58 protein-coding genes and 1 pseudogene (1 of these 59 running past the window's edge) are annotated in these 57,671 nt (G+C 42.4%); 49 read left to right on the forward strand and 10 right to left on the reverse strand.

Annotation, left to right across the window (positions count from 1 at the left end):
• From AC58UU_RS24515 to AC58UU_RS24525, 3 genes are all read left to right on the forward strand, one after another.
• Positions 1–125: the 3' portion of a peptidase gene (locus tag AC58UU_RS24515; RefSeq protein ID WP_497319732.1), read on the forward strand. 1,156 nt of this gene lie to the left of the window's left edge; only the last 125 of its 1,281 coding nucleotides appear in the window; its start codon lies beyond the left edge, outside the window; its stop codon occupies positions 123–125.
• Position 126: 1 nt separating this feature from the next.
• Positions 127–1,497, forward strand: coding sequence for a 4-aminobutyrate--2-oxoglutarate transaminase (gene gabT / locus AC58UU_RS24520; RefSeq protein ID WP_497319567.1), 1,371 nt, complete (start codon positions 127–129; stop codon positions 1,495–1,497).
• A gap of 61 nt (positions 1,498–1,558) precedes the next feature.
• Positions 1,559–2,977, forward strand: a complete 1,419-nt coding sequence (locus AC58UU_RS24525) for an aldehyde dehydrogenase family protein (RefSeq protein ID WP_497319569.1) — start codon at positions 1,559–1,561, stop codon at positions 2,975–2,977.
• Between the two features lie 69 nt (positions 2,978–3,046).
• Here AC58UU_RS24525 and kamA read toward each other — a convergent pair whose 3' ends face one another.
• A complete protein-coding gene (gene kamA / locus AC58UU_RS24530; RefSeq protein ID WP_171644015.1) occupies positions 3,047–4,447 on the reverse strand; it encodes a lysine 2,3-aminomutase in 1,401 nt (466 codons plus the stop codon).
• A 118-nt stretch (positions 4,448–4,565) separates the two neighbouring features.
• Positions 4,566–6,014, reverse strand: coding sequence for a sigma-54 interaction domain-containing protein (locus AC58UU_RS24535; RefSeq protein ID WP_497319570.1), 1,449 nt, complete (start codon positions 6,012–6,014; stop codon positions 4,566–4,568).
• A 234-nt stretch (positions 6,015–6,248) separates the two neighbouring features.
• On the opposite strand from AC58UU_RS24535, the gene AC58UU_RS24540 reads away from it, so the two are divergent.
• The 5 genes from AC58UU_RS24540 (at position 6,249) to AC58UU_RS24560 (ending at position 12,084) form a co-directional block, all read left to right on the forward strand.
• Complete coding sequence (locus tag AC58UU_RS24540; protein WP_497319733.1) at positions 6,249–7,229, forward strand: NAD(P)-dependent alcohol dehydrogenase; 981 nt, start codon at positions 6,249–6,251, stop codon at positions 7,227–7,229.
• 89 nt (positions 7,230–7,318) lie between these two features.
• The gene (locus AC58UU_RS24545) at positions 7,319–8,797 is read left to right on the forward strand and encodes a protein adenylyltransferase SelO (RefSeq protein ID WP_497319734.1); all 1,479 of its coding nucleotides are present in this window, start codon (positions 7,319–7,321) and stop codon (positions 8,795–8,797) included.
• A 292-nt stretch (positions 8,798–9,089) separates the two neighbouring features.
• A complete protein-coding gene (locus tag AC58UU_RS24550) occupies positions 9,090–10,688 on the forward strand; it encodes a spore germination protein (protein WP_497319572.1) in 1,599 nt (532 codons plus the stop codon).
• Positions 10,685–11,857 (forward strand): Ger(x)C family spore germination protein, encoded by a 1,173-nt coding sequence (locus AC58UU_RS24555; protein ID WP_497319574.1) that lies wholly within the window; start codon positions 10,685–10,687, stop codon positions 11,855–11,857. The genes AC58UU_RS24550 and AC58UU_RS24555 overlap by 4 nt, the downstream gene beginning before the upstream one ends.
• Positions 11,854–12,084, forward strand: a complete 231-nt coding sequence (locus tag AC58UU_RS24560; RefSeq protein WP_497319575.1) for a hypothetical protein — start codon at positions 11,854–11,856, stop codon at positions 12,082–12,084. The genes AC58UU_RS24555 and AC58UU_RS24560 overlap by 4 nt, the downstream gene beginning before the upstream one ends.
• Here the strand turns inward: AC58UU_RS24560 and AC58UU_RS24565 are convergent.
• Positions 12,073–13,176: a GerAB/ArcD/ProY family transporter gene (locus tag AC58UU_RS24565; protein WP_497319735.1), complete on the reverse strand. Its 1,104-nt coding sequence runs from the start codon at positions 13,174–13,176 to the stop codon at positions 12,073–12,075. The two genes, AC58UU_RS24560 and AC58UU_RS24565, sit on opposite strands and share 12 nt — an antisense overlap.
• A 133-nt stretch (positions 13,177–13,309) precedes the next feature.
• Between AC58UU_RS24565 and AC58UU_RS24570 the strand changes: the two genes are divergently transcribed.
• The 19 genes from AC58UU_RS24570 to AC58UU_RS24660 all read left to right on the forward strand — a co-directional run bounded on the left by AC58UU_RS24570 (position 13,310) and on the right by AC58UU_RS24660 (position 27,449).
• A complete protein-coding gene (locus AC58UU_RS24570; RefSeq protein ID WP_497319576.1) occupies positions 13,310–13,894 on the forward strand; it encodes a TetR/AcrR family transcriptional regulator in 585 nt (194 codons plus the stop codon).
• 84 nt (positions 13,895–13,978) lie between these two features.
• Positions 13,979–14,749 (forward strand): SDR family NAD(P)-dependent oxidoreductase, encoded by a 771-nt coding sequence (locus AC58UU_RS24575; protein WP_497319578.1) that lies wholly within the window; start codon positions 13,979–13,981, stop codon positions 14,747–14,749.
• A 289-nt stretch (positions 14,750–15,038) separates the two neighbouring features.
• Entirely contained in the window at positions 15,039–16,280 is a 1,242-nt protein-coding gene (locus tag AC58UU_RS24580; RefSeq protein WP_497319580.1) for a S1C family serine protease, read from the forward strand.
• 144 nt (positions 16,281–16,424) lie between these two features.
• Positions 16,425–17,003 (forward strand): TetR/AcrR family transcriptional regulator, encoded by a 579-nt coding sequence (locus tag AC58UU_RS24585; RefSeq protein ID WP_497319582.1) that lies wholly within the window; start codon positions 16,425–16,427, stop codon positions 17,001–17,003.
• Between the two features lie 20 nt (positions 17,004–17,023).
• Positions 17,024–17,365, forward strand: a complete 342-nt coding sequence (locus AC58UU_RS24590) for a DMT family transporter (protein ID WP_173191681.1) — start codon at positions 17,024–17,026, stop codon at positions 17,363–17,365.
• Positions 17,365–17,679, forward strand: coding sequence for a DMT family transporter (locus tag AC58UU_RS24595; RefSeq protein WP_497319584.1), 315 nt, complete (start codon positions 17,365–17,367; stop codon positions 17,677–17,679). Before AC58UU_RS24590 ends, AC58UU_RS24595 begins: the two co-directional genes overlap by 1 nt.
• 357 nt (positions 17,680–18,036) lie before the next feature.
• Positions 18,037–18,780 carry an SDR family NAD(P)-dependent oxidoreductase gene (locus AC58UU_RS24600; protein ID WP_497319586.1) on the forward strand — a complete coding sequence of 248 codons (744 nt, stop codon included), beginning with the start codon at positions 18,037–18,039 and terminating at the stop codon, positions 18,778–18,780.
• A 60-nt stretch (positions 18,781–18,840) separates the two neighbouring features.
• Positions 18,841–19,164, forward strand: a complete 324-nt coding sequence (locus AC58UU_RS24605) for an NIPSNAP family protein (RefSeq protein ID WP_497319587.1) — start codon at positions 18,841–18,843, stop codon at positions 19,162–19,164.
• A 97-nt stretch (positions 19,165–19,261) separates the two neighbouring features.
• Positions 19,262–19,585: an NIPSNAP family protein gene (locus AC58UU_RS24610; RefSeq protein ID WP_497319588.1), complete on the forward strand. Its 324-nt coding sequence runs from the start codon at positions 19,262–19,264 to the stop codon at positions 19,583–19,585.
• A gap of 69 nt (positions 19,586–19,654) precedes the next feature.
• The gene (locus AC58UU_RS24615) at positions 19,655–20,194 is read left to right on the forward strand and encodes an NAD(P)H-dependent oxidoreductase (protein ID WP_497319589.1); all 540 of its coding nucleotides are present in this window, start codon (positions 19,655–19,657) and stop codon (positions 20,192–20,194) included.
• A gap of 145 nt (positions 20,195–20,339) precedes the next feature.
• Positions 20,340–20,879: an NAD(P)H-dependent oxidoreductase gene (locus AC58UU_RS24620; RefSeq protein ID WP_497319590.1), complete on the forward strand. Its 540-nt coding sequence runs from the start codon at positions 20,340–20,342 to the stop codon at positions 20,877–20,879.
• Positions 20,879–21,511, forward strand: coding sequence for a DsbA family oxidoreductase (locus AC58UU_RS24625; RefSeq protein WP_497319591.1), 633 nt, complete (start codon positions 20,879–20,881; stop codon positions 21,509–21,511). Before AC58UU_RS24620 ends, AC58UU_RS24625 begins: the two co-directional genes overlap by 1 nt.
• A 213-nt stretch (positions 21,512–21,724) precedes the next feature.
• Positions 21,725–22,468, forward strand: a complete 744-nt coding sequence (locus AC58UU_RS24630; RefSeq protein ID WP_497319592.1) for an SDR family NAD(P)-dependent oxidoreductase — start codon at positions 21,725–21,727, stop codon at positions 22,466–22,468.
• Between the two features lie 60 nt (positions 22,469–22,528).
• Complete coding sequence (locus tag AC58UU_RS24635; protein WP_497319594.1) at positions 22,529–22,852, forward strand: NIPSNAP family protein; 324 nt, start codon at positions 22,529–22,531, stop codon at positions 22,850–22,852.
• Positions 22,853–22,915: 63 nt separating this feature from the next.
• The gene (locus tag AC58UU_RS24640) at positions 22,916–23,992 is read left to right on the forward strand and encodes an NAD(P)H-dependent flavin oxidoreductase (protein WP_497319596.1); all 1,077 of its coding nucleotides are present in this window, start codon (positions 22,916–22,918) and stop codon (positions 23,990–23,992) included.
• Between the two features lie 97 nt (positions 23,993–24,089).
• Positions 24,090–24,326: a tautomerase family protein gene (locus AC58UU_RS24645; RefSeq protein WP_497319598.1), complete on the forward strand. Its 237-nt coding sequence runs from the start codon at positions 24,090–24,092 to the stop codon at positions 24,324–24,326.
• Positions 24,327–24,467: 141 nt separating this feature from the next.
• Positions 24,468–26,006, forward strand: coding sequence for a spore germination protein (locus tag AC58UU_RS24650; protein WP_497319599.1), 1,539 nt, complete (start codon positions 24,468–24,470; stop codon positions 26,004–26,006).
• Between the two features lie 49 nt (positions 26,007–26,055).
• Positions 26,056–27,219 carry a Ger(x)C family spore germination protein gene (locus AC58UU_RS24655; RefSeq protein ID WP_497319600.1) on the forward strand — a complete coding sequence of 388 codons (1,164 nt, stop codon included), beginning with the start codon at positions 26,056–26,058 and terminating at the stop codon, positions 27,217–27,219.
• The gene (locus AC58UU_RS24660) at positions 27,219–27,449 is read left to right on the forward strand and encodes a hypothetical protein (protein WP_497319602.1); all 231 of its coding nucleotides are present in this window, start codon (positions 27,219–27,221) and stop codon (positions 27,447–27,449) included. Before AC58UU_RS24655 ends, AC58UU_RS24660 begins: the two co-directional genes overlap by 1 nt.
• A 3-nt stretch (positions 27,450–27,452) precedes the next feature.
• Here AC58UU_RS24660 and AC58UU_RS24665 read toward each other — a convergent pair whose 3' ends face one another.
• The 4 genes from AC58UU_RS24665 to AC58UU_RS24680 all read right to left on the reverse strand — a co-directional run bounded on the left by AC58UU_RS24665 (position 27,453) and on the right by AC58UU_RS24680 (position 30,301).
• On the reverse strand, positions 27,453–27,938 hold the full coding sequence (locus tag AC58UU_RS24665) for a GerAB/ArcD/ProY family transporter (protein ID WP_497319604.1): 486 nt from the start codon (positions 27,936–27,938) through the stop codon (positions 27,453–27,455).
• Between the two features lie 2 nt (positions 27,939–27,940).
• Positions 27,941–28,228, reverse strand: a complete 288-nt coding sequence (locus AC58UU_RS24670; protein WP_497319606.1) for a GerAB/ArcD/ProY family transporter — start codon at positions 28,226–28,228, stop codon at positions 27,941–27,943.
• 26 nt (positions 28,229–28,254) lie between these two features.
• Entirely contained in the window at positions 28,255–29,355 is a 1,101-nt protein-coding gene (locus AC58UU_RS24675; protein WP_497319607.1) for a GerAB/ArcD/ProY family transporter, read from the reverse strand.
• Positions 29,356–29,563: 208 nt separating this feature from the next.
• Entirely contained in the window at positions 29,564–30,301 is a 738-nt protein-coding gene (locus AC58UU_RS24680) for an SDR family NAD(P)-dependent oxidoreductase (RefSeq protein WP_497319609.1), read from the reverse strand.
• Positions 30,302–30,771: 470 nt separating this feature from the next.
• On the opposite strand from AC58UU_RS24680, the gene AC58UU_RS24685 reads away from it, so the two are divergent.
• Positions 30,772–31,332, forward strand: coding sequence for a TetR/AcrR family transcriptional regulator (locus AC58UU_RS24685; RefSeq protein ID WP_497319610.1), 561 nt, complete (start codon positions 30,772–30,774; stop codon positions 31,330–31,332).
• Between the two features lie 75 nt (positions 31,333–31,407).
• Here AC58UU_RS24685 and AC58UU_RS24690 read toward each other — a convergent pair whose 3' ends face one another.
• On the reverse strand, positions 31,408–32,277 hold the full coding sequence (locus AC58UU_RS24690) for a LysR family transcriptional regulator (protein WP_497319611.1): 870 nt from the start codon (positions 32,275–32,277) through the stop codon (positions 31,408–31,410).
• 136 nt (positions 32,278–32,413) lie between these two features.
• Here AC58UU_RS24690 and AC58UU_RS24695 point away from each other — a divergent pair, with 136 nt between their 5' ends.
• From AC58UU_RS24695 to AC58UU_RS24760, 14 genes are all read left to right on the forward strand, one after another.
• The gene (locus tag AC58UU_RS24695; protein WP_497319612.1) at positions 32,414–33,583 is read left to right on the forward strand and encodes a YbfB/YjiJ family MFS transporter; all 1,170 of its coding nucleotides are present in this window, start codon (positions 32,414–32,416) and stop codon (positions 33,581–33,583) included.
• Between the two features lie 50 nt (positions 33,584–33,633).
• The gene (locus AC58UU_RS24700) at positions 33,634–34,203 is read left to right on the forward strand and encodes a TetR/AcrR family transcriptional regulator (RefSeq protein WP_497319614.1); all 570 of its coding nucleotides are present in this window, start codon (positions 33,634–33,636) and stop codon (positions 34,201–34,203) included.
• A gap of 412 nt (positions 34,204–34,615) precedes the next feature.
• On the forward strand, positions 34,616–36,187 hold the full coding sequence (locus tag AC58UU_RS24705; protein WP_497319616.1) for a putative bifunctional diguanylate cyclase/phosphodiesterase: 1,572 nt from the start codon (positions 34,616–34,618) through the stop codon (positions 36,185–36,187).
• 38 nt (positions 36,188–36,225) lie between these two features.
• On the forward strand, positions 36,226–37,452 hold the full coding sequence (locus AC58UU_RS24710) for a sensor histidine kinase (protein ID WP_497319617.1): 1,227 nt from the start codon (positions 36,226–36,228) through the stop codon (positions 37,450–37,452).
• Positions 37,449–38,111 (forward strand): response regulator, encoded by a 663-nt coding sequence (locus AC58UU_RS24715; RefSeq protein ID WP_497319619.1) that lies wholly within the window; start codon positions 37,449–37,451, stop codon positions 38,109–38,111. Before AC58UU_RS24710 ends, AC58UU_RS24715 begins: the two co-directional genes overlap by 4 nt.
• A 307-nt stretch (positions 38,112–38,418) precedes the next feature.
• Positions 38,419–39,471 carry a peptide-methionine (S)-S-oxide reductase MsrA gene (gene msrA, locus AC58UU_RS24720; protein ID WP_497319736.1) on the forward strand — a complete coding sequence of 351 codons (1,053 nt, stop codon included), beginning with the start codon at positions 38,419–38,421 and terminating at the stop codon, positions 39,469–39,471.
• 63 nt (positions 39,472–39,534) lie between these two features.
• Positions 39,535–39,990, forward strand: a complete 456-nt coding sequence (locus tag AC58UU_RS24725; protein ID WP_497319620.1) for a DinB family protein — start codon at positions 39,535–39,537, stop codon at positions 39,988–39,990.
• Between the two features lie 201 nt (positions 39,991–40,191).
• The gene (locus tag AC58UU_RS24730; protein ID WP_497319622.1) at positions 40,192–40,731 is read left to right on the forward strand and encodes an NAD(P)H-dependent oxidoreductase; all 540 of its coding nucleotides are present in this window, start codon (positions 40,192–40,194) and stop codon (positions 40,729–40,731) included.
• 408 nt (positions 40,732–41,139) lie between these two features.
• Positions 41,140–41,625, forward strand: a complete 486-nt coding sequence (locus AC58UU_RS24735) for a MarR family winged helix-turn-helix transcriptional regulator (RefSeq protein ID WP_497319624.1) — start codon at positions 41,140–41,142, stop codon at positions 41,623–41,625.
• Between the two features lie 43 nt (positions 41,626–41,668).
• Positions 41,669–42,715 (forward strand): LLM class flavin-dependent oxidoreductase, encoded by a 1,047-nt coding sequence (locus AC58UU_RS24740; RefSeq protein ID WP_497319625.1) that lies wholly within the window; start codon positions 41,669–41,671, stop codon positions 42,713–42,715.
• Positions 42,716–43,029: 314 nt separating this feature from the next.
• The gene (locus tag AC58UU_RS24745) at positions 43,030–43,233 is read left to right on the forward strand and encodes a DUF3311 domain-containing protein (protein ID WP_497319626.1); all 204 of its coding nucleotides are present in this window, start codon (positions 43,030–43,032) and stop codon (positions 43,231–43,233) included.
• Complete coding sequence (locus AC58UU_RS24750) at positions 43,230–44,708, forward strand: sodium:solute symporter family protein (RefSeq protein ID WP_497319628.1); 1,479 nt, start codon at positions 43,230–43,232, stop codon at positions 44,706–44,708. Before AC58UU_RS24745 ends, AC58UU_RS24750 begins: the two co-directional genes overlap by 4 nt.
• A 136-nt stretch (positions 44,709–44,844) precedes the next feature.
• Entirely contained in the window at positions 44,845–46,437 is a 1,593-nt protein-coding gene (locus AC58UU_RS24755; RefSeq protein WP_497319629.1) for a LytS/YhcK type 5TM receptor domain-containing protein, read from the forward strand.
• A gap of 14 nt (positions 46,438–46,451) precedes the next feature.
• Positions 46,452–47,174, forward strand: a complete 723-nt coding sequence (locus AC58UU_RS24760; RefSeq protein WP_497319630.1) for a LytR/AlgR family response regulator transcription factor — start codon at positions 46,452–46,454, stop codon at positions 47,172–47,174.
• 222 nt (positions 47,175–47,396) lie between these two features.
• Here the strand turns inward: AC58UU_RS24760 and AC58UU_RS24765 are convergent, their stop codons facing one another.
• Positions 47,397–48,302 carry a LysR family transcriptional regulator gene (locus AC58UU_RS24765; protein WP_497319632.1) on the reverse strand — a complete coding sequence of 302 codons (906 nt, stop codon included), beginning with the start codon at positions 48,300–48,302 and terminating at the stop codon, positions 47,397–47,399.
• A 286-nt stretch (positions 48,303–48,588) separates the two neighbouring features.
• On the opposite strand from AC58UU_RS24765, the gene ilvB reads away from it, so the two are divergent.
• A complete protein-coding gene (ilvB, locus tag AC58UU_RS24770) occupies positions 48,589–50,334 on the forward strand; it encodes a biosynthetic-type acetolactate synthase large subunit (RefSeq protein ID WP_497319633.1) in 1,746 nt (581 codons plus the stop codon).
• On the forward strand, positions 50,331–50,849 hold the full coding sequence (gene ilvN / locus AC58UU_RS24775) for an acetolactate synthase small subunit (protein WP_497319635.1): 519 nt from the start codon (positions 50,331–50,333) through the stop codon (positions 50,847–50,849). Before ilvB ends, ilvN begins: the two co-directional genes overlap by 4 nt.
• A gap of 415 nt (positions 50,850–51,264) precedes the next feature.
• Here the strand turns inward: ilvN and AC58UU_RS24780 are convergent, their stop codons facing one another.
• Positions 51,265–52,176 (reverse strand): LysR family transcriptional regulator, encoded by a 912-nt coding sequence (locus AC58UU_RS24780; RefSeq protein ID WP_497319636.1) that lies wholly within the window; start codon positions 52,174–52,176, stop codon positions 51,265–51,267.
• Between the two features lie 636 nt (positions 52,177–52,812).
• On the opposite strand from AC58UU_RS24780, the gene AC58UU_RS24785 reads away from it, so the two are divergent.
• The 5 genes and pseudogenes from AC58UU_RS24785 to AC58UU_RS24805 all read left to right on the forward strand — a co-directional run.
• A complete protein-coding gene (locus AC58UU_RS24785; protein WP_497319637.1) occupies positions 52,813–53,796 on the forward strand; it encodes an SLAC1 anion channel family protein in 984 nt (327 codons plus the stop codon).
• A 186-nt stretch (positions 53,797–53,982) separates the two neighbouring features.
• On the forward strand, positions 53,983–54,525 hold the full coding sequence (locus AC58UU_RS24790; protein WP_497319639.1) for an NAD(P)H-dependent oxidoreductase: 543 nt from the start codon (positions 53,983–53,985) through the stop codon (positions 54,523–54,525).
• 620 nt (positions 54,526–55,145) lie between these two features.
• Positions 55,146–56,456, forward strand: coding sequence for an MFS transporter (locus AC58UU_RS24795; protein WP_497319737.1), 1,311 nt, complete (start codon positions 55,146–55,148; stop codon positions 56,454–56,456).
• Positions 56,457–56,628: 172 nt separating this feature from the next.
• Positions 56,629–57,321 carry a DUF7002 family protein gene (locus AC58UU_RS24800; protein WP_497319641.1) on the forward strand — a complete coding sequence of 231 codons (693 nt, stop codon included), beginning with the start codon at positions 56,629–56,631 and terminating at the stop codon, positions 57,319–57,321.
• 176 nt (positions 57,322–57,497) lie between these two features.
• Positions 57,498–57,641 (forward strand): annotated as a pseudogene (locus tag AC58UU_RS24805) (DUF1348 family protein); the annotation flags it as partial.
• Positions 57,642–57,671: the final 30 nt, after the last annotated feature.

Raw genomic sequence — 57,671 nt, forward strand, 5'->3', positions numbered from 1 at the left:
CAGGTATCACACAAGTGGCTCATTATCCTAATGAGCACATTGTGCTGGATCATGTGTTTGAAGCAGCGGAGATCATCGCATTGACCCTGATTCATTGGTGTGGTTTTGACGGAATGGAGGCATAGAATGGATCAGAACCCGAAACGGACGAAATACATTGATATGAAGACGGCGATCCCGGGGCCTCAGGCTCAGATATTGCTGGAGCGGCGCATGGCGAATATCCCTAGAGGTCCTTTCAATACGGTTCCTACCTTTGCGGCCAAAGGGGAGGGGGCGCTGCTTACAGATGTTGACGGGAATACCTTTATCGATTTTGCCGGTGCGATCGGCTCCTTAAATGTCGGTCATTGTCCGCCCAAAGTCGTGGAAGCGCTGAAGGCCCAGCTAGACCAATATCTTCACCCTTGCTTTCATGTCATGATGTATGAGCCTTACGTAGCATTGGCTGAGAAACTCAACGCGCTAACCCCGGGGGACCATAAGAAGAAAACGTTCTTCTTGAACAGTGGTGCGGAGGCTGTTGAAAATTCGGTGAAAATTGCACGTAAATATACAGGGCGAAGAGCCGTGATTTCCTTTGAACGCGCCTTTCACGGCAGAACCTATATGGCGATGTCTTTAACTAGCAAAGTAAAACCTTATAAGAATGGTTTCGGCCCTTTTGCGCCTGATACGTACAAAATGCCCTATCCTTACTACTATCGTGCTCCTTCCGGGATGTCTCCGGATGAGGAGGATGATCAGATTTTGCAGAAATTCGAGGGTTTTTTCCTGGCTGAGGTCCCGGGTGAAGAGGTTGCTGCTATCATATTGGAGCCGGTTCAAGGAGAAGGTGGCTTTGTCATCCCATCTGTCCGGTTTATTCAAGGTGTGAAGGCGTTATGCGAGAAATACGGTATTCTGCTAATTGCCGATGAAGTGCAAACGGGATTCGGACGGACAGGGAGAAACTTTGCCATGGAGCACTACGGAGTTGTGCCGGATCTGATGACAATGTCCAAATCAATTGCCGCCGGCCTCCCGATTAGTGCTGTGACCGGACGGGCAGAGATCATGGACGCGCCCGGTATCGGTGAAATCGGGGGTACCTATGGAGGCAGCCCGCTCGGCTGCGTAGCTGCATTAAAAGTAATTGAAATGCTAGAGGAGGATCGGCTGGCTGAACGTGCTGTATCCATTGGGTCAGCGGTCAGCGAACGTTTTCTCCGGCTGCAGCAGGAAGTTGGCTGCATTGGCGACGTACGTACATTGGGCGCGATGAGTGCGATTGAGCTGGTGAAGGATCCGGTGATGAAAGAACCAGATAAAGAGCTAACAACTCGGATTTTACAGGAGGCGCATCAACACGGAGTCATCGTGATGGGGGCTGGTCTATACAGCAATGTGATTCGCATTCTAAGTCCGCTGGTCATTACGGATGAGCAGCTTGCTGAGGGCTTGGATGTTCTGGAGCAGGCTGTTAAGGCGTGTACCGGTAAGAATAGTCCTTCATAAGCCTATGCTTTCGATGTCAGTTTTGCTTAAGCAAAACTCTAACAAGGAAGGAGGTTGCAGCATGAGGAAGCATCTATTTATCGATGGGGAATGGGTGGAAGCGGGCGAGTATCGACCCTTATTCTCTCCCTACAGTGGTGAACAAATCGCTGAGGTCGCTTGGGCAGTAGCAGCCGAAGTTGAGTGTGCGATTGAGGCCGCTGAAAGAGCCAGGCCTACAATGGCTGGTATGCCGGCGCATGAACGGGCCGCTATTTTAGAGAAGCTAGCTTCTTTAATCCGAGAGAAGTCGGAAGAGTGCGCCCGTCTGATTGCGCTTGAAGCAGCTAAACCGCTAAAAACGGCGAGGCTCGAGGTAGAAAGAACGATCGCAACCTACAAATTTGCCGCTGAAGAGTCGAAGCGGATTCATGGCGAAACGATCCCCATGGATGCTGCCCCCGGAGGAGAGGACCGTGTTGCGTATACGATCCGTCAACCCTTGGGGGTCGTTGCGGCTATCACGCCATTCAACTTTCCGATGAATCTGGTTGCGCACAAGGTTGGCCCTGCCATAGCTGCGGGCAACACCATCGTACTGAAACCGGCAGGTCAAACTCCTTTATCCGCTTTGTTTTTGGCAGAGCTTATGCAGCAGGCTGGTCTTCCGGCAGGGGCTCTAAACGTGGTTACTGGCAGCGGAAGCGTGATTGGGGACTGCCTGGTGACAGATGAAAGAATTAAGGCTGTGACTTTTACTGGAAGTCCAGAGGTAGGGATCGCAATCCGCAATAAGGCAGGAATGAAAAAGGTGATTTTAGAATTAGGGTCCAACTCCGCTCTCATTGTGGATCAAGGGGTTGATGTGGATGCCATGATCGCAAGGGCGGTCACAGGCGCTTTTTCCTATGCAGGTCAGGTTTGCATCTCCCTTCAGCGTATATATGTTCATGAGCAGTTTTTCGATGAATTCGTCAAGAAATTCGTAAAGCAGACAGCGACGCTTCAAATAGGTGATCCTTTGGATCCCGCTACGGATGTATCTGCTTTAATCGGTCTTCGTGACGTTGAGCGTTCTTTGCAATGGATCACAGAAGCTGAGAAGCTTGGTGCCATAGTCGCGACTGGTAACAGGAAAGACGGGAATATCGTCCATCCTACAGTACTGCTTCATGTTGATGCTACATCTAAAATATCGTGCCAAGAAGTATTTGCCCCAATTGTGATGATTAATAAAGTATCGACGATAGAGGAAGCCGTACGGTCGGTTAATGACTCCAAATATGGACTCCAAGCGGGCATTTATACAGAAAATATCCGAACGGCGCTTACCGCTGCCGAAGCTTTAGAGGTAGGGGGCGTCATGATTAATGACATTCCCACGTTCCGTGTGGACCATATGCCGTATGGAGGCGTTAAGGAAAGCGGGACTGGGCGTGAAGGCGTTAAGTACGCCATTCAGGAATTGACGGAGTTGAAATTGATTTGTTTTAAGAAGTAGGCGACACATGGGAAAAAGACCTCACCCACGCGAAAGATGATTGACGTGGGCGAGGTCTTTTTGTAACGCTTAATTCTCTGTATCTGGAATACTCTCTTTATCCTCCTTAATCTCTTTCTGCTGAGCTTTCATCAATTTATCCTTCATTTCATCTCTCTTTGGCCGACGATCCTTCAACGACGCGTGCTCCGGTGTATCCTGATAAATTTTCCTTCTGCCAATCCGGCGCAAATTTTCTGGCACTAGGTTAAATTTTTCATCTTTCATGAGCGCAATAATTCCAGTGCTTTCCGGCTGTTTCTCGATGCCGAATATTTCGTTGAAATATTCGTCTGCACGGCCCGGCATATAGTTTTTCGGCTCGGGGTAACCAACGATGACACCTTCGTAATTACGCAGAATGACCTTATCCTGGCTTTGTGAGATCAAATAGTTGGGCTGAAGTGCAATTTTCCCGCCGCCTCCTGGAGCATCGACGACGAAGGTTGGTACCGCATACCCGGAGGTGTGGCCGCGAAGCGATTCGATAATTTCCAAGCCTTTGGAAACAGGTGCCCGGAAATGACCGATTCCTTCGGATAAGTCGCATTGATAAATATAGTAAGGACGAACACGAATTTTCACAAGATCATGCATGAGCTTTTTCATAATATAGGTGCTGTCGTTAATACCGGCCAGAATTACCGACTGATTGCCTAAAGGTACTCCGGCATTCGCTAGCATTTCGCAGGACTTTTTCGCTTCGTCCGTCATTTCCAATGGATGATTAAAATGTGTATTCAGCCAAACCGGATGATATTTTTTGATAATGCTGCACAAATGCTCCGTAATCCGCTGCGGGAAAACAACCGGGGCTCTCGTACCGATACGAATGATCTCGACATGGGGAATCGCCCGTAAATTTTTCAAGATATACTCCAAAATATTGTCGTTAATTAATAGTCCATCCCCGCCAGAAAGCAGTACGTCACGCACCTCCGGCGTATTTCGAATATAAGCAATCGCATCATCCAATTGTTTTTTGGGAACCCCCATGCCCACCTGACCGGAGAAACGGCGGCGAGTGCAGTATCTGCAGTACATCGAGCATTGATTCGTTACCAAAAATAGAACCCTGTCAGGGTACCGATGTGTTAAACCAGGGGTAGGGGAGTCTTCATCCTCGTATAGAGGATCCTCGAGATCATACTTAGTTTTCAATAATTCAGCGGATATGGGAACAGATTGCATACGGATCGGGCATCGTGGGTCATCTGGATTCATCAATGATGCGTAATAGGGGGTAATATTTAATGGAATGGTTTGCGTTGAAATCCGAACGCCATCTTCTTCCTCGGGGGTTAAATTCACTACTTTCTTCAGATCTTCCAGAGTACGAATGGTATGTGTCAGCTGCCAAAGCCAATCATTCCACTGTTCATCCGTTACGTTTTTCCATAGCTCAACTTGCTTCCAGTCACGTCGTTCCATTATTGCACCTCCAGTAATGATGCCTTCTTATAATAGGAAGATGCAAAAAGCGTGCCAACATTTCGCCGCAAACTGAAAAGCAAAAAAGACTCCTGTCGGAGTCTTGATCTGTTGATGTTTATGGCTTTTTCACGATGCCATAGCGGCTCAATTTATATTGTAAAGCCTGACGCTTGATTCCTAGGGCTTGTGCAGTGAGCGTGATGTTATATTGATGATTTTCAAGTGCATCGGTGATGGTCTCCTTTTCCATTTGCTTCATTTTATCGGTTAATCTACCGGCAGAGATTGTTGTCATTTGGTTACCCCACGTAGCGGATTGCAGAGTGAGAGAGGCTGTTTGTAAATGATTCCCTAAGAAATAAGCGGGAAGGTGATTTTCCTCAATGATTTCACATTCCAGTTCCATCATATTGTAGGTGGATTCGATGGCATGGCTTAATTCCCGTATATTGCCGGGCCAATGATAGTTCATTAAGCAATTCATTGCCGCCGGGGTAATGCCTGTTATTTTCATGCCAAATATGTGATTAAAGGTATCAATAAAGTGGTAAGTGAGGAGAGGAATATCTTCTTTTCTTTGCACAAGAGGAGGAAGGTACAGATTCACGACATTTAGTCGGTAGAACAGATCGCTGCGCAGTAATCCTTTATCTAACGCTTCCTTCGGATCTATATTCATGGCGGTAATGATGCGGACATCGACTTGCTGTTCCTGGGTTCCCCCGACCCGGCGAACAATCCCGTCTTGAAGCACCCGCAATAGTTTGGCCTGCAAAAATAAATCCAAGCTATTTAGCTCATCCAGAAAAAGAGTTCCGCCGCTAGCTTGCTCAAATAATCCAGCACGGTCAATAGCGCCAGTAAACGCGCCTCTCGCAGTTCCGAACATAATACCTTCCATCAGCTCGTTGGGGACTGCCGCGCAATTTTGAGCAATAAATAGACGGTTTCGGCGCGCTCCAGCATTGTGTATGCTCTGGGCGAACAATTCTTTACCGGTACCGGTAGGTCCGGATATCAAAACAGGCGAGCTAGTACGTGATGCCTTTTTGGCGAAGGAGACTGTATGAAGGAAGGTTTCGCTTTTGCCAATTAAATCACTGAAATGGTATCGAGCGGAGCTGGCGTTTTTCTTATCTTTTGACGGTGATTCGTAGATTTGATGCCTGAGATCAAGGATTTGGTCGTGGAGATGAACGATGCTTGTTATATCCTTTGCCACTTCTAAGGCACCGATGATTTCGCCATTTTCTATAAGAGGATACGTACTGTTAATGGTAGTGATCCGTTTCCCCGTTACACTCACGTACGTTTGTATTTTTTCTCGTATTTCGATACCTGTTTGTAGAACTTTAATGAAGGTGCTAGTTTCATTCGTTAGGGAAGGAAAAAGGTCGAAGAAGTTCTTTCCTACTACTTGTTCTCGCTTAAAACCATCGGTTTCAGCCATCTTATCATTATAAAAAATGGTTATTCCTTTGTTATCAATCAGATGAACACCAACATCAATGATATTCAACATTTTCTCAAAATACTTCGATCCATGATCGTTCTGCTCGAACATTATGTTCACCCGCCTCACGAAGAATGGTTCAATGGCTCAATTAACACCTTATGATATTTTGTCTGGAAAAATGACCGGCGGAAAAATAAAAGGCGAGAATTGGCAAAATAAGTGACAAGCCAGTGCATATTAATCTTGACACAATGTATCTTATAAATTACATTATGTATATAATACTTTACATTAAGTAAAACTTAACGTAAAGTTTGAGGAGGAAAATGCATGAATACCCGAATGAAAGCAATCGTATGCACCAAATACGGATCGCCGGATGTTCTTCAGCTTAGGGAGGTAGAAAAACCTACCCCAAAGGACAATGAAGTACGGATCAGAATATGTGCGGCAACAGTAGGGCCAGCTGACTGCGCTTTTCGAAAAGGAGACCCGTTTATTGTCAGACTTTTTTACGGTCTTAGCAAACCTAAAAACCCCATATTGGGGTTTGAGCTAGCTGGGGAAATTGAAGCAATAGGAAAAGATGTGAAATTATATAAAGAAGGTGACCAGGTTTTTGGTTTAAGTGCAAAGATCTCTGGTGCTCATGCCGAATACAAATGTCTGTCTGAAGACGCACCGCTAGCAATCAAATCGTCCTCTATGTCTTATGAAGAAGCCGTCGCCGTCTGTGATGGGGCAACAACTGCCTTGACTTTCCTTAGAGATAAGGCAAAGATTCAGAACGGACAAAAAGTCCTGATCAATGGCGCTTCCGGATCGGTAGGTGTTCATGCGATTCAGCTTGCCAAGTTCTATGGGGCAGAAGTTACCGGGGTATGCAGTACCACGAATGTAAGTTTGGTGAAGTCATTGGGAGCAGATAAGGTCATTGACTATACCAAAGAGGATTTTACACAAGCAAGCCAGTCTTATGATGTTATTTTCGACGCGGTAGGCAAGCGTTCATTTGCTCAGTGTAAAGGATCCCTAACTCAGAGAGGTGTCTATCTTTCTACTGTCCCTACGCTTTCCATTGTGCTGCAAATGTTATGGACTTCAACGATCGGCGGTAAAAAAGCAATATTTGCTACAGCAGGCTTAATGCAGAGTAAAGAAAATCTAGTCTTCCTTAAAGAGCTTTATGAGGCGGGGAAGATAAAATCGGTTATCGATCAACGCTATCCGCTGGAGCAGACTGCCGAGGCTCACCGATATGTAGATAAAGGACACAAAAAGGGAAGTGTAGTCATCACGATGGGACATAATAGTAAGAGCTAACAAAGCGTTGCAGTTGATGGCGGAGAACTGTGATAATATAAGTCTAACGGTCCGAAAAAATACAATAGACAAGTGAAAAAGGAGCTATGATGACAGAGAAAAAAACAATGATAGAAACAGGATGGAACTTCGACAACAGCTATGCTCGTCTACCGGAATCACTTTTCACCAGAGTTAATCCAGTTCCTGTTCGCTCACCGAAGGTAATTATTCTTAATGATCAGTTGGCAACATCCTTGGGGTTAACCGTCCAGTCGCTGCAAAGCAATGATGGTGCAGCGATGCTGGCTGGCAACCAGATTCCTGATGGCGCTTTGCCTCTTGCCCAAGCCTATGCTGGGCATCAATTCGGGCATTTTAACCGGTTAGGAGATGGCCGGGCTCATCTGCTTGGCGAACAGATCACTCCCAAAGGGGTGCGGGTTGATATTCAGCTGAAGGGTTCAGGTAGGACGCCATACTCCCGCGGGGGCGATGGTCGAGCAGCACTTGGCCCGATGCTGCGTGAATACATCATCAGTGAAGCCATGCATGCGCTTGGAATTCCTACAACACGCAGCCTAGCGGTGGTAACAACCGGTGAGTCCATATTCCGTGAAACCGAGCAGCCCGGTGCCATTCTTACCCGCGTTGCTGCTAGTCATCTGCGCGTCGCAACCTTTCAGTATGCTGCTAAATACGGCACAGCCCAGGATCTCCAAGCTCTAGCTGATTACACATTACAAAGACATTTTCCAGAAGTTGAAGCTGCTGATGAGAACCGATACCTTTTCTTACTTCAGGAAGTGATTAAGCGTCAGGCCGTACTCATCTCCAAATGGCAGCTCGTTGGCTTTATTCATGGGGTGATGAACACCGACAACATGGCGATTAGTGGTGAAACCATTGATTACGGTCCTTGCGCCTTCATGGATGCCTATGATCCGGCAACGGTATTCAGTTCCATTGATAAGCAGGGCCGCTATGCTTATGGTAACCAGCCATATATTGCTTCGTGGAATCTCGCTAGATTTGCTGAAACCCTACTACCGTTGCTTCATGACGACGAGGCGCAAGCAATCAAACTAGCTGAGGATGCCATTGCAAGTTTTTCCGAGGTGTATCACCGCAATTGGTTCGCGGGCATGAGGGCAAAACTGGGAATCTTTAATGAAGAACAGCAGGATGAATCTCTTATTAAAGACCTGCTCACTATGATGCAGCAGTATAGTGCGGACTATACCAATACTTTCCGAACATTAACATTTGACAGGCCGGAAGAAACAACGCTGTTCAGCACTGCGGAATTTGCTCAGTGGCATGAGCAGTGGCAAGCGAGACTGGGCAGGCAGCAGGAAACAAAAGACTCCTCACATCAGTTGATGCGCAGCAGCAATCCTGCGATAATCCCCCGTAACCATCGGGTAGAAGACGCATTAGAAGCCGCGGTGAAACAAGGAGATTACAGCGTGATGGAGCGACTTCTTGATGTTCTTTCGAAACCCTACGCGCATTCCCCCGAACAGGCTGATTACTATACATTGCCGGAGTTATCAGACCATCCTTACCAAACCTATTGCGGTACCTGAGATAGTAGGTACGGAATCTTATTCGGAACTTTGGAAAATAACCTGATTAACAGGTTATTTTTTTTGAAATTATAGCTCCCTTAGTAATTAAACCGTTAATAATCGTAAATAAAAAGGAAAATAGAAAGAAACTCGGATATTTGTTTACATAATAATTGTTATGAAGTCTTACAAACTCACTTAAATCTTTGAATATTTTTTGAGGTTCCGCAACTTCGAACTAGCTTAAGAATATTTTTGACGTAAATTGGAAAAATAGTTGAATCAGTGTTTTCTTTTGGGGGTCTATTCAGTGAAATGGTTTAGGAAATGGATGCACATTAAACCTGAGTTTCCAAATATACCAGAGGATCATCAAACTGATGATGAAGAGAACCCCAGCTTAAGCTCGAATTTAGAGCGAAATGAGTTGATTTTTAAGCGTATATTCCAAAACAGCTCCGATATGGTATTCCGTAAAGTTCGGCTGGCTGGAGAAAATCATTGGCTTGTCATATACCTTGAAAGTCTAGTTGAAGAAAAAATAATTGACGATCATGTATTGAAACCATTGATATCTAAAATTACAAAACAAGATACTTTTATAAATGAAACAACAGAATCTCTGGATGATCAGATGATCTCCGTAGGGACGACGAATATTACATCCAAAGTAACTGACATTGTTAGTCATGTGTTAAAGGGTCATGCAGCCGTACTTACAAACGGAGACAGCAATGCGTTGATGGTCAAGGTTAGCGGTACAGCACAACGAAGCCTTGAAGAACCTTCATCTGAACCGGTCATTCGCGGTCCTAGGGATGGATTTATCGAGAACATTTCAACAAATATTGGACTAATACGCAAAAGAATTAAATCATCTCGACTAAAAATGGAATCCATTACGCTTGGGGAGCTTACTCAAACCCAAGTAGTTATTACTTATATAGTTGGTATTGTTTCCGAATCTATTGTTGAGGAAGTTCGAAAAAGGTTAACTCGGATTCAAATCGACGGGATCCTCGAATCAGGTTACATAGAGGAATTTATTGAGGATTCACCTTTCTCTCCTTTTCCACTAGTGCACAGTACAGAGCGACCAGATGTTGTAGCTGCGGAGCTATTGGAAGGGAAAATAGCCATTCTTGTAGATACCACCCCATTTGTATTAATTGTTCCCATGACATTCTGGAATGGACTCCAGGCAAGTGAGGATTACTATATTCGCTGGCCCATTGCAACTTTTGTGCGGTGGATTCGATTCCTTTTCATCAGTATCGCAATATTTGCTCCTCCCCTATATGTTGCGATTACGACCTTCCACCAGGAAATGGTTCCGACTAATCTCGTGCTGAGTATTGCCTCTTCTAGGGAGCCTGTACCTTTCCCGGCTGTGATCGAAGCCTTAATAATGGAAATTATATTTGAGGCATTGCGGGAAGCAGGGATTCGATTACCCAAACAAATCGGGCAAGCGATAAGCATTGTTGGGGCATTGGTCATCGGCCAAGCGGCTGTGCAGGCGGGAATTATTTCTGCTCCGGTCGTCATTATCGTTTCGATCACGGGCATTGCAGCGTTTACGATACCACGATATAGTTTCGCAAGTGGAATCCGAGTTCTTCGCTTTCCGATACTATTCTTGGCGGGTACGCTTGGACTTTATGGCATTGTACTGGGTTTTCTGGGCATCTTGATACATGTCACGTCCCTTAGATCGTTCGGAGTCCCTTATTTCACTCCGGCAGCCCCAATGACCATCACGGATTTGAAGGATGTATTCATCCGGGCACCTATATGGGCTAAAACTCGTCGTCCACAGGCAACAGGATCTAACAATTTGGTCCGTGAACCGGCAGGTCAAAAACCAAGTCCAGAATCTGCGAGGAAAAGGAAAGGAACTTCAGAATGAAACCATTCCTATACATCGGCTTACTATTCACAATATTGACCACAAGCGGTTGTTGGGATCGTACGGAGATTAATGATCTTGCGTTCATTGCGGGTACGGCATTTGACTTAACGGATGGTGGGGAATATTTATTATCGCATCAAATTGTCATCCCTTCCTCCGCTCAGGGGGGACCAGGGAGTGGAGGAAGCCAGAAAGAGAAGTTTTTTGTTATATCAGCTACTGGAAAGAATATTAATGAAGCGTTCTATAGGCTTCAGAAAAAAAGTTCACGCAGGTTGTTTACCGCACATCGCGTCGTTATTTTTATAGGTGAATCGTTATCCAAACACGGAATTCAAGATATTCTCGATGTTTACACCCACGAATCGAAGCAACGATTAAAAACCTATATCATGGTTGTAAAGGGGGCAGAAGGACGGAGACTTCTGAAAATTAAATACCCTTTTGAACAAGCTCCCAGCGAAGCAATCAAGGAAATGGAAGCTTTAAGAAGCGAGTTGGCGGTTACATTACGAGACTTTTTTTTAGCGTCATCAAGTGATGGGATCAGTCCCGTTTTGGGAGTCATAATGCCTGAGGGTTTAACAGAAGGAGTGAAAGAAAACAATATATTTAAGCTAGCCGGAACTGCCATTTTCAAGGATTTCAAGTTAGTCGGTTATCTAAACGAGAATGAAACAAATGGATTTCTTTGGGTTACAGGTAGAATGAAGAATGTTAGAATCAACGTCAGATTACCAGAAGGTGACGGAACAGTGGGGATGGTTCTGGACAAAGCAAACCGAAAAATCACCTCGGAGATAAGTGGTGATAAGATCAAATTCAAGATTCAGCTGGAAGGGGAAGGATCTATCTGGGAAAATAATACCCCGTTGGATATCAGTTTGCCAGATAATCTTAGACTTGTACAGAAAGGATTAGAGAAAACGGTCGAGAAACAAGTCCTGGATACATTATCCAAAGTCCAGAAGCGGTACAAAGTAGATTGTGTGGGTTTCGGCCAAGAAATTTACCTTAATAAGCCGAAACAATGGAAAGCGTTGAAAGAACAATGGAATCATAAGTTTCCGGAGGTAGACGTTTCCGTTGCAGTTAAGTTAAATATAATAGGAAGCGGGATGGCAGGTCCTCCATTACATTTGAAGGAAAAGGAGATCATAAAATGATCGTCCAAATCGTGGGATATGCATGTTTATTGGTTGTATGGTCTTTTGTTAGTATCCGATCCTTGCTGCGTATGCAAAAAAGCAAGGAAGCAGCGATATTCGGCGTTTTAATGGGAGTATCATCCATTACCGGTTCCTTATTAATTGCCCGGGTTGACTTACCGAGTATGGTTGTCCCGTTCAAAATTATTTTTGAACCCATCGGAAAAATGCTTTTAAAGCACTGAATGGTCCACTTTTCTTTTTATAGTGTCTATCATGAGAAGTGACAACGGTATGAGGCTTTGTGTGATAAAACCCAGGCTCGGGTAAATGAAAGCAAGATAAGCTTGAAGCTCCGCACCACTTTTGAAAATGGAAGCCGATCCAATGATGGACAAAAGTGTTAGCGGAGCTACGATATCACGATAATTTCGGATCCCGAAAAGCTGGCTTACACAAAGACATAATATAAACAACGATACCGATACCTTCACAAAATTCCCCAACACCCACGTCGCAACAGCGATGGCCTCCAGACGTTCAAATGAACCTTCAATACCTACATATTGCATGAGACTTAAAAATGAATAGGTCAGTTTACCTGTTAATGTACCGAGGACCATAATCGTAAGTAATACAATGATCAATACTAAAATGGAAAGGCCGAAATACGCAATCAGCGAGACCTTACGAGCCTTTTCCGGCTGATTCAAATAAGGAAGGAGCCATCCCAATATAAACACTTGATTCATGTATGCTCCTGCTGGAATGATAGCTCCTTGCAATACCGGCAGTATTCCCTCTCCTAAAAAAGGCTTTAGCCGGACGGGATCTGCTTCCCCAAGGGCCAGAATCAAGATCGGAATCAAAAAAACAACCAAGATCAATGGTGAAAGAAACTCATTACATCTTCCAATGACCTCAATCCCAGCAATAACGACTATGCCGCATAGGATTAATAATGACAGACTTCCTACTATGCTCGGACTTTTTGGTAATAGAAGCGTTTTAATAAAAAAGGTATGCTGTATGGTCATAACCGAAATAGAATTAAACCAAAAATAAATATAAAAAGCCCCCAAACATTTGCCTAACCATTTCCCGACGATTTTTGAACTGTATTGTATAATCGTCAAACCCGGATAACGATTGGCGAGTGTAATCAGCGCCCACATAGTTAATAAACCTGTTGTAGTAGAAGGAATCACGGATATCCAACCATTCTGCTTTGCAATCATCACCATCCATCCGGGAATGGTTAAGACGATGGTGGAACCGATAAAAGTAAATAGTAATAAGCCTAGCTGAGTTCCCGTGATTTTTTCTGTTGTCTGCATCTTCACACACTCTCTCCTTACCTCACAGAGGTTGTTCCAAGTATTGACTTATCGTTATCCGCTTATACGTAAATAATTCTTTACCGATCGTTCTCAATATGCTAAAATCTAATCGAAAGGAGGAGTCAATGAAGTGGCCAGAACCAAGGAATTTGATGAGGATGCGGTGTTGCTCAAAGCCATGCAGTTATTCTGGGAACAGGGCTATGAGAAGACATCCATGATGGACCTAGTCTCACATATGGGGGTTCACAAGAGAAGCATGTATGACACCTTTGGCGATAAGCATTCATTGTATATCAAGGCGTTAAAGCGATATAGTGAAATGATAGATAAATCGATTAAACACATTACGAATGGCACCCGTTCTGCGGAAGAGGCTATTAGGCTGTTGTTAGAAATGGCAATCAGGTGGGAAGAAGAAGAATTCCCTAAAGGCTGTCTGATGATAAATACCGCGGTCGAGTTGGCCCCACATGATTCTGAGTCCAGAGATTGGGTCAATCAGAGCATGGCCTATTTAGAGCAATTAATTCGTGAGCTTATTGAGGCAGGTCAACAATCAGGCGAACTTGACAAAACACTCAATGCGGAATGGCTGTCGTGTTATTTTAATAATGCATTTACTGGGCTCCGGGTTTTGGCGAAGACGACAGACGACAGAGAGAAATTAAAGCAAATAATTGAAACAACAATGTCAGTTTTAAAGATCAACTAAATTTTTTTGTTAATTCGAGAACGATCGTTCTCAATATAGTAACGGAAGAGACGAAAACTATTAATCACAAAGGAGCAATAGAATATGGGAAAACTGAATGGGAAAGTTGCATTAATTACAGGGGGTAGCAGCGGAATTGGCTTTGCAGCTGCAAAATTGTTTGTGGCAGAAGGCGCAAAGGTTGTTATTACCGGCCGTAATCAGGTTGCGTTAAACGCGGCAATGGATGAGCTAGGTACCATCAACGCTCTTGCCGTACAGGCAGATGCCGCCGATCCAACAAGTGCGGAGAAAGCTGTGACTGCAGCGGTTGAAAAATTCGGCCGCCTAGATGTGGTATTCGCAAATGCGGGCATTTCTGGTCATACACCAGCGGGAGGGACCGAGCTTTCCGTTTTTGAGGAAATACTCAAGGTTAATGTTACCGGAGTCTTTTTCACTGTTCAAGCCGCTTTGCCTTATCTGAAGGCGGGGGCTTCGGTGATCTTAAACGGCTCGATTCTTGCCAAGGCAGGAAGTCCGGGAACGTCAGCCTATGCGGCGAGTAAAGGGGCGGTCACTAGTATGGCGAGCGTGCTGGTTTCCGAGTTGTCACCGCGCGGCATTCGAGTGAACACTGTCGTGCCAGGAGCAACGCGAACGCCAATTTGGGGACAGCCTGAAAGATTAGCACAAATGGAACCCGTACTTGCTCGTACCGTACCGCTGAATCGTTTGGGTGAACCGGAGGAAATCGCAAATATTGCCTTATTCCTGGCCTCAGATGACTCTTCTTTTGTCCAGGGTGCTGAAATTAGCGTAGATGGTGGCGCGGGCTCATCCCCGTTTGGCGCTCCAATTTATCGTCAGAATTAATGTTTCCACCGATCGAACGAAAACAATATGCGAAAATACAAGGAGCGAATCTACGATTTTATTTGGGTTGATGATTTTGAGGGTATTCAATAAGACTACAACACTAAACCTCTTGTTTAACTATTCTCGTTAAACAAGAGGTTTTTTGCGCCAATTGACACCTTCAGCATACTTTCAGTTAACTTTCATATGACTATCAGCCAAACTTAAGTAACACTTCAGGTTAGCGCCCTATACTTCTATCTATCAACACCAATAAAATTAATGGCGCACGAAAGGTGGTAATCGTATGAATGAAGATATGAAAAAAATGATTAACTTAAATGATATAAAGGTTAAAAACAAGACGGGGAGCAGCAAATTGAGATCTATGTTTGCAGCTTTTATGGCTGGCGCAGTCGTTGTCGGTGGGTTGATGTTCACGTCGGATAAGATGAATTTGTTTGGCTATGATGCTGGGCCTGTTCAATCAGGCGTCGCTGCAGGTGCAGCCAACTCGGCGGCAGCGAATGTCCAAACGGCATCATTAAACCCAACAGGGACGAACAGTGTCTCAGCCATTGTCCAAACGGCGAGTCCGGCCATTGTCAAAATCGAAACCAAAGTAAAACAGACGAATAATGGACAGAATAGAAGAAACACACTGGGGCAAGGTACTGAAAGCGGAGATACCATTGAAAATGGGATTGGATCAGGCTTCGTTTTCGACTCGAGTGGTTATATTTTAACGAATGAACATGTTATTAATGGCGCAGACGAAATCGATGTCTACGTGCAAGGCTATGACACACCATTTACGGCAAAGCTTCTTGGAAGCAGTTATGATCTAGACTTGGCTGTGCTCAAAATTCAAGGGGATAAAGCTTTCCCTTCCCTGAAATTAGGCAACTCCGATACTACGCAAGTAGGGGATTGGCTTGTTGCGATCGGTAACCCGTATGACTTCGATTACTCCGTAACTACGGGCGTTTTAAGCGCCAAAGAACGCGAGATCAGCATCGATGATGAGCAGGGCACACGAAATTATAAACATTTGCTGCAAACGGACACAGCGATTAATCCAGGTAACTCCGGCGGTCCACTTTTGAATTTGAATGGTGAAGTGATCGGTATCAATACAGCTGTAAACGCTGAAGCGCAAGGAATGGGCTTTGCAATTCCCGCAAGTACGATTAGTTCTGTTGTAGATAAACTGAAAAATAACGAAACGATTCCCAAAGAGCCAGCACCATACATCGGCGTAGCTCTACAAAATATTTCGGATGATATGCTAGAAGACTTAAAAATTAACAGCACAAAAGGTGCGATAGTTGCTGAAGTGCAGCAAGGTACGCCAGCTTTTGCAGCGGGCATTCGTCAATATGACGTTATTTTAAATGTGAATGGCACAGTCATTTCAAGTACGGATGACATTACAAAAGCTGTGCAAGCCGCGGCTGTAGGAGACGAACTGAAAATAACAATCTCTCGTGATGGTCAAACGATGGATGTTACTGTTGAAATTAAGAATAGAAACGATGCTACCAACTAAGTTAGTATAAATTGTTGAGAAACCCCAAGATTGCCTACTATCTTGCCATTCTGGCTAGGTTGGTTGGCAATCTTTTTCAGTGGTTGCCCCAAGACGGAGAACGTGATACAATCATCCTGACGAACGTTCGGAAGGATGGATCCAATGACTGCAACTCGAATCAAAGAGGTAGCCCTCACACAGTTTGCCAAAAATGGATATGAAGGTGCATCGCTTGCAGATATTGCAACGGAGGTAGGCATCAAAAAACAATCCATTTATACCCATTTCAAGGGGAAAGATGAACTTTTTCTTGATTTGTTTGACGATGTACTAGCGAAGGAATTGAATTTTGTTGTCGAGTATCTCGATCGCCATAAGCATCTTTCGATTGATCAGCTTCTTTATGGCTTTCTTATCCAATATAAAGATTGCTACGAACAGGATGATAACACCAAATTTTTCTTGCGGGTTGCCTTTTTCCCGCCTTCCCATCTCTACGATGAGATTGTCAAAAAAGGCTATGACTATTTAAATAAACTTGAAACGATGTTAATTCCTTTGTTCGATCAAGCGATAACAGCAGGTAGCATTCATGCAGATGTCAGCAGTGAAATGGCGGCAGTTGCTTTCCTTGCTGTACTGGATGGCATGTTTGTAGAGTTGTTATTTGGTGGAGCTGAAAAGTCGCTTAAAAGGATTGAAGCTTCCTGGTTCGTATACTGGCGTGGCATCAAATCGTAAACAGCAGGAGGATCATACACATGAATCGTAATTGGATTTATATATTTATCGGCGCTTTTTTTGAAGTGATATGGGTTACGGGTTTAAAACATGCGGATACGACGATGATGTGGATTGGCACGATCATTGCGATGTATATCTCTTTTCATCTAGTTATTAGCGCGTCTACCAAACTTCCTGTGGGGACCGTGTATGCTGTCTTCACAGGAATGGGGACAGCCGGCACCGTATTGGTGGAAATGCTGCTGTTCGGAGAACCGTTCAGGTTTCTTAAAGTATTCCTTATTTTGCTGCTATTATCCGGCGTATTTGGACTCAAATTTGTGACAAAAGAGCAAGATAAGAAAGGAGCTGCAGTCTAATGGGTTGGATTTTTCTCATGTTTGCCGGGATCTTCGAGGTCGTAGGCGTCGTGGGTATGAACCAAATAAATAAAGCGAAAACCATCCGCTCCTTTAGTATTTTCATCGTAGGCATAGTCATGAGTTTCGCGCTTCTGAGCCAAGCGATGAAAAGCCTGCCTATGGGCACTTCTTATGCGGTCTGGACAGGAATCGGTACAGTTGGCGGCGCAGTCGTCGGGATGCTGTACTATGGCGAATCCAGTGATTGGAAGCGGATTATGTTCATCGCAATGGTGTTAAGCGCTGCGGTTGGTTTGAAATTAATTTCTTAACCACAAAGGGAAAGCTTAAATAGAGATCCGCTTGTAGCAGCGCGTTTTTTTATTATTAATGGCATATATGGATGGAATGAGTGTCGGGTGACAATAAAATAGTCCGTTTAATATCCGCCTAAATGGCGGATTTTTTATTTTATCGGATCATATTCTTGTCATTTCTCAATGTAGAACATTTTTGAATGACAAATGTATATTTAGGTTTAGATATCTGAATTTGAGATGCCCGACATCAGTATTCTGTATTATGCAGGATAATAGGAATCGTTGTATGATGAACGAGCAGATCAGAAGATCTGATATTTTTTCAAATATAAACTACCTTTTAATAGGTAGACAAAGGAGAATAGAGAAATGAGTATTCAAGATAAAGTAGTAGTGATTACAGGTGGAAGCAGCGGTATTGGAAAAGCAGCGGCAATTGAACTGGTGAAACGAGGAGCCAATGTAGTCATCAATGGCCGCCGCGAACAAGCGTTGGTTGAGGCTGCAAATGAAATTGATCCGACAGGCGCGCATGTGGCTTATGTTGCCGGCGACATCTCAGATCCCCAAGTAGCAGAACGTTTGATCGGCGAAACACTTTCGCGCTTTGGACGTATCGACACACTGGTGAACAATGCCGGTATTTTTATAGCGAAACAATTTACGGACATCTCTGCAGCGGATTTTGAATCGGTACTTTCCATCAATGTGGCAGGATTCTTCCAAGTTACTCAGCGTGCGGTGACCGAGATGTTGAAGGCGGGTTCCGGCCACATCGTCAACATCACGGCAAGCGGAACCACAGAGCAGCCCCTTAAAGCCGTGCCATCCGTACTTGCCGCACTGACCAAAGGAGGCTTGAACGCGGCAACGAAATCGCTGGCGATTGAGTATGCGGACAAGGGCATTCGCGTGAACGCAGTCGCGCCAGGGATCACCAAAACGCCGATGCATTCGGTAGAGACACACGACTTTTTGGCTAAATTGCACCCAATGGGCCGAATGGGCGAGGCTCAGGATATTGTTGACGCCATTGTGTATCTGGAATCCGCACAATTCGTGACCGGAGAGATTCTTCATGTCGATGGCGGTCAAAACGCCGGACAGTGGTAAGCCGAAAATAATTTATTAAATGCGGACAAATACTGAATTCAGAAAAGGAGGATGGCGTTCATGCTATACGAACTGCGGATTTACCAAGTGGTTCCTGGCCGTATGCAAGCGATACTGGATCGGTTTCGGGATGATACGATAAGAATTTTTGCTAAGCATGACATGAAGGTAACGAATTTTTGGGTAGACGCGGACGAATCAAAGGATGGGTTGTATTACGTACTTGAGCATCTGGACGCGGCATCCCGTGAACGGAACTTCCAAGCCTTTCTGGAGGATCCAGAATGGCTTGAGCTTAAGGAAAGAACTGAACAAAACGGCCCCCTACATGAGAAAATCGATATTGTTTATATGAAAAACGCGGCTTTTTTCCAAATCAAGTAAATGCCCACGGGCTATTCGCCTCACTAATATTTGGATATTGTTAGCGGCGAAATTTTGTAGTAAACAAACAATTTTTCATAAATGGAGGAGGATAGAGATGTTATATGAGCTGCGAGTTTATGATGTAAATCCAGGCAAGATGAAGGTTATCCAAGACAGGTTCAGAGATCATGTTATTAAATTATTTATGAATCATGGTATGAAAGTGACGCATTTCTGGGAAGATTCGGATGAAGCGAATAACCGTCTTTATTATGTTGTTGAGCATGCCAATATGGAAATGCGAAACCTTAACTATGATCGTTTCCGCAACGATCCTGAATGGATTGAAGTAAAACGAATCTCAGAACTTGATGGGCCCTTAGTTAAGAAGCAAGAAAGTATATTTATGAAAAACGTATCATTTTTCGATAACAAATGAAAATCATGCAGGAACCTGTATGTAAATTAAAAAGATTTCTAAAAACAATGATGAAATGGAGCAAATAAAATGAAAACTTTAGTAATCGTTACTCACCCGAACATCGACGCATCCAACTGGAATAAAGCATGGGTGGAGGAATTGCAAAAGCATGACGATATCACAATTCATGAATTATATAAAGCATACCCAGACGAGAATATCGATGTTGCTAGAGAGCAGCAATTGATTGAAGCGCATGACCGGATTATTTTTCAATATCCGCTTTATTGGTACAGCACACCGCCATTACTCAAAAAGTGGTTTGATTCTGTATTGCTATACGGCTGGGCTTATGGTCCGGATGGCACTAAAACAGCAGGTAAAGAAATCGGTGTTGCGATCTCGACCTATGGTACGGAAGAGTCGTATCAAGCAACCGGGTTCAATCGCTTTACCCTGGGAGAAATATTGCGACCAATAGAAGCACTTGCTCATTTTATTAGTGCCTCTTATCTGCCTCACTTTTCACTAAACGACACTTCTATCGTTACGGATGAACGATTAGCACAGAGCAGCATCGATTACATTAATCATATTAAAACGGTAAAGCCAGTTGTGGTGGACTAATGAAAGACTTGACCCTTAGTTAAGAAGCAAGAAAGTATATTTATGAAAAACGTATCATTTTTTGATAACAAATGAAAATCATGTAGGAACCTGTATGTAAATTAAAAAAGATTTCTAAAAACAATGATGAAATGGAGCAAATAAAATGAAAACTTTAGTAATCGTTACTCACCCGAACATCGACGCATCCAACTGGAATAAAGCATGGGTGGAGGAATTGCAAAAGCATGATGATATCACGATTCATGAATTATATAAAGCATACCCAGACGAGATTATCGATGTTGCTAGAGAACAGCAGTTGATTGAAGCGCATGACCGGATTATTTTTCAATATCCGCTTTATTGGTACAGCACACCGCCATTACTCAAAAAGTGGTTTGATTCTGTATTGCTATACGGCTGGGCTTATGGTCCGGATGGCACTAAAACAGTAGGTAAAGAAATCGGTGTTGCGATCTCGACCTATGGTACGGAAGAGTCGTATCAAGCAACCGGGTTCAATCGCTTTACCCTGCGAGAAATATTGCGACCTATAGAAGCACTTGCTCATTTTATTAGTGCCTCTTATCTGCCTCACTTTTCACTAAACGACACTTCTATCGTTACGGATGAACGATTAGCACAGAGCAGCATCGATTACATTAATCATATTAAAACGGTAAAGCCAGTTGTGGTGGACTAATGGAAGACTTGATCATTGATGTTTATATGGATACGACGTGTCCCTGGTGTCGTATGGGAACTAGTAGTCTGCGAACCGCTTTGAAACAATTGCCAGAAGGCACTAAGGCAACCGTTCGTTGGCATGCTTTTCAGATTAATCCTGGTATTCGTCCTGAAGGAGAAGATTATCGCCAGGTTATGATTGGCAGATTAGGCGGGGTTCCTCAATTCGAAGCAAGAATGAGGCAGTATAATGAAACCGGTGCTCATTTCGGCCATACATTTAATATGGATATTGTGAAATATACACCGAATACTACCTTATCCCATCAGTTAATAGCTATTACGCCAGAGAACTTGCAAGAGCAATTGATTGAGAAGATATATACGGCTTATTTTGAAAATGGCATCGATATCGGTAATGTGGATAAACTTGTGGAAATAGCAATAGCAAACGGGATCACTGATGATGCTGCTGAACTCAAAATGCGGCTTATAAAAGGCGACGGGATTGAAAAGGTTGAATTAGATCAGAGCAACGCGGAAAAGCTGGGAATCAGAGGGGTGCCTTACTTTGTCATCAACGAGAAGGTCAGCCTATCTGGTCTACAATCTCCTAGTGATCTTATAAGAGTGTTTGAGAATAGTTAAGCTGCTGCAATGGCTCGCCATCGACTATCTCATTGTTTCTAGAATATAGACTTCCTCGGTTTAGATATCTTAATTTGAGATACTCAATATCATTATTCTGTAATATCCAGGATAATAGAATCATTGTATGATGAATGAGTAAATCAAAAGGTCTGATATTTCTCAAACATAAACTACCTTTTGATAGGTAGATAACAAAGGAGAATATAAAAAATGAGTGTTCAAGGTAAAGTAGCAGTAATTACAGGTGGAAGCAGCGGTATTGGAAAAGCAGCGGCACTTGAACTGGTGAAACGAGGAGCCAATGTAGTCATCAGTGGCCGCCGCGAACAAGCTCTGGTAGAGGCTGCAAATGAAATCGATCCGACAGGCGCGCATGTCGCATATGTTGCCGGCGACATTTCAGATCCCCAAATAGCTGAACGCTTAATCGGCGAAGCACTTTCGCGCTTTGGACGTATCGACACACTGGTGAACAGTGCCGGCATTTTTATAGCGAAATCATTCACGGACTTCACTGAAACGGATTTTGAATCGATACTGTCCATCAATGTGGTAGGATTCTTTCAAGTTACTCAGCGTGCGCTGACCGAGATGCTGAAGGCGGGTTCCGGCCATATCATCAACATCACGGCAAGCGGAGGCGCAGAGCAGTCTCTTAAAGCCGTGCCAGCCGTACTTACCGCGCTGACCAAAGGAGGCTTGAACGCGGCAACGAAATCGCTGGCGATTGAGTATGCTGACAAGGGCATTCGCGTGAACGCAGTCGCGCCAGGGGTCATTAAAACACCGATGCATGCGGTTGAGACACATGAATATTTGGCTCAATTGCACCCAGTGGGCCGAATGGGCGAGGCTCAGGATATTGTTGACGCCATTGTGTATCTGGAATCCGCACAATTCGTGACCGGAGAGATTCTTCATGTCGATGGCGGTCAAAATGCCGGACAGTGGTAAGCCGTAAATAATCTTTTGAATACAGACAAATACTGAGTTCAGAAAAGGAGGATGGCGTTTATGCTGTACGAACTGCGGATTTATCAAGTGGTTCCCGGCCGCATGCAAGCGATACTGGATCGGTTTCGGGATGATACGATAAGAATTTTTGCTAAGCATGACATGAAGGTAACTAATTTTTGGGTTGATGTGGACGAATCAAAGGATCGGTTGTATTACGTACTTGAGCATCTGGACGCGGCATCCCGTGAACGGAACTTCCAAGCCTTTCTTGAGGATCCAGAATGGCTGGCGCTTAAGGATAGAACCGAACAAAACGGTCCCCTTCATGAGAAAATCGATATTGTCTATATGAAAAACGCGCCGTTTTTCCAAATGGATTAAAAGCGCGAAAACACTATCCAATAACGATGAGGGATGGAAGATAAATTTTTTGAGGGGAGGAAGATGAATATGAAACTTGACACAGAACTTTGTCGCATTTTTAATATTCGTTACCCCATCTTCTTGGCTGGCATGGCAGGTGGACCTGGAACGGTCAGCTTGACTGCGGCCGTATCCAATGCGGGTGGGCTTGGCACGCTAGGAGCCGCTTATATGGAGCCCGAAGCGATCCGCAGTGCGATTCGTGACATTCGTAAGTTAACGAAGGCTCCCTTTGGAGTGAATTTATTTGCTATTCGGGCTACCGACGACAATACGAGAACTGAAGAAGTTCAACGGGAACTGAATGATATGCGAAATAAATTCGGGCTACCGCTGGTCGCGGGAGAAGCCGTGCGAACGCCAGATCATTTCGAGCAACAATTCGCCGTTGTGCTGGAGGAAAAAGTCCCGGTTGTCAGCACAGCGTTTGGCGTTCTTCCTGCACACATGATTGAGCAAGCCAATGCGGCCGGCATTCGAATTGTCACAATGGTGACGACGGTCAATGAAGCGCTCCTTGCGGAACAGGCGGGATGCGACGCGATTGTGGCTCAGGGCAGCGAGGCCGGGGGGCATCGTGGGACATTTGACATCTTCAATCGTCCCATGGGTGCTAATATCGGCACAATGGCCTTAGTGCCGCAAATTGTTGACCGTGTTCATGTTCCGGTCATTGCGGCAGGAGGGATTATGGATGGCCGCGGGCTTGTCGCCGCCCTTGCTCTTGGGGCACAGGGTGTGCAGATGGGAACGCGCTTCCTGACTGCGGTTGAATCGGGAGCGCATATCTCGTATCAGCAAAAACTGCTTGTTAGCACCGAGGAGAGCACGGTGATCACGAACGTGTTTTCCGGTCGTCCGGCCAGAGGGGTTGCTAATGAATTTATCGAGGTCTGGGAGAAGAGTGGGTTAGAGCCGCTTCCGTTCCCTACCCAAAATACAGCAACAAGGGATATTAGAAATGCTGCGGCCAAGCAAAATAATCCCGATTATATGTCTTTGTGGGCAGGGCAAGGTTTGCGGATGCTTACTTCTGGCCAAAATGCAGAGAGTATCGTGCAAGACACTATCAATCAGGCGCAAACGATTCTCTATTAAGCGATACCCATAACATGTGTATCCATGGTTCAATGGGTTAAAAACGGTTTAGGACAATAATAACAAAACATATTATTCCGAATGGGGGAGAATTAAAATGCCGATCGTTACGATACAAGTAACCCGTGAGGGTACCGCACCAGATCGTCAGTCTGTCACAGCAGAAGAAAAGGCAGCGCTTATTAAAGGAGCTAGCGAACTTCTGCTTAATGTTCTGAACAAGCCGTTAGAATCAACCTTCGTAGTTATCGAAGAGGTTGATACCGAGAATTGGGGTTGGGGCGGACTACCTGCGTTGGAGTATCGCAGACAGCTTGCCGCTAAGATGAAGTAATTACTTTAATATCTTTTTAATCGAACCCAGTGCCAACACGGCACTGGGTTCGATTTTTATAAGGGGCATCTTTATTCAATCGTATATGTCTTACTCTATTTGGAATAATAGCAGTGACTGTGTCAACCAGGAGGAGTTTTCATGAGATGGTTTATAAGAAGTAAAGATACATTCAATAATTATCAAAATCTTCCTAAAATGAAAAGCAATAACCTGGAAGAAGACAATAATAATGAGTTTACATCGGATATCGAGCAAAACGAAAAGATTTTAAAAGAAACATTTCAGGATTGTTCTGACTTGCAATACCGAAAGATAGAAGGTAACCATAACCTTCAATGGCTCATTGTTTACATAGATAACTTGATTGATACAAAAATGCTCGAAGAGCATGTAATTAAACCAATGCTCACGAGCTTAACCAATGATAAATTTCCGAAGGAAGCAGGAGATCTTAAAAGTGAGGTGATCTCCATTGGAACCACGAATAGCTCTACAAAAGTATCGGAAACCATTCAAAACATATTAGAGGGTTATGCCGCCATTCTAACGGCAGGCAGCAGTAACGTAATGATGGTTTCAATTCCTGGTTTATCTAAAAGAAGTATTGAAGAAGCGTCATCCGAGCCGGTTATATACGGCCCAAGGGACGGCTTCATTGAACATATTTCAACAAACATAAGTCTGATACGTACCAGACTCAAAACATCAAAATTAAAGGTAGAATATATTACCCTAGGAGAGCTGTCCAAGACGCGAATAGCCATTACCTACCTAAAGGGTATTGTGCAGGAAACATTAGTTGACGAAGTTAGAACAAGATTGAATGCCATACAAGTGGACGGTGTACTCGAATCAGCGTATATCGAAGAATTTATTGAGGATCAACCGTTTTCAATATTTCCCCAAGTCCACAATACAGAACGTCCGGATGTGGTGGCTGCTGAATTGCTTGAAGGAAAAGTAGCCATTCTTGTGGATACTACCCCAATTGTCCTTATTGTTCCGATGACGTTCTGGACAGGACTTCAGGCAAGTGAAGATTACTATACTCGTTGGCCAGTCGCTACTTTTGTTCGATGGATTCGATTCCTCTTTATCAATTTAGTGATATTTTTACCTTCATTGTATGTAGCTATTACGACCTTCCATCAGGAAATGATACCCACTAATCTTGTGCTGAGTATTGCTGCCTCGAGGGAAGCCGTTCCCTTTCCTGCGATGATTGAAGCTTTACTAATGGGAGTCATATTTGAAGGCCTGCGGGAAGCCGGAAATCGTCTGCCTAAACAGATAGGCCCAACCATAAGTATCGTTGGAGGTTTAGTCATTGGCCAGGCATCGGTTCAAGCGGGATTAATATCTGCTCCAGTCGTCATTATCGTGTCCATCACTGGAATTGCGGCGTTTACGATTCCTCGATATAGTTTTGGTAATGGGATCCGATTACTTCGTTTTCCAATGTTATTCTTGGCGGGGGGACTGGGCCTCTATGGCATTGTTCTAGGATTGATAGGCATCATATTACACGTGACCTCCCTTCGTTCTTTCGGGGTTCTTTATTTTTCTCCAGTCTCTCCGCTTAAGTTGACCGGCTTGAAGGATGTTTTGATAAGGATACCGATTTGGGCGAAAGTTCGCTCGTCGACAAGATCGAATCAAGAGGGCGGTCGGTCTTAGCAGTTCTTAGACATTTAGGTGAGGCGGATGAAAGGATTGGGGTTAAGAGATGAGAAGACTAAAATATAAGATACTTCTCGTATTTGTCTTTATTAGCGGGTGTTGGGATCGTACGGAAATGAATGATCTTGCATTTGTCACGGGTACTGCAATGGACCTGTCGGACAACGGCAACCAGCTATGTTCCCTTCAAATCGCAACGCCATCTATTGAAGGAGGAATGAGTGGCGGAGGGAGCGGCAGCAAAGATAAATTTTTCGTTATAAGCGCAGAAGGAAAGAATGGAAATGAAATTCATCAAAAACTTCAGAAGAAAAGCCCACGTAAATTGTTCTTCTCTCATCGCAGTGTTGTGTTTATTAGTGAACGTTTAGCTAAGCATGGCATTCAAGGTGTACTAGATGTCTTTATGCATGACCCAAGAAATCGCTTAAAGACCTATATCATGGTTGTTAAAGGGGAAGCAGCGCAGGATATTTTGCAAATGAATTATCCTTTAAAGCAAGTGCCAATCGAAGCAGTGAGGGAAGTGGAAAATTCGGGAGATGATTTAGCCGTAACATTGAAGGATTTTTTTATTTCGTTTGAAAGTCAGGGTGTTCATCCCATTGTAGGGGTAATTGAATCTGATATCCACTCCAAAGATCCACATAAGCAACTATTTAGGTTAGCGGGCGCCGGCGTTTTTAAAGATTTAAAACTATCCGGTTTATTAGATATAAATGAAACATTGGGGCTGATGTGGGTGACGGACAAGCTGAAGTTCGGTCGAATCACGGCAAATTTACCCGAAGGGAAGGGGGAAGTTGGGATGTTGATAACCCATGCTGACCGCAAAATCATTACGCAGACTGGGCATGATTCTGTACAATTTAAGATTCAATTGGAAGGTCAAGGAAGTTTGGCCGAGAATAATTCCGGTCTGGATATCAACGAACCAAAGAATTTGAAGCTAATAACAAAAGTGCTGGAAGATGCAGCCAAGAAACAAGTCCAAGATGTTATATTTAAAATCCAAAAGAAATATAAAGTGGATAGCGTGGGCTTTGGCCATGAAATTTATAAGCATAACCCTGAAAAATGGGCAATTTTGAAAAATCAATGGGATGCTCTGTTTCCAGAGGTAGAGATATCGGTTGAAGTTAACCTGATAATAAAAGGAGAGGGAATGGTACATTCTTCCTTCGAATCGAAAGAAAAGGAGTCCGAATAATGATGCTGCAAATATCAACTTTTGTTATTTTCACGTTGGGTTGGTCTTGCTATAAAGTTCAGATGTTTCTAAAAAACAAACAACCTAAAGTGGCTGTTGTATATAGTGGTTTGATGGGATTATGTATGATTCTAGGCTTTTTATTATTTGCCCATGTTCAAATACCAAGCATAACAGCTCCTGTGAGATTCGTTTTTGAGCCCATCGGAAAAATCATTTTTAAACAATGAAGTCTAAACCTCTGACTTCCTCCAGCGCCTCTTTATCGTATCAATCATTAGAAGTGTAAGGGGTAAAATGGATTGCGTAAAAAATGCATAACTTGGAAATGAATATCTAAGATAAGTATTCAATTCACTGGAGTATAAATTAAAAACCGTAACCGATCCTATCACTGACAAAATCGTTAAAGGGAATACAAAGTCCTTGTAATTTCTAATGTTAAAAAGATGGCTCATACTTAGACATATAAGAAAGAAGGTGACAGATACTTTAATAAAGGTACCCATAACCCAAATAGCTACCCCAAAAGCTTCCAAGCGTTCAATGCTTCCCTTTATACCTACATACCGAACTACGTCTAACACTGGGAAAGTCAATTTTTCCACTAACGGCCCAAAGATCATAATCAGAGGTATAACAGTAATGCAGAGAAGACCAGCGATAAGCAACAATGCGATGAACGAAACTTTGGTTGCTTTTAAGAATGACGAAATCAAAATTAATCCAGTAATAAATAAAATAACATCCTAAGCATTTTCCAGGCCATTTCCCTATGATTTGAGAGCTGTACTGGATGATCGTAAGACTCGGAATAGCGATTCGACAATATGATCATCGCCCAAATCGTTAATGACCCGATCAAGGCAGCAGGAAAAATCGTTATCCACGCATCTTGCTTGGAGATTTTTGACAACATTCCCGGCATGATAAGAATGACTGTGGGAGCTATAAAGGAAAAAATTAACAAACATAATTGAGTTCCCGATACTTTTTCAGCGGACTCCATTCGCGTTCTCCTTCAGTACAAATAATCTAAACCACTGACTTCTTCCAGCGCCTCTTTATCGTATCAATCATTAGAAGTGTAAGGGGTAAAATAAATTGTGTAAAAAATGCGTAACTTGGAAAAGAATATTTAAGATAAGTATTCAAATCAGTGGAGTAAAATTTAAAAACCGAAACCGATCCTATCGCTCCCAAAATCGTTATAGGGAATACAAAGTTCTTGTAATTTCTAATGTTAAAAAGATGGCATACACTTAGACATATAATAAAGCAGACGAGAGAATCTTTAACAAAGCAACCCATAACCCATATAGCCACCCCTATAGCTTCCAAGCGTTCAAAGCTTCCTGTTATACCTATATACCGAACTACTTCTAATACTGGAAAAGTCAATTTTTCCGTTAACGGCCCAAAGATCATAATCAGAGGTATAACCGTAATGCAGAGAAGACCAGAGATAAGCAACAATGCGATGAACGAAACTTTGGTTGCTTTTTTCGGTTGATTCAAATAAGGAAGAAGCCACCCCAAAATAAAGAATTGGCTTAAGTAAGCGGTTGGGTATACGGACGCCTGAAGGACTGGAACCATTCCTTGACTCATCACAGGAAGGATCCGCTCCGAATCAGATTCCGCGAGCATGAGTATCAAGAGTGGAATCAACAAAATAATGATGAGTAAGGAAATGTACTCATTACTTCTTGCGATAGATCCGATACCCATATAGGCTGCTATACCGCATAAGAGTGCCAACGTTAGACTGACAACAATAGCAGGAGTTCTTAGGAGCAGAACGGTATTTATAAACTGTATGTGTTGATTAAGAACGACGAAATCAAAATTAATCCAGTAATAAATAAGATAACATCCTAAGCATTTTGCAGGCCATTTCCCTATAATTTGAGAGCTGTACTGTATAATCGTAAGACCCGGGTAGCGATTCGACAATAGGATCATCACCCAAATCGTTAATGCCCCGATCAAGACAGCAGGAAAAATAGTTATCCATGTATCTTGCTTGGAGAACTTCGACTCCACGCCTGGTATGATAAGAATGACGATGGGAGCTATAAAGGAAAAAAGTAACAAACATAATTGAGTTCCCGATATTTTTTCAGTGGATTCCATTCGCGTTCTCCTTCAGAGCAGATTCATCCAAGTATTCCCTTCTTAACATCTTGTATACAGGTGGCAAGTAATTCAGGAATAACTCTTCTAGATTAAATCCACCTACATAAAAAAATAGAAAGCCTGATTGCTCAAGCTTTCTTAAATAGAAAATAGGTATAATCAAGAGAATATTCTTCAGCTAGACCCTATCTGCTGCTAAATTTGCTTAGTGACCAGCATTCTGTCCACCATCAACATAAAGGATCTCACCAGTTACGAAGTTGGCAGAATCCAGATATAAAACTGCATCGACGATCTCATGTGGCTCGCCCATTCGTCCCATTGGATGCAGTTTAGCTAGGGCTTCGTGTGATTCAACAGGGTGCATTGGTGTTTTAATTACCCCAGGTGACACTGCATTCACGCGAATTCCTCTGGACGCATACTCAATTGCCAGTGATTTCGTCGCCGATTTCAGACCGCCCTTCGTCAATGAGGCAAGTACGGAAGGAACCGCAGCCGACGGTTGGTCAACAAGACTCGTCGTGATGTTAATGATGTGTCCCGTTCCTTGTTTCACCATCTCAGCCACCGCACGTTGGGTAACGTGGAAGAACCCGATGACATTCGTGGATAAATACGTTGTAAAGTCCTCTTCTGTATACTCTGTAAATGGCTTGGACATGAAAATTCCTGCATTGTTAACTAGTGTATCGATGCGTCCAAAGTGAGCCAAACTTTCGTCGATTAAGCGCTGCGCGATCTTAGGATCTGCAATATTACCGGCAACAAACCGTACTTGTTTTCCTGTAGGATCGATTTCTTTTGCAGCATTAGCCAACTCTTGTTCTCTTCGTCCATTGATAACAACATTTGCTCCTCGATTCACCATCTCAATCGCCATAGCTTTCCCAAAACCACTGCTTCCGCCAGTTATCACAAATACTTTTCCTTGAATAGTCATATGTTATTCCTCCATGTGATTTTCTAATGTAATGAATCGCCTACATGTATGATCTTAATAAATGATAGCTATTATACAGAACCGTTTTTCACCCATTTAGCAATGGATACGGTGCGTTTTGCTTGATATTCAGAAGCAGCGCGAACGTCTTCCTTCATCGCTCAAAGTTAGTTCCGTTGGAATTGTAATAGATGATTGCTAAATGTATTTGTGAAGCTGAGATTTGTCTAGCCTCCTTTTAAGCTATAACCATCTAGCTTATGACGATAGTATACATACAGGTCTGTATAATTACAAAGGTTTATTTTGGCATTAGCTTCTAATAGGAAGAAAGCTCCTATATCTCGATAAATCAAAAGGTCTGCCCCTTGGCAGACCTTTTGATTTATTCGATTCTTGCGATTCATGAACTTTCAGATTACAATAAATTCACAGTCTGTACGTTAGCTGAGTGAAAGAGGTGAGAGCTAATGAAAAAAAGCAAAAAAGAGCACATTCTGAATGTTGCCTCAGATTTGTTTTATAAGCAAGGTATACGAGCAACTGGCGTTGATCAAGTTGCTGCCGAATCGCAAATCGTGAAAATGACTTTATATAATAATTTCAAATCCAAAGATGAACTGGTCTTAGCTTATTTGTTAAGACAAGATGAAATGTGGAGAGAATGGTTCAGCCAATCCATAGATAAATTGAGTCAAACGACTAAGGGAAAGTTAGTGGCCATGTTCGACGTATTGGGGGAGTGGTTCCAGGAACCCGATTTTAATGGCTGTGCGTTTATTAAAACCGCTTCTGAGTTTTCAGATCCTACGCACCCTTATAATGAGGCAGCAAATAAATATAAAACCTATTTAAAGGATTATATAACGGATTTAGTCCAAGAATCGGATGTGAAGCATCCAGCAATGTTAGCAAATGGGGTTTATCTCTTAGTAGAAGGAGCTATCACCATAACAATGCTTCAAACGGATCCATTGGCAGCACAGCATGGCAAGGAAATTGCGTCGCTGCTTATTGAACACCTTGCATAAACGATCCTATGTGAATGAAGAAGAGCAATTGGATAGGCTGACAGCCTGTTCAATTGCTCTTCTTTTAGTAAGCCTTTAGCTAAAATGGGCTCGTATCTCCGATAAGAAGGCTGACAATGCGGGCGTGATTAAAGCGTCTTTGCGCCTGATGAACACGGTTGTGACGATGGCATGCTTGCCGGGGATCTCATGGCAGCGGATTCGGCCTTGCTTTTCCGACTCGGCTATGATGGAACGCGGCAAAAGAGCAATGCCGAGGCCGGCGCCTACACAACCTATAATAGTTTCAATCGATCCGAATTCCATCAGCTTAACGGGCAATATGCCTTCATCTTGGAGCAGCTGATTTAATTTTGCCCGGTAGGAACAGCCGCTGTGGAATACGAGAAGCGTAGCCAGCTGCATATCATGGATGGAATTAATAGGCGGATGGGAGACCGAGGTGACAAGTACCAGCTCCTCATCAATGACGTTTTCCTGAACCAAATCGGGATGCTCCACAGGACCGGCCACGAATGCTCCGTTCTGCTCATAATGAAGAACGGCATGAATGTGCTGCTCGGAAGTACCGGTAATTAAAGAGAAGTCGACCGCTGGATATTCGGTATGATATTTAGTAAGCAGCGTAGGCAGCCGAACGGCGGCGGTTGTTTCCAGAGCCCCGATATGAAGCGGCCCTGCGGGAACGGAGGAGTCTCCGACGGCCAATCTGGCTTCCTGAATGACATGCAATATTTTCTCCGCATAGGAAACAAGGATTTGACCGGAAGGGGTAAGCGTAATACCCCGATTGTGGCGGTAAAAAAGCTGAGTCTGCAAATCGGTCTCCAGCTGTTGAATCTTATGGGTGACGTTGGATTGGGCAAAGTTTAATTTATGAGCCGCTTTAGAAATGCTACCTTCGTGCGCCGTGGTAAAAAACACTTTGAGCAACTGAATATCCATTTAGACCTCCTATATATTTAGATTTAGACATCTGAATTTAAGATATTTAATATCACTATTCTGTATTATACATGATAACAGGAATCATTGTATGATGAATGAATGAACAGAGAAAAGTAGATAGGAGGGAAAGTGAATGGAGAGAAGGACTTTGATCGTTTTGCTCGGAGGCATAGCAGCATTGATGGTGGCTATGGGAATCGGAAGGTTCGCCTTTACTCCTATCCTCCCGATGATGATGGATGACCATCTGTTCTCCGCCGCGGGTGCGGGTTATCTGGCTTCAAGCAATTATTTGGGGTATTTGATTGGTGCGTTTGTCCTTACGTTGGTCCAGGTTAAAAGCCGATCCATGCTGCTGTACGCCGGGTTAATCGTATGTATTGCTACCACATGGGGAATGGGTGTGTTCCACAGCCTAGAGGCATGGCTCGTACTCCGGTTTTTGTCGGGCCTTGCCAGCGCAATCGTGTTTGTCATCGCATCCAGCATCGTACTGGATCGTTTATCGGCGCTCCAAGCCGGAATATTCTACGGAGGCGTGGGAGCGGGCATTCTGCTGACCGGACTTTCAGTTCCGCTGCTTGCCCAAAACAGAGATTGGACCGAAGTATGGAAGGGACTGGGACTGATCAGTCTGATCTTAGGTCTGGCAGCCTGGTATTCGATGCGGGACAGGCATACCGGTACGCAGACTTTAAGCTCATCTCATGACCACGACCATCACCCTTCGGCCGTTCGGCGGGTCTTGATATGTTTGATGATTGCCTATGGCTTGGAAGGCTTGGGCTACATTGTTACCGGTACCTATCTTGTAGCTTTTGCCAAGTCCGTTTCTAACATCCCCAATATTGCGTCAATTAGTTGGATACTGGTTGGTATTGCCGCGACGCCTTCGTGCGTCGGTTGGTCGATGCTTGCCTCTCGATGGGGAAAAAAGTGGACATTGACCGTTGCCATGCTGCTGCAATCCATAGGCATTGCGATTCCTGTTCTTCTTCCTTCTTCAACCGCTGTATTCGCAGGCGCCATTCTGTTCGGCGTAACCTTTATGGGGATAACGACGCTGTCCGTCGCTTTTGCCAAGGATTTATACCCGCAAAACAACCGAAAGATTATAGGTTTGCTGACCACCTTTTTTGGCTTGGGGCAAATAATCGGACCGCTTATTGCAGGTCTTTTGATATCGGGAAACGGCAACTATCTCAGCGCTTTAATCGGAGCGGCGTTCATCGTCTTCTTGGGGGCGCTTAGCTTGCCGTTGGGTATAGGCCGAACTGCCCGGAAGCTTAAACAAGCTAAATGATAAGGGTTTGAGGTTTGACAATACTATCTACTAAAAGGTAGAATTAAAATATGACTAAAACTAAAAATACAGCAGAGGCTATTTTGGATACTGCTCAGTCGATTGTTCAGGATGTCGGGTTTAACGGATTTAGCTATGCACACATTGCAGAAAAAGTAGGGATACGCACTGCCAGTATTCATTACCATTTCCCAAACAAGGAGGATTTAGGAGAAGCGTTGATTTCAAGGTATCACAGAAATTTTATGTCTGCAATTACTCAAATCGATACCGAGACACAGAACAATTTGGAAAAGCTACGCAAATTCACTTTACTTTACGGTGGCCCTGTTCAAGATTATTGTACTTGTCTGGGCGTCATGATTTCTACTGACTTGGCTACTTTATCAGGTAAGACACGTGAAGGGCTAGCTCAGCTTTTCACCGCTAATTTAGAATGGCTAGAGCGAGTGTTGGATCAAGGGCGGCGTGAAGGGCATCTAAACTTTGAAGCTGCCGCGGATGTGGAAGCCCATCAATTCCTTGCTTCGCTTCAAGGTGCGCAATTACTTGCAAGAAGTTTTCGGGATAAAAGTAGGTTTGACATGATTGCCGAAAGATTAATATCCGCTTTAACTTAAAAAAGAAGACGGTTATTTTTTTGCAAATAATTTACCTTTTGATAGGTAGGGGATATTAAAGCAATGGAGCTGACTCTCAAGGTGGACAGCGATATACTTAAAGCTTGATACATCATACAATTAAAATGAAAGGAGCTGCCGCGTCAGCTCCTTTTATTTTAATTGTAAACCTTTTTTAATTGGAAAAAATTTTGAACAATTGAATATCAATTAGACCTCTTGTATATATAGGTATCTGATTTTGAGATACTCGATATCATTATTTAGGATTGTACAGGATTTCAGGCATCATTGTATGATGAATGCGTGTGTACATTCTATTGACAGAACTGGGGTCTGTTTTCTATCTTGTGCAATTGCAGCATCGATAGGGTTACCCTATGATGCAGCCATTAGGAAAAGGGGCAGTCATATGAATTCAGAACAACGGAAGATGCCTGAAATTGAATTGGAAAACCTTATTTTGAGAATAAAAACCGATATTTTGTCACTCATCGTGGCTGGAGAGTCTCTAAACCGCATATTACATGAAATTGAAGAAAAAGGGAGGAACTACGTTTCAGGTTACTGGGAAAACGCACGGTATGCACGCGGCGAATGGGGCAATCTTAGACCGGAACAGATGGAAATCATCGCGGCTCTAAACGATCTAACCGATGTAGCCGTCCAACGGAAAGAAAAGGACAGAGAAATCAAAAGCTTGGCTTTCTACGACACCTTGACAGGATTGTCAAACAGGAGGCACTTTATGGATCGATTTGATGTAATGATTAATGAGCACAGACAAGAATCCCAAAAGCTCGCGTTGATTTTCATTGACTTAGATCATTTCAAATGGGTGAATGATTCTCTTGGTCACGATGCAGGGGATCGCCTGCTTATTCAAGCGGCGGAGCGAATTAAAGCAAGTGTCAGTCATGATTGGGTAGTTGCTCGGCTTGGAGGCGACGAATTTACGGTCATCGTGAACAATATTCAATCTGCAGAGGATGCAAGTAAGGTGGCTGAAAGAATCATTGATTCCTTCAAAATCCCGGTGTTGCTGGACAATCATGAAATCCGTGTTACGCTCAGTGCAGGCATCAGCATGTTTCCAGACCACGGAACGGCGGTCAGCAATTTGATGAAAAAAGCCGATAAGGCCATGTACCAAGCGAAGCAGTACGGTAGGAACCTTTGCGTTATGTATGAGCCTTCTAACGATGAGGGAAATGACAATCGTTTCTTGTTCAAATCCCAATTCGAATCTGCCTTGACCAAGCGGCAATTCATTCTGGAATATCAGCCAAGGATCGAGCTGGACACGGGGGAGATAAGCAGTCTGGAGGCGTTGGTGAGGTGGAATCATCCCGTAAAAGGGATCGTGGGACCGGTTGAATTTATTTCTTTGGCTGAGGATACCGGTTTTATTGTGCCTCTCGGGGAATGGGTACTGCGGGAAGCGTGTATGCAAAATAAACGTTGGCTGCAGCAAGGATTACCACCGGTTCGCGTTGCAGTCAACGTCTCTGCGAAACAATTCTGCCACAGCTCATTTTTGTATCGCGTAAAGGAAATATTAGAAGAATCTCAGTTGGATCCCACTTACTTGGAAATAGAAATTACCGAGAGCGCTCTAATGAAGGTTGAAAAACATATCCTTCACACCCTGGAGGTGTTCAAAGATATGGGAATCTATGTCTCAATCGATGATTTCGGTACGGGATATTCTTCATTAAACTATTTAAAGCATTTTACTGTAGATGCGTTAAAAATCGACCGCTCTTTTATCAAGGATTTGCCTAGAGACAAAGTGCTACCCAAAATGATCTTGTCTTTGGCGCGGAAGCTGAAGCTTCAAGTCATCGCCGAGGGTGTAGAAAATTATGCTCAGCATACATTTTTATTGAATAACGGCTGTCATCAAGCCCAAGGCTTTCTGTATTGCAAGCCCTTGCCTGCTTCCGCTGTGGAACGTTTATTAAATAAATCCTGGGGATGTTAAAGCGGAACATCATGATATTGTGAGGGGAGTAAGAGAAAATGCTCCAAGAAACGGATATAATAAGAAAGAGTCCCCTTTCATGGAGACTGTTTTTTGGGTTAAAGCTCGTTTTTGATTTAGCCCTAACAGGTATTTTTTATTTTGAAAATTCAATTACGATTTTTTGGAGACTTAGTTTTATTGTCTTTTCATTGGTGGCTTTTCTTGTGGTTAATCTATTCTACTTAAGGATGAAAAAGCATAAAAATTGGCTATTTCACCTCCTCATCATAGATTTCTTGGTGTCTGCTTCTTATGGTTATATCTATATCGGTGGGAATTTCCCAAATCACCTTTTTATTGGAATTACGGCTTTGGCAATTTTAATGTTTTTAAAGAATACCCGTATGCTCATCATCACTTGTATTTTGTTACTGATACTCTATATTGTTACGATGGGCAGCATTGAATGGTATTTATATAAACGATTTGACGAAATTAGCTATTTTATTACCTGTTCGTTTATTGTTTTCGCAGGTATTGTGAGCTCTTTAATTAATTTCTATCAAGGCGCACGTAGGGATACGATGCAGCTGTATGCACAATTGATGCAATCCCATGAGCGATTGCAGGAGTATTCCCTCAGGACGGAAGAGTTGGCGGCAACTAGGGAAAGAGTACGTATTGCACGGGATATTCATGATACGGTAGGTCATAAACTGACGGCATTGTTAGTTCAAATGCAGGCGGCTCGTAAGCTAAGCAGTTTGGATTCATCCCGCAGTGAACAGACTTATCTGGAATGTGAGGATTTAATTAGAGCTACATTGCAAGAAGTCCGACTTTCGGTAAGGGCTATTCGAGATGAACCTAGTAAATCTACTTCTTTAAATGATAGTCTTCAAAAGATATCCGAGGAGTTTACCAAATTTGCAGAGGTTCAAACGATCTTTAAAGTGGATGGGATACCCGTCGCACTACCGGGTGATCTTCAATTAACTGCTTATCGAATTGTGCAGGAATCACTTACTAATGCTCAGAAACATGGACATGCGAAAAATGCAGTAATCTCGTTGGCCTATTCCGAGACCGAATTTTCTATTTGCATAAGTAATGATGGAGATGTGCCTGTTGAACTGAAGCCAGGGTTTGGTCTAATTAATTTACAAGAAAGAGTGAGGGAGTGCAGCGGAGAGGTGCATTTTAGGATGGATCAGAAAAAGGGTTTTTCTGTTGAAGTAAAATTCCCTTATTCTTCAACGGAAATGGAGCGTGTGAATCATTGAAGATCCTGATAGTTGACGATCAACGGCTTATGAGAGAGGGTCTTGCGACCATCATTGGTTTGGAACCTAATATGGAAGTGGTTGGAACGGCCGTGGATGGGAGAGATGCCTATACCAAAGCGCTTGAATGGCGACCTGATGTGGTGTTGATGGATATTCGAATGCCAGGAACGGATGGCGTGGAAGGAGCTGAATTGATTCTCAAGCACTTTCCGGAGACGAAGGTATTGATTCTTACTACTTTCGATGACGCGGAATTAATCATACAAGTTTTGGAGAAAGGCGTACATGGATATTTATTGAAGGATATGCCATCGGAAGCGATCATAAGTGCTATTCAAACGGTATACAATGGAGGGACAGTATTTCAACCCAATATAACGGCAATGCTGTTAAAAGAGTTTAAGAAAATGTCGGAATGGAACCCGGATAAAGATCACTCCTTAAGTAAAAATGAGCCTAATGAATTGGAATCTTTATCCGAACGAGAGAAAGAGGTACTAGCTTTATTGGGCCAAGGATTAAATAATAAAGAAATTGCAGGCTTACTTTTTATAACGGAAGGTACAGTGAAAAATCACGTTTCAAATCTCATTGCTAAGCTTGGGCTACGAGATAGAACACAAGTTGCAGTGTTTTCAGTTCGTCATTCCATATAATCAAAGGGCATGACTTTTGGCATAGAGCGTGAGATTTATCATGCTTTGGCGACCAAATGTTCTGCCTTTTTCTTTGTGAAAACATGACCTTCCACAGATTTGCTTCCGATCTTTTCTTGTTAAAATCTTAGTGTAAGCAATCGAAGAAGGAGGATAGGCAAAGTAATTAAAGTGAAAAACTAACGTGCTAGATACCACGGAGGTGAAAGGAAAATTGAATTTTAAAAACCGCAAATTATTTCTGTTATCCATCGCTCTATTAGTCTTTATTGTTTATTCCTTTTACAGTTCTTTTCACAAAAATGAAATGGTGAGGGCTCATGGGGTTTTAACTACAGTTAATGAAAATTCGAGCACGGATTACGAAACCGCTATTTTTGCTGGTGGTTGTTTCTGGAGTATGGAAGCTGTTTTCGAAAAGCTTGATGGTGTCTTGCGCGTTGAAAGTGGTTATACAGGAGGACATAAGGAAAATCCCACCTATGAAGAAGTGGGTTCTCAAACTACAGGGCATCTCGAATCAGTGGAAGTTCGTTATAACCCGAATCAAATTACGTATGACGAGCTGCTTCAAGTTTTCTGGCGAAACGTTGATCCTACGGATGCAGATGGTCAATTCGTTGATCGTGGCAATGAATATCAATCCGCTATTTTTTACAATAGCAATAAGCAGAAAGAGTTGGCTGAAGCATCCAGAGATGCATTAGCAGCATCAAAAAGGTTTGAAAAACCGATTGTAACTAAGATTTCATCTGCATCAACGTTTTACAAAGCTGAGGAGGAACATCAGGACTATTACAAGAAAAACCCAATCAGCTACAAGATAAACGAATTCGGCTCTGGTCGCGATACATTTTTGGATAAAACTTGGGGCAACGAACGGGAAGTGAAAATTCCAGCAATGATAGGTTTGTATAAAGATTTTAATAAAAAGGAAAAGCTAAAATCACTGACTAAGCTCCAATATGATGTAACTCAAAATGATATGGACGAGCAGCCATTCAAAAACGAATACTGGGATAACAAAGAAGAAGGGATTTACGTGGATATTGTATCGGGTGAGCCTTTGTTTAGCTCAAAGGACAAATTTGATGCGGGTACGGGCTGGCCTAGTTTTACAAAACCTTTAGAGCCAAACAATATAATATTTAAAGAAAAATCTGGTTTTCTTTCGGTGACTACCCAAGTCAGAAGCCGTAATGCTGATTCCTTTCTGGGCGATGTGTTCAAAGACGGACCCCAACCAACAGGACTGCGATTCTGTATGAACTCTGCAGCTTTACAATTTGTACCGGCTACTGAACTTGAAAAAAGAGGATATGGCGTTTATGCCGACCAATTTAACGGGCAGAAATTGTGAAAATGATTGGATAGAATAGACACTAAATAACAATAACCATAAAATTCAGGAGGCTTGAGAAATATGAGAGATGAATTTGTATTCCACATATTAGACAAACACCATAAACAATTGCTTGAACTTGTTGAGGGATGTCCAGAAGACAAACGCAAGGTTGTGCCTGAAGGTTTTATCAACAGCCTTCATTGGCATATTGGGCATGTTCTTACGGTTACTGAGTTTCATGTGTTCGGTCTTTCAGAGCAAACTCTGGTCCTTCCAGCAAACTACCAAACGTTTTTCGCATACGGTTCGAAACAATCGGATTGGCAAGTAGAACCGCCTGCGTGGGATTTATTAATCGCTCAGCTGAAGGAACAGCTTAACCAGATACATGAGTTGTTGAAGAATAAGCTGGAAGTATCTGTGAAGGAGAACTTTCTGAAAGGCGAAAATTTTGGGGAGTTAATCGTCTCAACTGTGCTGCATTTAGTCAATCATCTGGGTATCATCTGGGCTATGCTGAAAGTGCTGAAATGATCAAAAAGAAAGGGGTTCAGAGAACATGTTATCGATGTAGCATGGTATGAAAGTGACGCTATTTTGGGAAGATATTGATGATGCAAATAACCGCCTTTATATGAAAAACGTTTCCTTTTTCGAGAATAAATGAAATCATGCTGGAAACCAGACCGTAAATTAAAAAGATCTTTAAAACAACTGTGAAAAGGAGCAATTAAATTGAAAACATTAGTAATCGTGACTCACCCGAACATGGAAGCATCCCGCGTGAATAAAGCCTGGATGGAGGAATTGCAAAAGCATGACGATATCACGATTCATGAATTATATAAAGCATACCCAGATGAGAATATCGATGTTGCTAGAGAGCAGCAATTGATTGAAGCGCATGACCGGATTATTTTTCAATATCCGCTGTATTGGTACAGCACACCGCCATTACTCAAAAAGTGGTTTGATTCCGTCATGCTATACGGCTGGGCCTATGGACCGGATGGCACTAAAATAGCAGGTAAAGAAATCGGTGTTGCGATCTCGACCTATGGTTCCGAAGAATCTTATCAACCAACTGGATCCAATCGTTTTACTCTGCAAGAAATACTGCGTCCAATTGAAGCTACAGCTCATTTTATCAGCGCTTCTTATCTGCCTCACTTTACACTGAACGATATTTCTAACCTTAATGATGAACGATTGGCACAAAGTAAAGTCGATTACATTCATTATGTTAAAAATGTAAAGCCAGTGGCGATTGGTTAAGAAAAACTGTGGCTAGAGAGATAGCTGAAGCGGCGCATCAATTATGTCCATACTCCAAAGCTACAAGTGGGAATATCGATGTGAAAATTAATATTGTGGAATAAAAGCTCTCCCAATAGGGTGGCAGCCCATTCATGGCTGCTGCCCTATTTGCATGTTTATAATTTGCGAGCAATCAGCTGAAGGACCCCTTGTTGTAGGAAAATTTGGTTTGCGTTCTTTTCGCAGATGTTCCTACTTTTTACAGGTTGACAGATATAAACTCTAATATTAGAATAAATAATATTAGTATAATTAATTATAGGAATAATATTAATAAGATATTTTTTCTATGGACCCGCTTGCTGCGGTTGGTGGAATGAGGTTGAATATCCTTTGTATGATAAGGACAGATAAGGGGGATGGAGAATGACTGAACGCGATGCTGAAGGTAAGGAACTTGATCTAAAACTAATACGCGTAATAAGAAACATGGTGAAAGTGTTGTACGGGAGCTTAGAACGTGACATTGACAGCTATGGCCTTTGTGGAGAGACCTTTCAAATTTTGGAGTTTCTTTATAATAAAGGACCGCAGCCCATTCAGAAAATAAGCGAGACCTTCACGATTCCAAGCGGGAGTATCACCTACGTGGTCGATAAGCTTGAGAAGAAGGGCTTCGTGGAACGACTCTCCATCCCGGGTGATCGACGAAAAACGAATGTGACATTGACTGCTGAGGGGCGAAGCTACTTTGATAATATCTTCCCAAGGCATGTTCAAACGATCTCCGATAATTTGTCCTTCGCAACAGACGGGGAGAAGCTCGAACTTATTCACGTGCTGAAGAAAATTGGGTATGGTATCAAGAATCGTGAAGTCAATACCAATAATGACGAATCAGATTCTTTTTGAAACAAGGATTTAACTTAAATTTTGTATGTAGGGGGATTTAAAGATGGAAATAGGAGTAGATACATTTGTCGAAACAACTCCGGATGTTAAAACGGGCAAAACAATAAGTCATGCGGAGCGGTTGCGTGAGGTTGTTGAAGAAATCGTCCTTGCCGATCAGGTTGGGTTGGATATATTTGGGGTCGGTGAGCATCATCGTAAGGAATTTGCGGATTCCGCTACTGTCGTTGTGCTGGCTGCAGCGGCGTCCATGACCAAAAGGATACGCTTAACCAGTTCGGTTACTGTGCTCTCTGCTGTTGATCCAGTACGTTTGTTTCAGCAATTTGCCACGCTCGATGGTATTTCAAATGGTCGTGCTGAGATAATCGCGGGTAGAGGCTCTATGGTGGATGCGTTTCCATTGTTTGGATATGATTTAAAAGACTATGATGAGCTTTACGCGGAAAAAATGGAACTATTATTAAAATTAAGGGACTCAGAGAAGATATCCTGGAAAGGAAAGCATCGACCTGCCCTTACGAATCTGGGTGTGTATCCGCGTCCAGTTCAGAACCCTATACCCGTGTGGCTTGGCAGTGGGGGTAATGCGCAATCGGTCATACGGGCAGGGGAACTGGGACTGCCACTGGTTTTGGCGATTATTGGCGGGAGCCCCTTGCAATTTGCTCCGCTCGTGCCGCTCTATAAGAACGCTGCTACTCGTGCAGGACATGATGCATCGAAATTAAAGATAGCCGTACATTCACTCGGGTTCGTTGCGGAGAGTACCTCACTTGCGGAGGAAAAGTATTTCCCTCCCACTCAGGCAGTGTTTAATTCAATGAGCAAAGAGCGTGGTTGGGGACATTATAGCCGCTCTCAGTTCGATGCCTCATGCAGCCCAGAAGGCGCATTCTACGTAGGCGATCCCGAAACGGTGGCCAACAAAATTATTTATATGCAAAAACATTTAGGCTTCTCGCGATTTTTCCTACATTTACCTGCCGGCAGCATGCCACATGAGGATGTTATGAAATCCATTGAACTATTGGGTAAGGAAGTCGCACCGCGAGTTCGGGAAGAGGTTGCAAGATGGGAACCGGCGTAAGTTTGAAGACTATCCTGATGCGAATAAATAAGTAAGAAGAGGCTGACCTGAAACGTAAAAATTCGGGTCGGCCTCTTTATGCAGATTTTGGTAACAGTTCGCATATGGATGTTGATAAATTCACATATGCCGACATGGATGAGAGATAGAGTATGAGCAGAAATTCTTTGATACCGGAATATCAGCATTTAAGGTAGCGCTTTCAACATGTTAATCCATAAGTATTCTAGAATTCTTTTAAATCTTTTATAATGATGAAGCAGCATAATATCACTATATTGAGGGTTACACTTTGCTAGGAGGGGAACTGTTAAATGAAAAAATTCATCATATTTATATTGCTAGTTATTCCTTTCGTCGCTCAATTGTTAGCGCTGCCATTAGTAAACCGAATACATCCTCTCATTTTTGGATTTCCCCTGTTTCATTTTTGGCTGCTTTTGTGGATGATTTTGACGCCGCTTTTTACTTTGGGGATTTATCAAATTCAGAAAAGATCAGGAGGTTTTGAATCATGAGCGGGAATTTGGTAGCCTTTTATATAACAGCAACTGTCGTTATTCTCGTCATGTTGATCGGCTTTGTAGCAGGTCGGAACAAATCATCTAGAAGCTCTGTTGAAGAATGGTCCCTTGGGGGAAGAAAGCTGGGCAGTTTGTTTGTTTGGTTTTTGATTGGTGCAGACGTATATACCGCCTATACATTTCTTGGACTCACGAGCTCTGCGTTTAAAGGAGGAAGTATCGCCTTTTTTGCGACTCCTTATGTAGTACTTGCCTATCCTATCGCTTATTTCTTTTTACCTAAGCTGTGGAAAGTTGGCAAAGCGCATTCATTTACAACCTTGGCTGACTATGTTAAAGGCAGATTTGAAAGTAAAACATTATCTGTTTTAGTCGCTATAATTGGTGTTTTCATGCTGATCCCTTATATTGATCTCCAGTTAAGCGGCATATTAGACACGATTAAGATTGCGAGTAATGGGCAAATTAATGTTGTCTTGGTGGTTATTGTATCTTTTTCTCTAGTAGCCTTGTATACGTTTTTCAGCGGTATTAAAGCTCCAACTTACACGGCGATTATTAAGGACATTTTGGTTTGGGTCATCATGCTGTACATGGTTGTGACCATCCCTATTATTCATTTTGGCAGCTGGGGAAGTATGATGGATACGGTTGTAGCTAAGTCTCCCCAAATGTTAACGATTCCTTCTTCTGGTGCAAAAGGGATTCCATGGTTTTCTACTGCTGCGTTAATTTCTGCTATGGCTTTGTTTATGTGGCCGCATACGGTTACAGGCATATTTAGTTCAAAAAGTGCTGAATCGCTGCGGAGAAACACCATTATTCTTCCTTTTTACAACATTGTATTGATGCTCGTAACTTTTCTAGGAATCACAGCAAGTCTTGTTGTTCCCAAAGGAACAGATCCACGGTTCGCCTTTCTAACATTGATTCATCAATCTTATGGCGGTGTCATGCAGGGCTTGGCTTATTCAACTATAGCGCTCGCTTCTCTAGTACCGTGTTCCATAATGGCCATTGGGGCATCCAATTTATTTGCGAATAACATTTATCGAGATTTGATTGCACCTAAAGCAAGCATGAAAACATTAACCGGTGTTACCCGTTATATGGTCTTTCTGGTTATCGGTCTGGCTTTGATATTTGGATTAATGTTTCCGAATGCATTGGTTTCTCTTCAGCTTATGGGGGTTTCAGGTATTGTGCAGATTTTCCCTGCTGTTGTCTTCAGCTTATTTTGGAGAAATCTTTCCAAGGAAGCAGCTTTATCTGGTTTAATTGCAGGTATGCTAACAGTATTCCTTGTATATGCAGGCGGTCATTCTTATGGCATATATGAAGGATTTTGGGGTTTCCTTGTCAATATTATAGTACTTGGATTGGTAAATCTAATTTATGTTAAAAAAGCAAAGCTTCGTACCAATTCAGTCTTGAATACAATTTTTGACTTGAAAAACGCTGCTAAATGAAGTCGTTCAACATTTGAAATGCCCAAATCATGTATGGATAGACTAGCTAAATTAGCTGGTCTATTTTTTTTTCTTATTGTAGGAAGTGAGGGAAGTGGTTAATCTATGTAAGAGTTGAGAATGAGGGGGTGCATGCATGCTGCATCTTATGGTTGATATGCTGGAAAGGGTAGGATTTTTGACCTCAACTGCTTATGTAATCTCGCGCAGTAAATGGATGCGCAGCTATATGAGCTATCAAGGGGAGCAAAGATACCATTGGCGATTCCTCTTGTTTTTCTGCCTGTATGCCATACTTGGTACGTATTCAGGTGTTGCAGTTTCCAAATACGATTACCACGCAGCCCCATGGGTTGGAAATGTATCTGCCACAGAGGCGATCGCTAATGCGAGAACAGTAGGGGTGGTCATTGCAGGCTTACTTGGAGGGGTGAAAAGTGGATTTATCGTTGGACTCATTGCGGGGCTTCATCGTTACAGTTTAGGGGGGTATGTCGCAATTGCTGGTATGGTAGCTCCGATCATACAGGGAATTTTGTCTGGTTTATGCCGTGACGCTATCAAGAAAAGATTTCACCATGTATCGATAGTACCATTGGCTTTTGTAGTTGGCTTTATTGCTGAAACTCTGCAGATGGTTTTAATTCTCTTGCTGGCTAAGCCCTGGAATGAAGCTTTAAATTTGGTGAAATTGATCGGATTCCCACAAACGATTGCTAACAGTGTTGGTGTGGCCTTGTTCTTCATGGTTTATAATACGATTGAAAACGAAGAAGAACGAATTGGCTCTATCCATGCAAGAAGGGCGTTGCAGATTGCCGATATTACCTTGCCTTATTGGAAAAACCCCTTTGATAAAGCGATTCACAAAATTGCTCAAGTACTCGTGGAAGAAATCGAAGCAGTTGGCGCATTCTTCAGCAAGAATACAAATGATGGATCTGTGAAAGAAGGCAGGACAACACCCTACTGGATTGACATGCCCATTGAGATGCAAAATAAAAAGAAAATCGGAAGTTATCGATTGTACTTCCGGCGGCAGCAGGATATTAATCCTTATCGGCAAATGATGATCGCTTCACTAGCTCAACTTCTTTCTCAGCAATTTGCGTTTGTGGAAGCTGAGAAGCAAGAGAAGCTCGTGGCAGATGCAGAATTTCGTTCGTTACAATCTCAAATGAGACCTCACTTTTTGTTTAACGTTCTGAATACTATGAAATACTTTATCCGGACCGAGCCCGAGACGGCGCGACATTTAGTGACTCAGCTTGCCACATTTTTACGCAAAAATATGACAAACAGCAGTAAACCTTTGATTTCCATTCGTGAGGAACTAGAGCTGGTGATGGCCTATTTGGATTTATCAAAAGCTCGGATGGGAGGTAAGATGACAATCACCACGATCATTGATGAAGGAGTCAAAGAGCGGCAGCTGCCTCCATTCAGCATCCAGCCCTTGGTGGAAAATGCGATCGTTCATGGCATTCAATCAACAGAACAAGGATCTATCAAGCTTATCATCAAAGAGGATGGGGAAAGGGTTCTCATTCTCGTGGAAGATAATGGAGTAGGATTTCCTGTAGAAAAGATAAAGGATAGCGATGAACACACAGGATTGGCCCTGTATAATATTGAGCAGCGGCTCCGCTATCACTACGGTGAAGATCAGGCTCTACATATAGAGTCCGAGGTCGGAAAAGGAACAAAGGTTTACTTTTGGATCAATTAGGAGGGAAATAAGGCATGGGGGTAAAGATATTAATCGTGGATGATGAAACTCCCGCTCGTGAAGAATTGAATTATCTACTTCAACATGTTGAGGGAGTGGAGCAGATCCTTCAAGCCAAAAGCGGTATGGAGGCGATTAAGTTGACGAAGGAAATCGAGCCTGATCTTATCTTTCTTGACATTGAAATGCCTGGTTTAACAGGGCTTCAAGCAGCCGAAGTAATCCAAGAGCTAGGAGTAAAGTCGAAAATTATTTTTTGCACTGCGTACGATCAGTACGCCATTGAAGCATTCAAGCTGCGGGCGTTTCATTATTTATTGAAGCCTTATGATGAAGCTAATATTCAGGGGATTTTCAAGGAAATCCTGGAGAGGAGCAGTGCGGTTATATCGCCACAACCTGCTCCGCTTAAGCTGGCAATTGAGGTGAATGGTTCCATTAAATATTTGTCCCCACTGGACATTATTTTTATGAGCACAGAAGGCAAGCATGTTTTAATACACGCCAAAGATGAAATTCACAAAACGAACTATACATTACACGAGCTGGAAGGAAAATTGAAGTCATTTTCCTTTTTTCGCAGTCATAAAAGTTATTTGGTGAACTTGAACCACATTGTTGAGTTAAAAGCTTGGATGAATGGGGCGTATAACCTAATTATGAAGGACAAGTCCAAAAGCTCTGTTCCAGTGAGCCGGAATTATTTGAGAGAGCTTCGTTTAAAGTTGGAAATTTAAGGTGGGTGGGTAATCACACAAATATGCCTACATAAACCAATTCGAAAAAGCTTGAAAAATCAAGCTTTTTTAATTTTTTAGGGACATTTGTGTCAGAAAAAAATGCATAAATGTCCCTCATTGTAGTATTGTGACACAAAGCTAGGTACAATTTTCGAAAGATGTTGATCTAGATTTCTCTTAGATTGATGATTAGGATAGAAGTTTATTTCAAAGTACAAGTCATTCAGGATCGGTCTGAAAAGAGTAATGATCCAATACGAATGACTTAAACATTTGGGCTGGAAAGTTTAAATCCCTATCTTTATTTACGATAATTCCATGGGTGGAAAAAATCCCTGAGGATAAAGGCAACGCTCGGAAATCTCCTTCATCTATTTCTTTTTTCGCTGCTATTTTAGGAATTAGTGCAAAACCTATACCACACTTTACAGCATTTTTTATCATTTCGATACTTGGATATTGAATGGCATTACTTACTTCTATTCCGGCCTCCGCTAAAACCTTGTTGGCTTGAGTATGATACAAACAACTGTTTCCGTAGCTGATTACAGCTTCATTGTTTAGTACTTTCAAACCATTAGTCTCAACATTTCTTGTCAATTCATCTGAGGCAATAAAGATCAACTCTTCCTCAATCATGGGGTAAAAATTAACGTCATCACGTTGGGGATTTCGAGGAAGAAATCCGAGATCAACAACATGCTGCGAAACATCATCAATTACATTATGATGATATCCTGTTTCTACTCTAAATTTAACATTCGGAAATTTGAGATGAAACTGTTGTATAAGCGGAGACATTCTCGTAACAAAAAAAGATTCATGCATACTTAGGTAAATCGTTCCTTTAGGTTGGTTCGATTCATTCATAGCTTCTTCTAATGTCAGCCCCAAATGTACAAATTGATGGGCAAATTTAGCGAGTTTTAGGCCAGCTTCAGTCGGTTTTACTCCTCTTGATAAACGATGAAACAGCTTTTGACCACATGCTCGTTCTAATAATTGAATATGATTTGTAACCGTAGATTGAACATATCCCAATTTTTCCGACGCACGATTAAAGCTCTTTTCCTCGATTACTGCAAGGAATGTCTTGAAAAATCTCCCTTCTAACAAGTCAATCATAATTCTAACATCCCCTTAGTTATCGATTTTTGGAATAACGGGTATTGAATCTTTCCATAACTGAAATAGCTACCTTTATGATAACATATCCTGAAAGCAATCAAGAAGCTTTTAAATAATTGCTTGAGTTCAAAGAGTTTACTTTGACTCCATGAGGCTAGAAATCATGGGATTTCCGGTGAATCTGGATGGTTCCCTCAAAGGCTCCTTTCGTCCCTAATTGTTGTATAACATCGAATTTGAGCTGAAAGGAGTTTAATTTTTGGGAAAATGGGAGGAAAAAATAATGAAAATGATTGAGGGACAACACTTGGAGCATGAATGGCTTAAGAGGCTTATGAAGAACGACATGGTAACAGGATCGGAGGCACTTGTCAGAAGCTTGTTGATTGAAGGTGTGGAAAGTGTCTTTGGGATTCCAGGAGGAAGTGTCCTGAATATTTACGACGCCATTCATGATATTCCAGAGTTTAAACATATTTTAGCTCGTCATGAGCAGGGGGCAATTCATGCTGCAGACGGCTATGCACGCGCTACAGGAAAAGTTGGGGTTTGCTTTGCAACATCGGGACCAGGGGCGACTAATCTTGTTACAGGTATCGCTACTGCTAATATGGACTCTGTTCCATTAGTAGTGATTACAGGAAATGTTCCGACGCCACTACTTGGTACTGATGCGTTTCAGGAAGCGGATATTACCGGGATCACAATGCCTATTTCCAAGCACAACTTTTTAGTTCGTGATGTCAATGAGTTACCAAAGATCATTCATGAAGCATTTTATATAGCTTCCACGGGACGAAAGGGGCCGGTTTTGATCGATATTCCAAAGGATGTGTCGAGCCAAAAGATGATCTTTCAATATCCGTTAGATAATCCTAAGATTCGGGGATACCACTCGGATATTCATCCAAATTTAACTCAAATCGACAAGTTACTCATGGCTATCAAAGAAGCTGAACATCCAGTCATTCTGGCTGGCGGGGGCGTTATATATTCAGACGCATCCAAGGAATTACTCGAATTTGTAGAAAAAACCCGGATACCAGTTACGACGACATTACTTGGTTTAGGAGCATTTCCAAGTGCACATGAATTATGGATGGGCATGCCGGGGATGCACGGAACATACACAGCGAATAAAGCCTTACAAAATTGTGATCTTCTCATTAGTATTGGAGCACGCTTTGACGACAGAGTAACGATGAAAACTAGCGGATTTGCTCCTAAAGCGAAAACTATCGCGCATATCGATATCGATCCAGCAGAAATTGGGAAAATCGTTCAAACGGCGATCCCTTGTATTGGCGATGTGAAATCCGTGCTTCAACAGGCTAACGTTCATGCGAAACCGGCAAAATCAGAAGCATGGCTGACAGAAATTCAAGAAAACAAAAGAAAGTATCCTCTTCGTTACACGGATTCGGAAATAACTTTAAAGCCACAATTCGTTATGGAATTGATCAGCGAAACGACCAATAGCGAAGCAATCGTCACTACGGACGTAGGTCAGCATCAAATGTGGGCTGCTCAGTTTTATAAGTTTAAGCATCCGCGTTCGTTCATTACCTCGGGTGGACTTGGAACAATGGGCTTTGGTTTACCTTCGGCAATAGGGGCACAAGTAGGTTGCCCAGACCGACTCGTGGTGTCCGTGAATGGCGACGGAGGGATCCAAATGAATGCACAAGAGCTTGCGATTTGCGCTATTCATAACATTCCCGTGAAGATCGTTATTCTGAATAATCAGGTCCTCGGCATGATACGGCAATGGCAAGAAATCATTTACGATAGTCGCTTTAGTCATATGGACCTCTCTGGCAGTCCGGATTTCGTAAAACTAGCAGAAGCCTATGGTGTTAAAGGGCTCAGGGCAACAAACAAAGAAGAGGCTCGTAAGGTGTGGAAAAATGCTCTGGAAACACCAGGCCCCGTGCTTATTGATTTTGTTGTTACTCAGGATGAGAATGTTTTTCCAATGGTTGCCCCGGGTTCCACGATAGATGAAATGATTATGGGGGATGAGAGATGAAACGTCATACGATAGCTGTTCTTGTAAACAACCATCCGGGTGTATTACAGAGAGTTGCTGGATTATTCGGACGCCGCGGTTTCAACATTGACAGTATAACTGTAGGTCAGTCAGAAGAACCTGGATTGTCCCGAATGATCATTGTGACATCCGGGAATGATAAAACGCTCGAACAAGTACAAAAGCAGCTTAATAAACTAATCGATGTTATTCAAATTGTTGAATTAACTGCTTATCCGCTGGTTGAACGCGAGCTTGCACTTATTAAAGTAAGTGCTGTGTCTAAAGTGAAACCAGTTATTTTGAGTATTGTTGAACCCTTTCGTGCTTCTATAGTCGATTTAGGATTGGAAAGTCTGATCATTCAAGTTATTGGAGATCAAGATAAGATTAACTCATTAATTGAGCTGCTGAGACCCTATGGCATCTTGGAACTAACTCGTACAGGTTTGACGGCTATGACTCGCGGAGAAGTCGTAGGTGATTTACTATCTAATACACCATTAACATGTTAACCAACGAGTATAGAATCAAAGTGGACAATAAAAATGGAAGGTAGAGATAACATGAAAACACTACATCATGACACTGAGTTAGACAATGCCATTTTTTTTAGCCATTATGTAATGGTCATGAAGGACGGAAGAATGATCGGAGGAGGTACTATTGAAGCATATTCTTACAATGAGGTACAGGTGGGAAACAGACAATATTCACGTACAGAATCAACCTTTATTGTTTCACCAGCTCCTCAAATCTCAATTAATTTCTAATACAGATCAATGATAAGTCAAAGTGGATCTGTGTTTGTTTGAGTTGCATGAAATTAATAACCTAAGGAACCGCCTAGAGGCGATTCCCTTATTTCGAGTCCAATTGAACGAAAAGTAGAGAATGATTTCCCGGTTAGAAAGTCTAAGAAAATCGAGCCTAGTTTTGAAACGTACTTTGTTCCGCCAACTTTAATTTAATAATATGATTTGATAATAAGTCCATAAACAGCCGGGTAGCCTGGCTTAAATATTTATCTTTATGGTAGATGATGCCAATTTCCCTGCTTAGCGTTGGATTCACGATTTTTATTGCTTTTAACTGTGTGTCGTTGTAGATTTTCAAGTACGTTCTAGATAGGGCTGTCACTCCAGCGCCAGCTTTTACAAGGCTAATAATGGTTTCGATCGCAGTCGTTTCGATGATTGGCTCAAAATTAAAGCCACAGCTGCTGCTGGTTAAATCCATAATTTGGCGGCATTTGTGCGTTTGGGGGAACAAGATTACCGGATATTTGGTGATTTCGTCAAAATTAATGCTCTCTCGTTCGGCCAAAGAATGGTCGTTAGAAACCGTCAAATAAATATCTTCCTTGTATAAGGGGTGTTTGCGAATACGTTCATCTTCGATAGGAAGAATTGTGATCGCCAAGTCAATTTGATTCTGAATGACTCGTTCTACAATATCGTCGAAATTGACGATTTTAATTTGCACTTCAGGATAAATATTGTGAAAATCGATCAACAAAGACGAAACGAGCTGAGTTAGCTCTCCGGGGAGTGCACCAATGGATAAAGTTCCGCGGGTAACCTTTTGAAGCTCCATAATTTGCACTTTGACATTCTTTAAGGAAGAAAAAATCACTTTGCATTCGCTTAAAAGAATTTTACCTGCTTCAGTTATCGCAATTTTTTTACCGATGCGGTCGAATAGTGGAACCCCAAGCTCATCCTCTAGCATCTTGATTTGATGACTTAACGTCGGCTGACTCATACCCAGTTTCTTTGAAGCCCTTGTGAAATGCAATTCTTCACAAATTGCCGAAAAATATTCCAGTTGACGAAACTCCATTGATATACCTCACTTTGATGTTCATCTAGACAAATTGTAGTATGTACTATGTGAAAAAATAGTATTTCTAAATACTCCTTATTTGTAAAAAAGAAAAAGTAAATGATCAATATAATTAATGATAACAATAGAAAGTCGAATATTGATACTTTTCATCAATTAATGAATAATGATAGTTAGGTTAGATAAAGGAGTGATTTTATCATTTATACAACGTATACCTTTAAAGTGCAAGCACATTAATTTCTTGCATCGCTTCAAGAGGCGCAATTACTTGCAAGAAGTTTTTTAGAATTTAAGTCGGTTTGAAGAAAAATTAATATCTGCTTTAACCAAAAATTAAAGCAAATAATAGTAGATTAAACTACCTTTTAATAGGTAAATTAGAGGGCGATAAAAATGAGTTTTCAAGGGAAAGTGGTAGTAATTACTGGTGGAAGCAGCGTAATTGGAAAAGCTACGGCAATTGAAATGTAAAACGAGGAGCAAACGTAGTTAAAAATGGCCGCCGTGAACAAGCATTAGCTTAAGGATATGAATTGCTCTGTTGTGCTTATTGCAGCATTCGGGAGAGATTTGTAAAAAACGTTTAAAAGCATGACAAATAATTATTAAAGAAAGTAGTGACTATCATCCATGCAAAGCATAACTGCCGTACAGAAACAAAAAAGCATCGGTTCAATTCAATTTTTGCCCGTTAACCTATTTGCGTCGGTAATGGGAATTTCAGGTCTATCATTGGCTTGGAGAGAAGCAAGCAAGCTATTCGGCACTTCCACCATCATTGCTGATATTATAGGAATTATTGCATTTGTAATTTTTATCGCTTTAAGCATAGGTTATATTTCAAAATGGGTTTTATACCCGCAGAAAGTCAAAACTGAATTTATGCATCCCATCGTGGGTAATTTTTTCGGTACGATCACGATTGCTATACTCTTGCTTTCCTCCGTGATCGGCATCTACAGTCAAATATCGGGGCAAGTGATTTGGATCATCGGAGCAGTATTGGCATTAGCTCTTTGTTTTGTTTTCGTTGCACGCTTGTTGAACGGGAATCACGAGCCGCTTAACAAGGTTCCGGCCTCGCTGGTTCCTGTGGTAGGGACCCTTGATATTTCGGTTGCCGGGGGGACAATGCCGTTCCCATGGGCGCATGAATTTAATTTATTTACCCTTGCAATCGGTGGAACCGTCGCTTTAGTATACTTCACGTTGATCCTATCCAGATTGATTCATCACGCTCCAATGCCAGCAGGATTAACGCCTTCCATGATAATCATGATTGCACCGTTTGAGGTTGGTTTTCTTGGCTATACGAACTTTGAGCAGGGAATTGATCAGTTCGCCTCCATTTTGTTTTACTTTGGTCTGTTCTTGTTCACTGTCTTGTTCTTCAAAGTATTCAAAAAGTCCATCCCGTTTGGCGCTTCTTGGTGGGGTGTAAGCTTTCCAATTGCTGCCCTCAGCAATGCCGCTTTAAAATATGCGATGTTCGTGGATTCATGGCTGTTAATCGCCATTTCCGCAATCATTCTGGCTTTGCTCAGTATCGTTGTGGTCGTTCTCTTTATTCGAACAATAAAGGTGCTATTTAATGGGAGTCTGCTTAAAGGATAATCATGAATTGCTCCACATGCATTCGCTGAATGCCGTCAACCTGTAATACGCTGATGTACAAGCCCATCAATTTCTAGCTGGTATTGAATAGTTGGGGTCTTCTTTTTAGATAATAATAAGGTAAATTACGACCTCCTTAGTTTTAAAAATATTCCAAAATAAATGATATGAAATGGAGCGAACAAAATGAAAACTTTAGTAATTGTTACTCACCCGAACATCGAAGCATCTAACTGGAATAAAGCATGGGTGGAGGAGTTACAAAAGCATGATGATATCACCATTCATGAGCTTTATAAAACGTACCCTGATGAAAATATAGATGTTTCTAAAGAGCAGCAATTGATTGAGTCGCATGATCGAATTATTTTTCAATATCCGCTTTACTGGTACAGTACGCCACCATTACTCAAAAAGTGGTTTGACCAAGTATTACTTTATGGTTGGGCTTATGGACCGGACGCTACTAAGATAAAAGGGAAAGAAATAGGTGTTGCAATTTCAACATATGGTACTGAAGCATCGTATCAAGCAACCGGGTCTAATCGCTTTACACTTCAAGAAATATTGCGACCAGTAGAAGCACTTGCTCATTTTATTAGTGCCACATACCTGCCTCACTTTTCGCTAAACGACACCTCGGACGTCACGGAAGAGCGACTAGCAAAGAGCAGTAAAGATTATATTCATCATATTAAAACTGTGAAGCCAGCAGTAGTGCATTCATGAAAGATTTAACCATTTTTTCCAATGATTAAGAAGATATACACGGCTTATTTTGAAGATGGTATTAATTACGGTGGGCAAAAACTAAAACTTATCGTTACACCGACGAAAAACCAAACAACAGTCCAAAGATTTTTGAATAAATCTTTGGACTGTTATTTATTTCTACATTGGCCTTACTTATAAATTTAATTGATTTTGGGCGCTTTACGGCGTTGACGTATACTGCCTATCATCCATAAAAACGTAAAGCTGCGGCAGGCATTATTTTACATTAAATAATTACATTTAACGTTGACACTATAACATCTTAAGTTGATTTTTCTGCATCTTAAGTAAAAACGCTTTCAAATAAAGAAAACCTTGTTATAATTGTAAGCGCCCCCAAAAGTGAATCGTATTCATCCAGTCATCCAAAGTGTTTACTTATCTATTTCGATGACAGCAAATTGTTTTAAATTCTGGAGTTCTGATGTTAAAGATTTGTAGTTAATAAGGATTCAAGATTAATTAAAAGTTGCGTTATCGTATATATTAAGGTTACTAAATATCTTTCTTGTTTATGGCAATTCTAGACGCTTTCAAATAATAAATATGGCATGACAATTTTGAGGAGGATAATAATGACTCAATCCGTTGAACGTGCGAAAACGCGAAGCATCGCAAGCAATATCTTCAAAGGTTCGGTTGGAAATTTGATAGAATGGTACGACTGGTACGTCTATACTGCTTTCGCTGTGTATTTCTCGGCACAGTTCTTCCCAAAGGGGAACCCGACAAGCCAACTGTTAAATACAGCAGCGGTCTTCGCTGTAGGCTTCTTAATGCGCCCGATAGGGAGCCTGTTGCTTGGTCGATATGCCGATCGTCATGGCCGCCGTGCTGCGCTAACGCTTTCCATATCAGTTATGGCTGGAGGCTCGCTGATCATTGCTTGCACGCCTAGTTTTGGCACCATTGGCGTGCTGGCCCCCATTATCTTGGTTCTTGCTCGCCTACTTCAAGGATTGTCAGTAGGTGGAGAATATGGAACGTCGGCAACGTATTTATCCGAGATGGCCAGTAGTGGCCGCCGTGGATTCTATTCGAGTTTCCAATACGTAACACTTATTGCCGGACAGTTGGTGGCACTCGGAGTCCAGATCATCCTACAGCAAATGCTGAGCGAACCTGACATGAAATCTTGGGGCTGGCGGATTCCTTTTGTCATCGGAGCAATGGGGGCATTGACCGTATTATGGCTGCGTCGCACGATGGACGAATCAGAGCAGTTCTCGAAAATGAGTTCTGAAAGCCGTGATAACGCCGGGACTGTTCGGGCTCTGATGAAGCACCCCAAGGCAGTGCTGACAGTGATTGGACTAACTCTCGGGGGAACCGTTGCTTTCTATACTTACACGACGTATTTACAAAAATTCATGGTGAATACTGTGGGACTACACAAAGAGACTGTGAGTTGGATCAACTTTATTGCATTGCTGGTATTTGTCATACTTCAGCCGCTCGCTGGCATGCTATCCGACCGAATCGGTAGACGCCCGCTGTTGATCAGTTTCGGTATCCTTGGAACATTATTAACAGTGCCGTTGTTCCTGATCATGGAACACACGAAGAGCCCTACCGGTGCTTTATTGCTCATGTTAGTGGGTCTCATTATTGTTACCGGTTATACATCTATCAATGCAATCGTGAAAGCCGAACTCTTCCCGACAGAAATCCGTGCACTTGGCGTGGGTTTCCCATACGGACTCACCGTCGCGGTTTTTGGCGGGACCGCGGAATTCATCGCATTATGGTTCAAAAGTATTGATGTCGAGTCGCTCTTTTACTATTATGTAGCTGTCTGTATTGCCATAAGCTTCTTTGTTTATTGGCGCATGGGAGAGTCTTCAAAAGTTTCCCGAATAGAAGCCGAACTCGACGCTAAACATTAAAAAATTGATAACAAGTTAATTTGCACTATAGTCAAAAATACTGCGTCTTTATGCATCTTGAAACTAACCGTAAATGACTCGGGGGAGAGGTCGTAGTTGATTTACTAAGTTTTACTGCAATGATGACTAACCAAATTCCACAGAAATAAGATAGGAAAAGAGAGATCATGGTATGAACGATTCAGTTGTAACAAAAATAACGAAAAGCTCAAAAAGGAAGTCACTATTTCATTTTACGAGAGTCCGAAACTTGCCTTCAATTGTGCATCTCGATGCTTTGTATTCATGTAATAAGGTTGATCCTACTTTATCGAATGAAAGACGGATAGTGAGTAGAGAAATTCATTTTCACGGAAATGTTTTTATAGCAAACGCTCATCTACGAATTGCAGATCAAGTTATGGATGCAAAAACAACTCATCGGCAATTTCATAATTATCTTGATCAGCACGTATTTTTTTGGCCGACGCAAAGAGATTGTCAAAAAATGCTGGAAATTTATTCAAGAAGAGAACCAGATGAAGCATTTGCTATCCTTCAATTGGATGCACATTCATTGCTTTGTGACTTCTATGACACTGTTAAGTTGTCTAAGTACGATTCGGGAAGCTCACCTCGTTACCCAACTCGTTGTTCCTATAAAAAAAGTTTGCAAATGTTTTTGCCACTAGACCAATTCGAGATCGTGAGGGAAAATGATGTGCCTTCAAAACCTTCTGAGATACGCGAGGTCCTTGTGGAAGAAAAGGTAACGAACCTATCCCGTTATTTACAGGCCGTTTATTGCAAAAATATGGAGGAGATTCCCGAAAGATGGAGGAAGTATGTACAATCTTTTCAGGATTTTAAGAATCGAGTTATGTAGGATCGCGTAATAAGGGATGGTGCCATTATTAAAGATACTACATGGCTTTGAAAATCTATCAACTTATTTTATTGGTGATCTGCTTCGTGAATCTGTGGGATAAATGTGCGTTGTAGTTCTGGAGAAAATTGCATAGTTAACTACATAAGGGGGGGCAATAAAATTTTACACTAAAAACGGCATTAGCCAAGGTAAAGATAGCCGAAGAATTTTGGTATAGTAGGGGCCCAGAAAGAGTATCGATAGCCTGCAATTCCGTTTGTTTCAATCGAAACGAGTTTAAGGAAGAGAGACCAAAAAAATTTTTAAATTCAGGGTAACTTCGGAGGGTACTTGGTGTTCTCGCCCGC

This window comes from Paenibacillus sp. JT22N1, from assembly GCF_059692155.1.

What these genes read in the sequence shown, in the direction of transcription:
- gabT (WP_497319567.1), top strand. Translation starts at nt 127, where the DNA reads ATGGATCAGAACCCGAAACGGACGAAATACATTGATATGAAGACGGCG.
- AC58UU_RS24525 (WP_497319569.1), top strand. Translation starts at nt 1,559, where the DNA reads ATGAGGAAGCATCTATTTATCGATGGGGAATGGGTGGAAGCGGGCGAG.
- kamA (WP_171644015.1), bottom strand. Translation starts at nt 4,447, where the DNA reads ATGGAACGACGTGACTGGAAGCAAGTTGAGCTATGGAAAAACGTAACG.
- AC58UU_RS24535 (WP_497319570.1), bottom strand. Translation starts at nt 6,014, where the DNA reads ATGTTCGAGCAGAACGATCATGGATCGAAGTATTTTGAGAAAATGTTG.
- AC58UU_RS24540 (WP_497319733.1), top strand. Translation starts at nt 6,249, where the DNA reads ATGAAAGCAATCGTATGCACCAAATACGGATCGCCGGATGTTCTTCAG.
- AC58UU_RS24545 (WP_497319734.1), top strand. Translation starts at nt 7,319, where the DNA reads ATGACAGAGAAAAAAACAATGATAGAAACAGGATGGAACTTCGACAAC.
- AC58UU_RS24555 (WP_497319574.1), top strand. Translation starts at nt 10,685, where the DNA reads ATGAAACCATTCCTATACATCGGCTTACTATTCACAATATTGACCACA.
- AC58UU_RS24560 (WP_497319575.1), top strand. Translation starts at nt 11,854, where the DNA reads ATGATCGTCCAAATCGTGGGATATGCATGTTTATTGGTTGTATGGTCT.
- AC58UU_RS24565 (WP_497319735.1), bottom strand. Translation starts at nt 13,176, where the DNA reads ATGCAGACAACAGAAAAAATCACGGGAACTCAGCTAGGCTTATTACTA.
- AC58UU_RS24575 (WP_497319578.1), top strand. Translation starts at nt 13,979, where the DNA reads ATGGGAAAACTGAATGGGAAAGTTGCATTAATTACAGGGGGTAGCAGC.
- AC58UU_RS24580 (WP_497319580.1), top strand. Translation starts at nt 15,039, where the DNA reads ATGAATGAAGATATGAAAAAAATGATTAACTTAAATGATATAAAGGTT.
- AC58UU_RS24585 (WP_497319582.1), top strand. Translation starts at nt 16,425, where the DNA reads ATGACTGCAACTCGAATCAAAGAGGTAGCCCTCACACAGTTTGCCAAA.
- AC58UU_RS24590 (WP_173191681.1), top strand. Translation starts at nt 17,024, where the DNA reads ATGAATCGTAATTGGATTTATATATTTATCGGCGCTTTTTTTGAAGTG.
- AC58UU_RS24595 (WP_497319584.1), top strand. Translation starts at nt 17,365, where the DNA reads ATGGGTTGGATTTTTCTCATGTTTGCCGGGATCTTCGAGGTCGTAGGC.
- AC58UU_RS24600 (WP_497319586.1), top strand. Translation starts at nt 18,037, where the DNA reads ATGAGTATTCAAGATAAAGTAGTAGTGATTACAGGTGGAAGCAGCGGT.
- AC58UU_RS24605 (WP_497319587.1), top strand. Translation starts at nt 18,841, where the DNA reads ATGCTATACGAACTGCGGATTTACCAAGTGGTTCCTGGCCGTATGCAA.
- AC58UU_RS24610 (WP_497319588.1), top strand. Translation starts at nt 19,262, where the DNA reads ATGTTATATGAGCTGCGAGTTTATGATGTAAATCCAGGCAAGATGAAG.
- AC58UU_RS24615 (WP_497319589.1), top strand. Translation starts at nt 19,655, where the DNA reads ATGAAAACTTTAGTAATCGTTACTCACCCGAACATCGACGCATCCAAC.
- AC58UU_RS24620 (WP_497319590.1), top strand. Translation starts at nt 20,340, where the DNA reads ATGAAAACTTTAGTAATCGTTACTCACCCGAACATCGACGCATCCAAC.
- AC58UU_RS24625 (WP_497319591.1), top strand. Translation starts at nt 20,879, where the DNA reads ATGGAAGACTTGATCATTGATGTTTATATGGATACGACGTGTCCCTGG.
- AC58UU_RS24630 (WP_497319592.1), top strand. Translation starts at nt 21,725, where the DNA reads ATGAGTGTTCAAGGTAAAGTAGCAGTAATTACAGGTGGAAGCAGCGGT.
- AC58UU_RS24635 (WP_497319594.1), top strand. Translation starts at nt 22,529, where the DNA reads ATGCTGTACGAACTGCGGATTTATCAAGTGGTTCCCGGCCGCATGCAA.
- AC58UU_RS24640 (WP_497319596.1), top strand. Translation starts at nt 22,916, where the DNA reads ATGAATATGAAACTTGACACAGAACTTTGTCGCATTTTTAATATTCGT.
- AC58UU_RS24645 (WP_497319598.1), top strand. Translation starts at nt 24,090, where the DNA reads ATGCCGATCGTTACGATACAAGTAACCCGTGAGGGTACCGCACCAGAT.
- AC58UU_RS24650 (WP_497319599.1), top strand. Translation starts at nt 24,468, where the DNA reads ATGAGATGGTTTATAAGAAGTAAAGATACATTCAATAATTATCAAAAT.
- AC58UU_RS24655 (WP_497319600.1), top strand. Translation starts at nt 26,056, where the DNA reads ATGAGAAGACTAAAATATAAGATACTTCTCGTATTTGTCTTTATTAGC.
- AC58UU_RS24660 (WP_497319602.1), top strand. Translation starts at nt 27,219, where the DNA reads ATGATGCTGCAAATATCAACTTTTGTTATTTTCACGTTGGGTTGGTCT.
- AC58UU_RS24670 (WP_497319606.1), bottom strand. Translation starts at nt 28,228, where the DNA reads ATGGAGTCCGCTGAAAAAGTATCGGGAACTCAATTATGTTTGTTAATT.
- AC58UU_RS24675 (WP_497319607.1), bottom strand. Translation starts at nt 29,355, where the DNA reads ATGGAATCCACTGAAAAAATATCGGGAACTCAATTATGTTTGTTACTT.
- AC58UU_RS24680 (WP_497319609.1), bottom strand. Translation starts at nt 30,301, where the DNA reads ATGACTATTCAAGGAAAAGTATTTGTGATAACTGGCGGAAGCAGTGGT.
- AC58UU_RS24685 (WP_497319610.1), top strand. Translation starts at nt 30,772, where the DNA reads ATGAAAAAAAGCAAAAAAGAGCACATTCTGAATGTTGCCTCAGATTTG.
- AC58UU_RS24690 (WP_497319611.1), bottom strand. Translation starts at nt 32,277, where the DNA reads ATGGATATTCAGTTGCTCAAAGTGTTTTTTACCACGGCGCACGAAGGT.
- AC58UU_RS24695 (WP_497319612.1), top strand. Translation starts at nt 32,414, where the DNA reads ATGGAGAGAAGGACTTTGATCGTTTTGCTCGGAGGCATAGCAGCATTG.
- AC58UU_RS24700 (WP_497319614.1), top strand. Translation starts at nt 33,634, where the DNA reads ATGACTAAAACTAAAAATACAGCAGAGGCTATTTTGGATACTGCTCAG.
- AC58UU_RS24705 (WP_497319616.1), top strand. Translation starts at nt 34,616, where the DNA reads ATGAATTCAGAACAACGGAAGATGCCTGAAATTGAATTGGAAAACCTT.
- AC58UU_RS24710 (WP_497319617.1), top strand. Translation starts at nt 36,226, where the DNA reads ATGCTCCAAGAAACGGATATAATAAGAAAGAGTCCCCTTTCATGGAGA.
- msrA (WP_497319736.1), top strand. Translation starts at nt 38,419, where the DNA reads ATGGTGAGGGCTCATGGGGTTTTAACTACAGTTAATGAAAATTCGAGC.
- AC58UU_RS24725 (WP_497319620.1), top strand. Translation starts at nt 39,535, where the DNA reads ATGAGAGATGAATTTGTATTCCACATATTAGACAAACACCATAAACAA.
- AC58UU_RS24735 (WP_497319624.1), top strand. Translation starts at nt 41,140, where the DNA reads ATGACTGAACGCGATGCTGAAGGTAAGGAACTTGATCTAAAACTAATA.
- AC58UU_RS24740 (WP_497319625.1), top strand. Translation starts at nt 41,669, where the DNA reads ATGGAAATAGGAGTAGATACATTTGTCGAAACAACTCCGGATGTTAAA.
- AC58UU_RS24745 (WP_497319626.1), top strand. Translation starts at nt 43,030, where the DNA reads ATGAAAAAATTCATCATATTTATATTGCTAGTTATTCCTTTCGTCGCT.
- AC58UU_RS24750 (WP_497319628.1), top strand. Translation starts at nt 43,230, where the DNA reads ATGAGCGGGAATTTGGTAGCCTTTTATATAACAGCAACTGTCGTTATT.
- AC58UU_RS24755 (WP_497319629.1), top strand. Translation starts at nt 44,845, where the DNA reads ATGCTGCATCTTATGGTTGATATGCTGGAAAGGGTAGGATTTTTGACC.
- AC58UU_RS24760 (WP_497319630.1), top strand. Translation starts at nt 46,452, where the DNA reads ATGGGGGTAAAGATATTAATCGTGGATGATGAAACTCCCGCTCGTGAA.
- AC58UU_RS24765 (WP_497319632.1), bottom strand. Translation starts at nt 48,302, where the DNA reads ATGATTGACTTGTTAGAAGGGAGATTTTTCAAGACATTCCTTGCAGTA.
- ilvB (WP_497319633.1), top strand. Translation starts at nt 48,589, where the DNA reads ATGAAAATGATTGAGGGACAACACTTGGAGCATGAATGGCTTAAGAGG.
- ilvN (WP_497319635.1), top strand. Translation starts at nt 50,331, where the DNA reads ATGAAACGTCATACGATAGCTGTTCTTGTAAACAACCATCCGGGTGTA.
- AC58UU_RS24780 (WP_497319636.1), bottom strand. Translation starts at nt 52,176, where the DNA reads ATGGAGTTTCGTCAACTGGAATATTTTTCGGCAATTTGTGAAGAATTG.
- AC58UU_RS24785 (WP_497319637.1), top strand. Translation starts at nt 52,813, where the DNA reads ATGCAAAGCATAACTGCCGTACAGAAACAAAAAAGCATCGGTTCAATT.
- AC58UU_RS24790 (WP_497319639.1), top strand. Translation starts at nt 53,983, where the DNA reads ATGAAAACTTTAGTAATTGTTACTCACCCGAACATCGAAGCATCTAAC.
- AC58UU_RS24795 (WP_497319737.1), top strand. Translation starts at nt 55,146, where the DNA reads ATGACTCAATCCGTTGAACGTGCGAAAACGCGAAGCATCGCAAGCAAT.
- AC58UU_RS24800 (WP_497319641.1), top strand. Translation starts at nt 56,629, where the DNA reads ATGAACGATTCAGTTGTAACAAAAATAACGAAAAGCTCAAAAAGGAAG.